General features: G+C 74.5%; 55 protein-coding genes, 1 tRNA gene and 1 riboswitch (1 of these 57 only partly in view). Of the genes, 12 read left to right on the plus strand and 44 right to left on the minus strand.

Going from position 1 to position 56,127, the window contains the following annotated elements:
• Positions 1-93 precede the first annotated feature (93 nt).
• The 3 genes from JQN70_RS04695 to JQN70_RS04705 form a co-directional block, all read right to left on the minus strand.
• Positions 94-714 carry an L-threonylcarbamoyladenylate synthase gene (locus JQN70_RS04695; RefSeq protein ID WP_204130176.1) on the minus strand — a complete coding sequence of 207 codons (621 nt, stop codon included), beginning with the start codon at positions 712-714 and terminating at the stop codon, positions 94-96.
• A 28-nt stretch (positions 715-742) separates the two neighbouring features.
• Positions 743-1,594 carry a hypothetical protein gene (locus tag JQN70_RS04700; protein WP_204130177.1) on the minus strand — a complete coding sequence of 284 codons (852 nt, stop codon included), beginning with the start codon at positions 1,592-1,594 and terminating at the stop codon, positions 743-745.
• Between the two features lie 67 nt (positions 1,595-1,661).
• Entirely contained in the window at positions 1,662-2,132 is a 471-nt protein-coding gene (locus tag JQN70_RS04705) for an OsmC family protein (protein ID WP_204130178.1), read from the minus strand.
• Between the two features lie 29 nt (positions 2,133-2,161).
• Between JQN70_RS04705 and JQN70_RS04710 the strand changes: the two genes are divergently transcribed.
• On the plus strand, positions 2,162-2,758 hold the full coding sequence (locus JQN70_RS04710) for a histidine phosphatase family protein (protein WP_239110645.1): 597 nt from the start codon (positions 2,162-2,164) through the stop codon (positions 2,756-2,758).
• Between the two features lie 18 nt (positions 2,759-2,776).
• Here JQN70_RS04710 and JQN70_RS04715 read toward each other — a convergent pair whose 3' ends face one another.
• Both JQN70_RS04715 and JQN70_RS04720 read right to left on the minus strand, forming a co-directional pair.
• Positions 2,777-3,442 carry a hypothetical protein gene (locus tag JQN70_RS04715; RefSeq protein ID WP_204130180.1) on the minus strand — a complete coding sequence of 222 codons (666 nt, stop codon included), beginning with the start codon at positions 3,440-3,442 and terminating at the stop codon, positions 2,777-2,779.
• The gene (locus JQN70_RS04720; RefSeq protein WP_204130181.1) at positions 3,439-4,920 is read right to left on the minus strand and encodes a glutamate-cysteine ligase family protein; all 1,482 of its coding nucleotides are present in this window, start codon (positions 4,918-4,920) and stop codon (positions 3,439-3,441) included. Before JQN70_RS04720 ends, JQN70_RS04715 begins: the two co-directional genes overlap by 4 nt.
• Before the next feature lie 94 nt (positions 4,921-5,014).
• Between JQN70_RS04720 and JQN70_RS04725 the strand changes: the two genes are divergently transcribed.
• Together JQN70_RS04725 and JQN70_RS20810 are read left to right on the plus strand one after the other, a co-directional pair.
• Positions 5,015-6,190 carry an exonuclease SbcCD subunit D gene (locus JQN70_RS04725; protein ID WP_204130182.1) on the plus strand — a complete coding sequence of 392 codons (1,176 nt, stop codon included), beginning with the start codon at positions 5,015-5,017 and terminating at the stop codon, positions 6,188-6,190.
• Positions 6,187-9,204 carry an AAA family ATPase gene (locus JQN70_RS20810; protein WP_204130183.1) on the plus strand — a complete coding sequence of 1,006 codons (3,018 nt, stop codon included), beginning with the start codon at positions 6,187-6,189 and terminating at the stop codon, positions 9,202-9,204. The genes JQN70_RS04725 and JQN70_RS20810 overlap by 4 nt, the downstream gene beginning before the upstream one ends.
• Before the next feature lie 15 nt (positions 9,205-9,219).
• Here the strand turns inward: JQN70_RS20810 and gcvP are convergent, their stop codons facing one another.
• The 10 genes from gcvP to clsA all read right to left on the minus strand — a co-directional run bounded on the left by gcvP (position 9,220) and on the right by clsA (position 17,872).
• The gene (gene gcvP, locus JQN70_RS04735) at positions 9,220-12,093 is read right to left on the minus strand and encodes an aminomethyl-transferring glycine dehydrogenase (RefSeq protein ID WP_204130184.1); all 2,874 of its coding nucleotides are present in this window, start codon (positions 12,091-12,093) and stop codon (positions 9,220-9,222) included.
• A gap of 67 nt (positions 12,094-12,160) precedes the next feature.
• Positions 12,161-12,254: riboswitch (glycine riboswitch) on the minus strand.
• Between the two features lie 80 nt (positions 12,255-12,334).
• Positions 12,335-12,919 (minus strand): MerR family transcriptional regulator, encoded by a 585-nt coding sequence (locus JQN70_RS04740; protein ID WP_204130185.1) that lies wholly within the window; start codon positions 12,917-12,919, stop codon positions 12,335-12,337.
• A gap of 171 nt (positions 12,920-13,090) precedes the next feature.
• Complete coding sequence (locus JQN70_RS04745) at positions 13,091-13,582, minus strand: bifunctional nuclease family protein (RefSeq protein WP_204130186.1); 492 nt, start codon at positions 13,580-13,582, stop codon at positions 13,091-13,093.
• Positions 13,583-13,623: 41 nt separating this feature from the next.
• Complete coding sequence (gene ftsR / locus JQN70_RS04750; protein ID WP_204130187.1) at positions 13,624-14,304, minus strand: transcriptional regulator FtsR; 681 nt, start codon at positions 14,302-14,304, stop codon at positions 13,624-13,626.
• Positions 14,305-14,314: 10 nt separating this feature from the next.
• Entirely contained in the window at positions 14,315-14,770 is a 456-nt protein-coding gene (locus JQN70_RS04755; protein ID WP_204130188.1) for an FHA domain-containing protein, read from the minus strand.
• A gap of 113 nt (positions 14,771-14,883) precedes the next feature.
• On the minus strand, positions 14,884-15,270 hold the full coding sequence (gene gcvH, locus JQN70_RS04760) for a glycine cleavage system protein GcvH (protein WP_204130189.1): 387 nt from the start codon (positions 15,268-15,270) through the stop codon (positions 14,884-14,886).
• 31 nt (positions 15,271-15,301) lie between these two features.
• Entirely contained in the window at positions 15,302-16,066 is a 765-nt protein-coding gene (locus JQN70_RS04765) for a DUF881 domain-containing protein (protein ID WP_204130190.1), read from the minus strand.
• On the minus strand, positions 16,063-16,395 hold the full coding sequence (locus tag JQN70_RS04770; protein ID WP_204130191.1) for a small basic family protein: 333 nt from the start codon (positions 16,393-16,395) through the stop codon (positions 16,063-16,065). Before JQN70_RS04770 ends, JQN70_RS04765 begins: the two co-directional genes overlap by 4 nt.
• Entirely contained in the window at positions 16,392-17,285 is an 894-nt protein-coding gene (locus tag JQN70_RS04775) for a DUF881 domain-containing protein (RefSeq protein WP_307835821.1), read from the minus strand. The genes JQN70_RS04770 and JQN70_RS04775 overlap by 4 nt, the downstream gene beginning before the upstream one ends.
• On the minus strand, positions 17,282-17,872 hold the full coding sequence (gene clsA, locus JQN70_RS04780) for a cardiolipin synthase ClsA (RefSeq protein ID WP_204130192.1): 591 nt from the start codon (positions 17,870-17,872) through the stop codon (positions 17,282-17,284). Before clsA ends, JQN70_RS04775 begins: the two co-directional genes overlap by 4 nt.
• Before the next feature lie 56 nt (positions 17,873-17,928).
• On the opposite strand from clsA, the gene JQN70_RS04785 reads away from it, so the two are divergent.
• On the plus strand, positions 17,929-19,080 hold the full coding sequence (locus tag JQN70_RS04785; protein WP_204130193.1) for a MalY/PatB family protein: 1,152 nt from the start codon (positions 17,929-17,931) through the stop codon (positions 19,078-19,080).
• A gap of 10 nt (positions 19,081-19,090) precedes the next feature.
• Here the strand turns inward: JQN70_RS04785 and JQN70_RS04790 are convergent, their stop codons facing one another.
• From JQN70_RS04790 to ald, 12 genes are all read right to left on the minus strand, one after another.
• Positions 19,091-19,777 (minus strand): class I SAM-dependent methyltransferase, encoded by a 687-nt coding sequence (locus JQN70_RS04790; protein WP_204130194.1) that lies wholly within the window; start codon positions 19,775-19,777, stop codon positions 19,091-19,093.
• A gap of 284 nt (positions 19,778-20,061) precedes the next feature.
• Positions 20,062-20,135 (minus strand) — tRNA-Pro (locus tag JQN70_RS04795).
• A gap of 183 nt (positions 20,136-20,318) precedes the next feature.
• Positions 20,319-21,788, minus strand: coding sequence for a ribosome biogenesis GTPase Der (gene der / locus JQN70_RS04800; protein ID WP_204130195.1), 1,470 nt, complete (start codon positions 21,786-21,788; stop codon positions 20,319-20,321).
• A gap of 42 nt (positions 21,789-21,830) precedes the next feature.
• Positions 21,831-22,517: a lysophospholipid acyltransferase family protein gene (locus JQN70_RS04805; protein ID WP_204130196.1), complete on the minus strand. Its 687-nt coding sequence runs from the start codon at positions 22,515-22,517 to the stop codon at positions 21,831-21,833.
• Between the two features lie 16 nt (positions 22,518-22,533).
• Positions 22,534-23,229, minus strand: coding sequence for a (d)CMP kinase (gene cmk / locus JQN70_RS04810; protein WP_204130197.1), 696 nt, complete (start codon positions 23,227-23,229; stop codon positions 22,534-22,536).
• Positions 23,230-23,252: 23 nt separating this feature from the next.
• Positions 23,253-24,335, minus strand: coding sequence for a prephenate dehydrogenase (locus JQN70_RS04815; protein ID WP_204130198.1), 1,083 nt, complete (start codon positions 24,333-24,335; stop codon positions 23,253-23,255).
• Entirely contained in the window at positions 24,335-25,243 is a 909-nt protein-coding gene (locus tag JQN70_RS04820) for a pseudouridine synthase (RefSeq protein ID WP_204130199.1), read from the minus strand. The genes JQN70_RS04815 and JQN70_RS04820 overlap by 1 nt, the downstream gene beginning before the upstream one ends.
• Positions 25,240-25,872 (minus strand): SMC-Scp complex subunit ScpB, encoded by a 633-nt coding sequence (scpB, locus tag JQN70_RS04825; protein ID WP_204130200.1) that lies wholly within the window; start codon positions 25,870-25,872, stop codon positions 25,240-25,242. The genes JQN70_RS04820 and scpB overlap by 4 nt, the downstream gene beginning before the upstream one ends.
• Complete coding sequence (locus tag JQN70_RS04830; RefSeq protein ID WP_204130201.1) at positions 25,865-26,782, minus strand: segregation and condensation protein A; 918 nt, start codon at positions 26,780-26,782, stop codon at positions 25,865-25,867. The genes scpB and JQN70_RS04830 overlap by 8 nt, the downstream gene beginning before the upstream one ends.
• A 5-nt stretch (positions 26,783-26,787) precedes the next feature.
• Positions 26,788-27,669: a ParA family protein gene (locus JQN70_RS04835; RefSeq protein WP_239110646.1), complete on the minus strand. Its 882-nt coding sequence runs from the start codon at positions 27,667-27,669 to the stop codon at positions 26,788-26,790.
• A gap of 88 nt (positions 27,670-27,757) precedes the next feature.
• Positions 27,758-28,669, minus strand: coding sequence for a site-specific tyrosine recombinase XerD (gene xerD, locus JQN70_RS04840; protein ID WP_307835822.1), 912 nt, complete (start codon positions 28,667-28,669; stop codon positions 27,758-27,760).
• Positions 28,670-28,707: 38 nt separating this feature from the next.
• The gene (ald, locus tag JQN70_RS04845; protein ID WP_307835823.1) at positions 28,708-29,823 is read right to left on the minus strand and encodes an alanine dehydrogenase; all 1,116 of its coding nucleotides are present in this window, start codon (positions 29,821-29,823) and stop codon (positions 28,708-28,710) included.
• A 122-nt stretch (positions 29,824-29,945) separates the two neighbouring features.
• On the opposite strand from ald, the gene JQN70_RS04850 reads away from it, so the two are divergent.
• A complete protein-coding gene (locus JQN70_RS04850) occupies positions 29,946-30,566 on the plus strand; it encodes a hypothetical protein (protein WP_204130202.1) in 621 nt (206 codons plus the stop codon).
• A 363-nt stretch (positions 30,567-30,929) separates the two neighbouring features.
• Here the strand turns inward: JQN70_RS04850 and hisS are convergent, their stop codons facing one another.
• Positions 30,930-32,279, minus strand: coding sequence for a histidine--tRNA ligase (hisS, locus tag JQN70_RS04855; RefSeq protein WP_204130203.1), 1,350 nt, complete (start codon positions 32,277-32,279; stop codon positions 30,930-30,932).
• Positions 32,276-32,977: an MBL fold metallo-hydrolase gene (locus JQN70_RS04860; RefSeq protein ID WP_204130204.1), complete on the minus strand. Its 702-nt coding sequence runs from the start codon at positions 32,975-32,977 to the stop codon at positions 32,276-32,278. The genes hisS and JQN70_RS04860 overlap by 4 nt, the downstream gene beginning before the upstream one ends.
• A 76-nt stretch (positions 32,978-33,053) precedes the next feature.
• Here JQN70_RS04860 and JQN70_RS04865 point away from each other — a divergent pair, with 76 nt between their 5' ends.
• The 3 genes from JQN70_RS04865 to JQN70_RS04875 all read left to right on the plus strand — a co-directional run bounded on the left by JQN70_RS04865 (position 33,054) and on the right by JQN70_RS04875 (position 36,919).
• Positions 33,054-33,857 carry a peptidylprolyl isomerase gene (locus JQN70_RS04865; RefSeq protein ID WP_204130205.1) on the plus strand — a complete coding sequence of 268 codons (804 nt, stop codon included), beginning with the start codon at positions 33,054-33,056 and terminating at the stop codon, positions 33,855-33,857.
• Positions 33,858-33,859: 2 nt separating this feature from the next.
• Positions 33,860-35,218: a DUF349 domain-containing protein gene (locus tag JQN70_RS04870; protein WP_204130206.1), complete on the plus strand. Its 1,359-nt coding sequence runs from the start codon at positions 33,860-33,862 to the stop codon at positions 35,216-35,218.
• A gap of 93 nt (positions 35,219-35,311) precedes the next feature.
• Positions 35,312-36,919: a substrate-binding domain-containing protein gene (locus JQN70_RS04875; RefSeq protein ID WP_204130207.1), complete on the plus strand. Its 1,608-nt coding sequence runs from the start codon at positions 35,312-35,314 to the stop codon at positions 36,917-36,919.
• Positions 36,920-36,931: 12 nt separating this feature from the next.
• Here the strand turns inward: JQN70_RS04875 and JQN70_RS04880 are convergent, their stop codons facing one another.
• From JQN70_RS04880 to pdxT, 10 genes are all read right to left on the minus strand, one after another.
• Complete coding sequence (locus JQN70_RS04880) at positions 36,932-39,265, minus strand: RelA/SpoT family protein (protein ID WP_204130208.1); 2,334 nt, start codon at positions 39,263-39,265, stop codon at positions 36,932-36,934.
• Positions 39,266-39,285: 20 nt separating this feature from the next.
• A complete protein-coding gene (locus tag JQN70_RS04885; protein WP_204130209.1) occupies positions 39,286-39,828 on the minus strand; it encodes an adenine phosphoribosyltransferase in 543 nt (180 codons plus the stop codon).
• A gap of 3 nt (positions 39,829-39,831) precedes the next feature.
• Positions 39,832-40,998: a protein translocase subunit SecF gene (gene secF / locus JQN70_RS04890; RefSeq protein WP_204130210.1), complete on the minus strand. Its 1,167-nt coding sequence runs from the start codon at positions 40,996-40,998 to the stop codon at positions 39,832-39,834.
• Entirely contained in the window at positions 40,995-42,788 is a 1,794-nt protein-coding gene (gene secD / locus JQN70_RS04895; protein WP_204130211.1) for a protein translocase subunit SecD, read from the minus strand. The genes secF and secD overlap by 4 nt, the downstream gene beginning before the upstream one ends.
• Before the next feature lies 1 nt (position 42,789).
• Positions 42,790-43,110, minus strand: coding sequence for a preprotein translocase subunit YajC (gene yajC / locus JQN70_RS04900; RefSeq protein WP_204130212.1), 321 nt, complete (start codon positions 43,108-43,110; stop codon positions 42,790-42,792).
• Positions 43,111-43,258: 148 nt separating this feature from the next.
• Positions 43,259-44,380: a Holliday junction branch migration DNA helicase RuvB gene (gene ruvB, locus JQN70_RS04905; protein ID WP_204130213.1), complete on the minus strand. Its 1,122-nt coding sequence runs from the start codon at positions 44,378-44,380 to the stop codon at positions 43,259-43,261.
• Complete coding sequence (gene ruvA, locus JQN70_RS04910) at positions 44,377-44,985, minus strand: Holliday junction branch migration protein RuvA (RefSeq protein ID WP_204130214.1); 609 nt, start codon at positions 44,983-44,985, stop codon at positions 44,377-44,379. Before ruvA ends, ruvB begins: the two co-directional genes overlap by 4 nt.
• On the minus strand, positions 44,982-45,494 hold the full coding sequence (gene ruvC / locus JQN70_RS04915; RefSeq protein ID WP_204130311.1) for a crossover junction endodeoxyribonuclease RuvC: 513 nt from the start codon (positions 45,492-45,494) through the stop codon (positions 44,982-44,984). Before ruvC ends, ruvA begins: the two co-directional genes overlap by 4 nt.
• Before the next feature lie 106 nt (positions 45,495-45,600).
• The gene (locus JQN70_RS04920) at positions 45,601-46,359 is read right to left on the minus strand and encodes a YebC/PmpR family DNA-binding transcriptional regulator (RefSeq protein WP_204130215.1); all 759 of its coding nucleotides are present in this window, start codon (positions 46,357-46,359) and stop codon (positions 45,601-45,603) included.
• Positions 46,356-46,976, minus strand: coding sequence for a pyridoxal 5'-phosphate synthase glutaminase subunit PdxT (gene pdxT, locus JQN70_RS04925; protein ID WP_204130216.1), 621 nt, complete (start codon positions 46,974-46,976; stop codon positions 46,356-46,358). The genes JQN70_RS04920 and pdxT overlap by 4 nt, the downstream gene beginning before the upstream one ends.
• A 56-nt stretch (positions 46,977-47,032) precedes the next feature.
• Between pdxT and JQN70_RS04930 the strand changes: the two genes are divergently transcribed.
• From JQN70_RS04930 to JQN70_RS04940, 3 genes are all read left to right on the plus strand, one after another.
• A complete protein-coding gene (locus JQN70_RS04930; protein WP_307835824.1) occupies positions 47,033-47,563 on the plus strand; it encodes a GNAT family N-acetyltransferase in 531 nt (176 codons plus the stop codon).
• 231 nt (positions 47,564-47,794) lie between these two features.
• Positions 47,795-49,033 (plus strand): kynureninase, encoded by a 1,239-nt coding sequence (gene kynU, locus JQN70_RS04935; protein WP_204130217.1) that lies wholly within the window; start codon positions 47,795-47,797, stop codon positions 49,031-49,033.
• Positions 49,034-49,092: 59 nt separating this feature from the next.
• Positions 49,093-50,925 (plus strand): DHA2 family efflux MFS transporter permease subunit, encoded by a 1,833-nt coding sequence (locus JQN70_RS04940; RefSeq protein ID WP_204130218.1) that lies wholly within the window; start codon positions 49,093-49,095, stop codon positions 50,923-50,925.
• 28 nt (positions 50,926-50,953) lie between these two features.
• On the opposite strand, the gene pdxS is transcribed toward JQN70_RS04940, so the two are convergent.
• The 5 genes from pdxS to pgsA are packed head-to-tail and all read right to left on the minus strand — an operon-like array spanning position 50,954 to position 55,244.
• A complete protein-coding gene (gene pdxS / locus JQN70_RS04945; RefSeq protein WP_204130219.1) occupies positions 50,954-51,856 on the minus strand; it encodes a pyridoxal 5'-phosphate synthase lyase subunit PdxS in 903 nt (300 codons plus the stop codon).
• Positions 51,857-51,908: 52 nt separating this feature from the next.
• On the minus strand, positions 51,909-52,508 hold the full coding sequence (locus tag JQN70_RS04950; protein ID WP_204130220.1) for a hypothetical protein: 600 nt from the start codon (positions 52,506-52,508) through the stop codon (positions 51,909-51,911).
• Entirely contained in the window at positions 52,505-53,695 is a 1,191-nt protein-coding gene (locus tag JQN70_RS04955) for a glycosyltransferase family 4 protein (RefSeq protein ID WP_204130221.1), read from the minus strand. The genes JQN70_RS04950 and JQN70_RS04955 overlap by 4 nt, the downstream gene beginning before the upstream one ends.
• Positions 53,692-54,633: a phosphatidylinositol mannoside acyltransferase gene (locus tag JQN70_RS04960; RefSeq protein ID WP_307835825.1), complete on the minus strand. Its 942-nt coding sequence runs from the start codon at positions 54,631-54,633 to the stop codon at positions 53,692-53,694. Before JQN70_RS04960 ends, JQN70_RS04955 begins: the two co-directional genes overlap by 4 nt.
• Entirely contained in the window at positions 54,630-55,244 is a 615-nt protein-coding gene (gene pgsA / locus JQN70_RS04965) for a phosphatidylinositol phosphate synthase (protein WP_204130222.1), read from the minus strand. The genes JQN70_RS04960 and pgsA overlap by 4 nt, the downstream gene beginning before the upstream one ends.
• Positions 55,245-55,383: 139 nt before the next feature.
• Between pgsA and JQN70_RS04970 the strand changes: the two genes are divergently transcribed.
• A protein-coding gene (locus tag JQN70_RS04970) for an elongation factor G (protein ID WP_204130223.1) crosses the window boundary here: on the plus strand, positions 55,384-56,127 show its 5' end (the start). It continues 1,368 nt past the right edge of the window; the window shows 744 of its 2,112 coding nt (coding positions 1-744); the start codon lies at positions 55,384-55,386; its stop codon lies off the right edge, out of view.

Genomic DNA, 56,127 nt, shown 5'->3' on the forward strand with positions numbered 1-56,127 from the left:
GCCCGGGGCCCGGGGGCGCCGCCCCCCGGGGGGGGGGGGGCGCCGGCGGGCCCCCGGGCCCCGCCCCGCCTCACGTCCGGGGTCGGACGGCCGTCAGCGGATCGGCCAGGGCCCGGCCCCCTGCCGCACCACCTCGCCCGCCGGGTCGGTCGTGTAGTCGACGACCGTCGTGGGCTCGGTGCCGCACTCGCCGGAGTCGATGACGACGTCGACGACGTGGTCGAGCTCCTCCTTGACCTGCCAGCCGTCGGTCATCGGCTCGCTCTCGCCCGGGAGGATGAGGGTCGAGGAGAGCAGCGGCTCCCCCAGCTCGGCGAGGAGGGTCCGGACGACCGGGTGCTCGGGGATGCGGACGCCGACGGTGCGCTTCTTCGCGTGGAGCAGCCGGCGCGGCACCTCGTGGGTCGCCGGGAGGATGAACGTGTACGGCCCCGGGGTGGCAGCGCGTACCGCCCGGAAGACGTGGTTGTCGACGTGGACGAGCTGCCCCAGCTGGGCGAAGTCGCGGCAGACGAGGGTGTAGTGGTGGCGGTCGTCGAGCCGGCGGATGGTGCGGATACGGTCCTTGGCCTGCTGGTCGCCCATGAGCGCCCCGAGCGCGTACCCCGAGTCGGTGGGGTACGCGACGAGCCCGCCCTCGCGCAGCACCTCGACGGTCTGGTGGATCGCGCGCGGCTGGGGGTCCACCGGGTGCACGTCGAGGTAGCGGGCCATGGGGTCACCCTAGGCCCGTCGAGCGGCGTCAGGACGAGCGCAGACCCCGGTCCCACAGCTCCTTGGTCTGGACGAGCCAGAACGCGGCGAAGAGGAGGATGAGCACGACCTCGACCGCGAGCACCAGGTGGTCCCACGGCGAGAGGAGGTTCGCCGCGACCGTCGCCGCGAGGGTCACGAGCATCGCCGTGGAGATCATCCGGTAGGTGCGGACGTAGCGCGAGGCCCCGCTGCCCGCGCTGCCCTGCGTCATGGCGCGGCCGACGTCGCGGCCGTTGAGCCACACGGCGACGACGATCGCGAGGAACATCGGGATCGCCGACACGTCGTGGCCGTGCGCGACGAAGGAGTCGCGGGCCACGTAGAACCACACCGCTCCCCCGCCCATCACCGCGAACGCGACGCCGAGGCCCAGCAGGTCACCGCGCCGGAGGCCGTCCGGCCCGGCCGCACGGCGCGCCGACACCACCCCGACGGCGAGGGCCACCGCCCCGAGGACGAAGAGCGACTGCATGTTGTTCGTCACCGCCGGGACGACGTCGGACGGCTGGATCGGCACCGAGGAGCAGGTGCCGGGGTCGCTCGTCGGGATGAAGGCGACGCCCGGTGCGAGCATCCCCGCGAAGTTCAGCGCGACGTCCTCGCCCGGGGTGTTGCCCTTGAGCGCGACGAGGCAGACGCCCATCGTCACGAGCACCCCGACGAAGACGGCCCGGGCCGGCGTGTGCCAGTAGGCGCTGATCGAGGTCTGGAGGCAGTCGAAGCCGGTGGCACCGAACTCGACGAGCACCGCCGTGAACAGCAGGAGGACGAGGCCCGCCAGGGCCAGCCGGAGGTAGCCGTAGGTGCGCACGGCGGCGAGGGCGGGGTCCGGCTGCATGGCTGCTCCTCTGGTCGGCGGGACCGTCACCGGTGAAGGAGGCGCCGGCACCTGCGGCGATACCTGCTCAGGCCTCCCGGTAGGTGACCGCCGCGCCGCGCTGGACGGTGCGCGAGACGGTGCACAGCCGGTCGCCGCTCTGCGCGATCGCCTTCGGCAGGCGTCCCCGGGCCCGGTCGCCGTCCTCCCCGTCGGGGAAGCGGACGCGGAAGGTGATCTCGATCCCCTCCATGAAGTTTCCGCCGTCGTCCCGCGCCTTCTCGCCCTCGGAGTCGACGTCGAAGGACACCGGCTCGGCGATGCGGCTCGTGATGAAGTCGACGTCGGTGGCGCTGCACGCGGCCATCGCGGTGAGGAAGAGCTCGACCGGCGTGAAGTCCTCGGTGTCCCCTCCCCCGCCGACGCGCAGCGTGCCGCCCCGGGTGTTGCCCACCTCGTAGACGCCCTTCTCGAGGCGGGTCATCGTCACGCTGCGGTGACCGAGGCCGGTGCCTCCGGTCTCGGGCGGGGTGCTGGGGTCGCTCGTCACGGGGCACATCCTGTCACCGCCCTGCGAGGATGGCCGCCATGCCCGGCCGCCTCGTCCTCGTGCGCCACGGCGAGACCGAGTGGTCCGCCACCGGTCGCCACACCGGCCGCACCGACGTCCCGCTCACCGAACGCGGTGAGGCGCAGGCCCGGTCGCTGCGGCCCGCCCTCGAGTCGATGGCCGTCGCCCGGGTCCTCTGCTCCCCGCTGGCGCGTGCCCGGCGCACCGCCGAGCTCGCGGGGCTCTCGCCGGAGACCGACGAGGATCTGCTCGAGTGGGACTACGGCGGCTATGAGGGCCTGACCACCCCGCAGATCCGCAAGCAGCTCGCCGACCCGGACTGGACGGTGTTCCGCGACGGCGTCGTGCCGGGCGACACCCCGGGCGAGACGGTCGAGGAGGTCTCGGCCCGGGCCTCCCGGGTGCTGGCCCGCGTGGAGGGCTCGCTCGCCGACGGTGACGTCGTCCTCGTCGCGCACGGCCACCTGCTCCGGGTCCTCGCCGCGACCCGGCTGCGCCAGGAGCCCCGCTTCGGCGCGCACCTGCTGCTCGAGCCGGCGACCCTCTGCCTCCTCGACGAGGAGCACGGGGTGCCGGCGGTGCGCGGCTGGAACATCGAGCCGCCCCGCGGCTGAGGGCCGCGGGTCCGCAGATCAGACCTCCTGCATCCGACCGCGCACCCAGGCCACCGTCTGGACCGCCGCTACCGTCAGCAGGGCGAGGCTCGCCACGGTGCTGATGACGCCACCGACGTCGACACCATCGGCCAGCAGTCCCACCACGTAGGCACCGACGAGCACCGGGCTCAGCACCAACCCCGCCATCGCCCGGACCAACCAGAAGATGCCCATGCCGTTGGAGTACCCCGCGATGCGCCCGTGGCTCTCGAACCAGCTGAGGCCGGGAGAGCTCCAGAGGATGGCGTTCGCCGGCGTCAGGAGATCGCCCAGGTGTTGACCGTGCTGCTCCGGGAAGGTCATCTTGAAGAGCTCTGCGTGAGCTTCGCCGTACAGGTCGATCGTGGCGACGGTGGTCGCGGTCTCGACGGCGAGATAGGCGAGGATGACCGGGACGAGGTAACGCACCGTCGTCAGCTCACTGAGCGTGACGCCGAGGACGGTCACCTGACCGACGTCGTCCACGAGGAGCAGGCTGCCGACCGCAACGACGACGAGGCCGAGGAAGAGGCGCCTGCCGAAGGCGGACTCTGCGCGCTGCCAGTTCTCCCGCAGGTCGCTGAGGTACGCCACGCGGTCCTCGTGCGTCGCGGTGGCGAAGCCTCGTCGGATCTTGGAAACCGAGACATGCTCGGTCGTCATGGCACCGGCCAGGTGTGCACCGGCTCGTTGCCCGACATGTGGTGGGCGTAGCGCTCGACCATGAGGCGCAGGGCCTCGCGCCGGTCGTGCCCCTCGGCCTCGAAGTGCGCGACGGTGCGGGTCTGCCACTCCGAGCCGTTCAGCCCGGTCGTGGCCCGCCCCTCGATGATGCCGAGGTAGCGCTCGCGGACGGCGTCGGACACCCCCCAGGCCTTGAGCCCCTCGTGGGCCATCGGCAGGAGGTGGCGCAGCACGAGCTCGTCGGCCGAGACCTCGCCGAACCCCGGCCAGTAGACACGGGCCTCGATGCCGTCGCGGGCCGCGCGGCGGAAGTTCTCCTCGCACGCGGCGAAGCTCATCTTCGTCCAGACCGGGCGGTCGGCGGAGGCGAGCACCCGGATCGCGCCGTAGTAGAACGCGGCGTTGGCGAGGACGTCGGCGATGGTCGGGCCGGCCGGGAGGACCCGGTTCTCGACGCGCAGGTGCGGCGTGCCGCCGACGATGTCGTAGATCGGCCGGTTCCACCGGTAGACGGTGCCGTTGTGCAGCCTCAGCTCGGCGAGCTCGGGGGCGATGCCGGCCTCGAGCTTGGCCATCGGGTCCTCGTCGGTGACCTCGGCGAGCAGGGTCGGGAAGTACCGGACGTTCTCCTCGAACAGGTCGAAGATCGAGGTGATCCACCGCTCGCCGAAGAAGACCCGCGGCCGCACGCCCTGGTTCTTCAGCTCGACGGGACGGGTGTCGGTGGCCTGGGTGAACAGCTCGATGCGGGTCTCGGCGTGCAGCCGCTTGCCGAAGAAGTACGGGCTGTTGGCGGCCAGGGCGAGCTGGACCGACGACATCGCCTGCGCGGCGTTCCAGTGGTTGGCGAACTCGTGCGGGGCGACCTGGAGGTGCAGCTGGACGCTCGTGCACGCCGACTCGGGGGCGATGGAGTCGCAGTACGTGGCGACCCGCTCGCCCGTCGGGCCCTCGATGTCGAGGTACACGTCCTCGCCGCGGGCCAGGAAGATCGAGTCGTTGAGGGCGGTGTAGCGGTTGTTCCGGCTGATCCAGTCGCCCTCGTAGTGCTCGGGCATGATCGTCGGGAGGATGCCGATGGCGACGATCGTGGAGCCGACCCGCTTGGCCGCGGCGTCGGCGGCGTTGAGGCTGGCCCGCAGGTCGACCTCGAGCTCGAGCGCCGAGTCACCCGGCAGCGGCCGCGGCGGCACGTTGAGCTCGATGTTGTAGCGCGCCAGCTCGGTCTGGTAGCCGGGGTCGGCGATCGCCTCGAGGACCTCGGCGTTGTGGAAGTGCGGCTGCTGGTGGTCGTCGACGAGGTTGAGCTCGATCTCGAGACCGGTCATCGGCTTGTCGAACTCGAAGGAGCTCGTCGTGAGCATCCGCTCGAAGACGTCGAGGTTCTGGCGCACCTTCTCGCGATAGCGCTGGCGCTGCTCGCGCGTGTAGCTCTGCGCGTTGACCTCGGCTCCCATGACGACAACCAACCACATCGCGGGGTCCACGCGGTAGCGCACGGACGCGTTTCGGTCCCGGGCTCCGTCGGTGCCCTCTCCTAGCGTTGTCCCCGTGCGGCTGCTCCACACCTCCGACTGGCACCTGGGACGCGCGTTCCACGGTGTCGGGCTGCTCGGTGCCCAAGCGGCCCACCTCGACCACCTCGTCGAGGTCGTGCGCTCCGAGCGGGTCGACGCCGTCCTCGTCAGCGGCGACGTCTACGACCGGGCGCTGCCCGCCCCCGACACCGTCGCCCTGCTCTCCCAGACCCTCGAGCGGCTCGTCGACGCCGGCGCGCAGGTCGTCGTCTCCAGCGGCAACCACGACTCCGCCACCCGGCTCGGCTTCGCCTCCGGCCTGCTCGAGCGCTCCGGGGTCCACCTGCGCACGTCCGTCGCCGACGTCGGGCGGCCGGTGCTCGTCGGCGACGTCGCCGTGCACCCCCTCCCCTACCTCGAGCCGGCCCTCGTCGCCGACGCCCTCGGCGCCGTCGAGCGCACCCACGCCTCGGTCCTGCGCGCCGCGATGGAGCGGGTGCGTGCCGACGCCGCGGCCCGGGGCGGGCGCACCGTCGTCATGGCCCACGCCTTCGTGTCCGGCGGGGTCACGAGCGACTCCGAGCGCGACATCTCCGTCGGCGGGGTCTCGGCGGTGCCCGTCGAGGTGTTCGCGGGGGTCGACTACACGGCCCTCGGGCACCTGCACGGCCGGCAGGTCGTCGCCGACGGGGTGCGCTACAGCGGGTCCCCGGTCGCGATGTCGTTCAGCGAGGCCAGGCACCGCAAGGGTGGGCTGCTCGTCGACCTCGGGGGTGCCGAGGTCGTCGTCGAGGAGGTCGACGCGCCGGTGCAGCGGCCGCTCGCCGTGCTCCGCGGGCCCATCGACGAGCTCCTGGCCGACCCCCGGCACGCCGCCGCCGAGGGCGCGTGGTGCCAGGTGACCCTCACCGACCCCTCGCGCCCGCTCGGGGCGATGGAGCGGCTGCGCCGGCGCTTCCCGCACACCCTCGAGCTGCGCTTCGAGCCCGAGGGCGTCGCCGTGCCGCTGCGCCCGTACGCGGCGCGGGTGCGCGCCGAGTCGCCGGTCGACGTCTGCTGCGACTTCCTCGACCACGTCCGGGGCGGCCAGGGCGCCGACGCCGACGAGCGCGGGCTGCTCGTCGAGGCGGTCGAGGCCTCCCGGGTGGCCCGCGGGCTGACCGACGACGAGGGCGTGGCCCGGCCCGCGCGCGGGGCGGGTGCCGCGTGAGGATCCACCGGCTCGAGGTCGAGGCCTTCGGCCCGTTCGCCGGCCGCGTCGTCCTCGACGTCGACGAGGTCTCGGCCGCCGGGCTCTTCCTCGTCCACGGGCCCACCGGCTCGGGCAAGACCAGCCTCCTCGACGCCGTGTGCTTCGCGCTGTACGCCGACGTGCCCGGGGCCCGGCGCAAGCAGGCCCTCCGCAGCGACCACGCCGCCCCGGACGCCGTCCCCCAGGTGGTCCTCGAGGTCACGGTCGCCGGGCGGCGGCTGCGCATCACCCGCTCCCCCGAGTGGCACCGGCCGAAGAAGCGCGGCGACGGCACCACCCGGGTCCAGCCGGCCGTCGTCCTCGAGGAGCGCCTCGGTGGAGCATGGACGGCCCTCAGCACGCGGCACGACGAGGTCGCCGACGTCGTCCTCGACGTCCTCGGGATGGGCCTGAAGCAGTTCGCCTCCGTCGTCATGCTCCCGCAGGGCGACTTCGCCGCCTTCCTGCGGGCCACTCCCGAGGAGCGGCGCGAGATCCTCGAGCGGCTCTTCGACATCGGCGTCTACTCCGACGTCGAGCAGTGGCTCGCCGACGCCCGCCGCGACGGCGCCGCCGGCCTCGACGACGCCCTGCTCGCGCTGCGGGCCGACCTCGTCCGGCTCGACGACGTCCTCGGAGCGCTGCGACCCGACGGGGCGGACGACCCCGACGGCGCGACCCTCGCCGGGACCGCCCTCGACGCCCTGCCCGCGCGGCTGGCCGAGGTCGCCGACGGCCTCACCGACCGGGTCACCGCCTCGCTCGCCGCCCTCGACGCCGCAGAGTCCCTCGAGGCGCTGGCCACCCAGCGCCTCGCCGGGGCGCAGGAGGTCCTCGGCCACCGCCGCCGGGGCGAGCAGGCGCGGGCCCGGCTCGCCGCGCTCGACGCCGCCGCCGACGAGCACGCCGAGCGGGTGCGCACCCTCGACGCCGCCGACCGGGCCGCCGGCGTGCGGGGTCACCTCACGGCGCTCGACCGGCTGCGGGCCGAGGCCGACGCCCGCACGGCCGACCTCGACGCGCAGCACGACGCCGTCGCCGCCCTCGGGGTCGACCTCGCCGGGACGGACGCCGGCGACGCCGCCGAGCGGGCCCGCTCCCTCGACGACGTCGTCGCGGCCCTGGCCCGCGACACCGGCACCGCGCGCGAGCTCGCGACGGGCCTGGCGGAGGGCACCCGCCGGCGGGACGGGCTGGTGGCCCGGGACGCTGCGCTCGCCGACGAGGTCCCGGTCCTGCGCGCGGCGGTCGAGGCCGCGGAGGCCACGGTCACCCGGCTCTCGGGTGACGGGGCCAGGGTCGCGCCCCTCGCCGCCGCCGTCGAGGAGCAGGAGGCCCGGCTCGCCCTCCACGACGGTGTCGACGCCGACCGCCGGCGCGTCGAGGCGCTCCAGCCCACCCTGGCCGAGGCCCGCACCGCGGTGTCGGAGGCCCTCGCCGCCCTCATCGCGCTCCAGCAGCGCCGGCTCGACGAGATGGCCGCCGAGCTCGCCACGGGTCTCGCCGACGGCGCGCCCTGCCCGGTGTGCGGATCGGCCGAGCACCCGGCCCCGGCCGTCGCCGTCGACCCGGTCACCCCCGAGCAGCTCGCCGTCGCCGAGCAGGCCGTCGCCGGGGCGCGCGCGGCGTCGGCCGCCGTCGAGGGCGAGGTCACCGCGCTCGAGGCGGCCGTGGGCACCCGTCTCGACGTCCTCGGCGGGGCGACCCGCGCCGACGTCGAGACCGCCCTCGAGCAGGCCCGGGCCGAGCACGCCGACGCGGTCACCGCCGCCGCCTCGCTCGCCACCGGGACGGCGGAGCTGCGGGTGCGGCGGTCGGCCCTCGAGCGGCTCACCGCCGAGCAGGACCGGCTCGCGGCCACGCTCGAGGCCCTCGACGAGCGCCTGGCCGAGGTCGCCACCGAAGCCGAGGCCACCACCGTCCGGCTCGCCGACGACCTCGCCCAGCACGCCGGCTGCCCCTGCGGCGGAGGCGCCGACACCCGCCGGCACGCCCGCGTGGTCACCGCGCTCACCGAACTCGCGACGGCCTCGGCGTCGGTGTCCGACGCCCGGGCCCGGCTCGACGCCGCGTCCGAGGACCTCGCGGCCGCCCTGTCCGACACCGGGTTCGCCACCGCCCGGGAGGCCGCCGAGGCCCTCCTCGGGGTGGCCGACACCGACCGGCTCCGCGACGCCGTGCTGGGCCACGAGCGCGACCGCACCGCCGCCGCGGCCGCGCTCACCGAGCCCGAGGTGCTCGAGGCCCTCGCCGGTGACGCACCCGACGTCGACGCGCTCCGGCTCGCCGCCGCCGAGGCCCGGCGCACCGTCCTCGCGGCCGGCACCGAGCACGACGCGCTCGGCCGGGCCACCCGGACCCTCGAGCGGCTGCGCCCGGGGCTCGAGGCCGCCTGTGCCGCCGTCGCCGACCGCGCCGCCCGGCAGGCCCGGGTGCGCGAGCTCGCCGACACCGTCGGCGGCACCGGGGGCGACAACACCCTCCGGATGCGGCTCACCTCGTTCGTCCTCGCGGCCCGGCTCGAGAAGGTCGCGGCGCTGGCCAACGAGCGGCTCGCGGTGATGGGCGGCGGGCGCTACCTGCTCGAGCACAGCGACGACCGGGCGGCCCGGGGCGCCCGGTCCGGGCTGGGGCTGCGGGTCCTCGACCAGTGGACGGGCCGGTCCCGCGACACCGCCTCGCTCTCCGGGGGCGAGTCGTTCATGGCCTCGCTCGCCCTCGCCCTCGGGCTCGCCGACGCCGTCCGCGAGGAGGCCGGCGGCCTCGACCTCGGCACGCTCTTCATCGACGAGGGGTTCGGCAGCCTCGACGACGACAGCCTCGAGCAGGTGCTCACCGTCCTCGACGGCCTGCGCGAGGGCGGGCGCGCGGTCGGCGTCGTCAGCCACGTCGCCGACCTGCGGGCCCGGATCCCGCACCAGGTCGTCGTCACCAAGGGCGCCGACGGCAGCGGGGCCACCGTGCGGGCCGCGGGCGCGGCGCCCGCGGCCTGAGCGGCCCGAGCGGCCTCAGTCCTCGAAGGCCTCCGGCGAGGGGCACGAGCAGACGAGGTGCCGGTCGCCGTAGGCACCGTCGATGCGGCGCACCGGCGGCCAGTACTTCGCGGCCGGGTCGACGCCCTCGGGGAAGGCGGCGGCGCGCCGGTCGTACGGGTGGTCCCACTCGGCGGCCAGCGACACGGCGGTGTGCGGGGCGTGCCGCAGCACGCTGTCGGCGGCGGCGACCGCCCCCGAGCCGACCTCGTCGATCTCGCCGCGGATGGCGATCATCGCGTCGCAGAACCGGTCGAGCTCGCCGAGGTCCTCGCTCTCGGTCGGCTCGACCATGAGGGTGCCGGCCACCGGGAAGGACATCGTCGGGGCGTGGAAGCCGTAGTCGATGAGCCGCTTGGCGACGTCGTCGACGCTGACCCCGGTCTCCTTGGTGATGCCCCGCAGGTCGAGGATGCACTCGTGCGCGACGAGGCCGTCGTGGCCGGAGTACAGCACCGGGTAGTGGTCGCGCAGCCGGGCCGCGACGTAGTTGGCGTTGAGCACCGCCACCTCGGTGGCCCGGCGCAGGCCCGCCCCGCCCATGAGCCGCACGTACGCCCACGAGATCGGCAGGATGCTCGCCGAGCCGTAGGGGGCCGCGGACACCGGGCCGACGCCGGACCCCGGACCGGCCTCGGGGTCGAGCGGGTGGTTCGGGAGGAACGGCGCGAGGTGCTCGCGGACACCGACCGGGCCGACGCCCGGGCCCCCGCCGCCGTGCGGGATGCAGAAGGTCTTGTGGAGGTTGAGGTGCGAGACGTCGGCCCCGAACTTCCCGGGCCGGGCCACCCCGACGAGCGCGTTGAGGTTGGCGCCGTCGACGTAGACCTGGCCGCCCGCGTCGTGGACCAGGGCGCAGAGGTCGGTGATCGTGTCCTCGAAGACGCCGTGCGTCGAGGGGTAGGTGACCATGATCGCCGCGAGGGTCTCGCGGTGCTCCTCGACCTTGGCCGACAGGTCGTCCATGTCGACGTTGCCGGTGACCGGGTCGGTCTTGACGACGACGACCCGCATGCCGGCCATCACCGCGCTCGCGGCGTTCGTGCCGTGCGCGCTGGACGGGATGAGGCAGACCCGCCGGCCCTCGTCGCCGCGCGAGCGGTGGTACGCGGCGATGGCCAGCAGCCCGGCGAGCTCGCCCTGGGAGCCGGCGTTCGGCTGGAGCGAGACCGCGTCGTACCCGGTGATCTCGCAGAGCCAGCCGGACAGCTCGTCGACGAGGCCGCGAATCCCCTTGGTCTGCTCGAGCGGGGCGAACGGGTGGAGGTTGGCGAACTCGGGCCAGGTGACCGCCGCCATCTCGGTCGTCGCGTTGAGCTTCATCGTGCAGGACCCGAGCGGGATCATCCCGCGGTCGAGGGCGAAGTCGCGGTCCGAGAGGCGGCGCAGGTAGCGCAGCATCGCCGTCTCCGAGCGGTGCGCCGAGAAGACCGGGTGGGTGAGGTACTCGGAGGTGCGGGTCAGCGCCTCCGGCCACTCGGGCGCGGCGACCTCGACCCGCTCGGGGGCGGTGACGCCGAGGGCGCGGCAGACCTTGCCGAGGACGACGAGATCGGTGGTCTCGTCGAGGCTCAGCAGCACGGTGTCGTCGTCACGGCGCCAGAGGTTGACCCCCTCGGCCAGCGCGGCGGCCACGACGCCGTCGGCCTCGCCCGGCACCCGCAGGGCGAGGGTGTCGAAGGACGGGCCGTCGGCGACCTCGACGCCGCCCGCGCGCAGCGCCCCGGCGAGGGCCCGGGCGTGGGAGTGCACGCGAAGAGCGATCTGCCGCAGCCCGTCCGGGCCGTGGTAGACGGCGTACATGCTGGCCATCACGGCGAGGAGGACCTGCGCGGTGCAGATGTTCGACGTCGCCTTCTCGCGGCGGATGTGCTGCTCGCGGGTCTGGAGGGCGAGGCGGTAGGCGGGCGCGCCGTCGGCGTCGACCGACACCCCGACGAGCCGTCCGGGCAGGGTCCGCTCGAGACCCGCGCGCACCGACATGTACCCGGCGTGCGGACCGCCGAAGCCCATCGGCACGCCGAAGCGCTGGGTGGTGCCGACCGCGACGTCGGCGCCCCACTCCCCCGGCGGGGTCGCGAGCGTCAGCGCGAGCAGGTCGGCGGCGGCGGTGACCAGCGCCCCGACCTCGTGGGCGGCCTCGGCCAGCGCGCGGTGGTCGCCGAGCCGGCCGTCGACCGCGGGGTACTGCACGAGGACGCCGAACACCTCGGCGCCCGCCGCGGCCCGCAGCGCGTCGGCGGAGTCGACGCCCGCGAGGTCGGCGACGACCACGGGGATGCCGAGCGGCACCGCGCGGGTGCGCAGCACGGCCAGGGTCTGCGGGAAGACGCCCTCGTCGACGAGGAGCACCGCGTCGGCGGCCACCTTCGAGCTGCGGCGCATCAGGGTCATCGCCTCGGCCGCTGCGGTGCCCTCGTCGAGCAGCGAGGCACCGGCGGTGGCGAGGCCGGTGAGGTCGCCGACGACGGTCTGGAAGTTGAGGAGGGCCTCGAGCCGGCCCTGGGAGATCTCGGGCTGGTAGGGCGTGTAGGCCGTGTACCAGGCCGGGTTCTCGAGGACGTTGCGCTGGATCACGGCGGGCGTGCGCGTGCCGTAGTAGCCGAGTCCGATGAGCGAGGTCAGGACCCGGTTGCGGGCGGCGACCTGGCGCAGCTGGGTGAGCACCGCGGCCTCGGACCCGGCGGCCGTGACGTCGAGCTCGCCCTCGAACCGGATCCCGCCGGGGACCGCGGTGTCGACGAGGTCGTCGAGGGAGGAGCGACCGACGACCTTGAGCATCCCGGCGAGGTCGTCCTCGCGGGGACCGATGTGCCGGCCGGCGAACTCGGGAAGGGTGGGCGTGCTCACGGGACCTCCAGGGAGACGGACGGGTGTCGTCCTCCCCCTCTGTCGGCCGGTGGGCCTCCAGAGGTGCCTGTCCCGTGCGGTCCTTGGGCCTGAGAGGTTCCGGGGAGTGTTGCCCCTTCGGCGCCCCGGCACGTGGCCGAGGACTCTCCCGCACGGTGTGAGCGGCCCGGCAACCCTAACACCGGGACGGCGTCGCCACCGCCCGCGACGCCGCGTGGCGGGGCAGGTGGTGGAGGGTGGGTCAGGCCAGGCGCGCCGCGCGGCGCAGGCCGAGCTCGTCGCCCGCCTGGACGGCCTCGGCGCCGCCCTCGTGGTCGGAGCGCTCGCTGGGGAGCGAGGCGAGCTCGCCCTCGACCTCACGCCAGACCTTGCCGACGGCGATGCCGAAGACGCCCTGACCGCCCTGGAGGAGGTCGATGACCTCGTCGGCGGAGGTGCACTCGTAGACCGAGGCGCCGTCGCTCATGAGGGTGATGCCGGCGAGGTCGTCGACGCCGCGCGCCCGCAGGACCTGGATCGCGCCGCGGATCTGCTGGAGCGAGACGCCGGTGTCGAGCAGGCGCTTGACCACCTTGAGCACGAGGATGTCGCGGAAGCCGTAGAGGCGCTGCGTGCCGGAGCCGCCGGCCGCGCGCACGGAGGGCTCGACGAGACCGGTGCGGGCCCAGTAGTCGAGCTGGCGGTAGGTGATGCCGGCGGCCTTGCAGGCCGTCGGGCCGCGGTAGCCGACCTCGTCGTCGAGCTCGGGCAGGTCGTCGGCGAACAGCACGCCCTGCGCCGCGACCGGGACGGACCCGTTCGCTCGCGCCTCTCCGGTGGAGCCCACGCCTACCTCCTGATGTGGCCGCCTGTCGGGGGCGACTCTACGCCGGGGAATGACATGGACGTCACTCTCCGCGTCACTTCTGTGACGGGTGTGACGGTAGGGGCGGATGTGACTCAGGTCAACGACCCTCGTCGCGCCACGCTCACCGGCGTGTCGCGGCGGCGTGTCGGGTCAGGAGTCGGCCTCGGTGTCGAAGTCGTCGGCCGAGACGTGGTCGAGGAACTCCTTGAACTTCTCGACCTCGTCGTCCTCGGTCTCGGCCATCTCGACCCCGGCCTCGTCGAGCAGCTCGTCCTCGGCGACGATCTCGGCGCCGGCGCGCAGCGCGAGGGCGATGGCGTCCGAGGACCGCGAGTCGACGTCGGTGCCGCCGCCGGCCGCGCCGCCGTCGAGGGCGAGCACGGCGTGGAACGCGCCGTCGCGCAGGGCGACGATGCGGACACGGGTCAGCTCGTGGCCGAGCTCGTCGATGACGTTGCGGAGCAGGTCGTGGGTGAGGGGGCGCGGCGGGACGACACCCTGCTGCGCGTAGGCGATGGCGGTGGCCTCGGCGGCCCCGATCCAGATCGGCAGGTACCGGTCGCCGTCGCGCTCCCGCAGGAGGACGATCGGCTGGTTGTTGGGCATCTCGACCCGCACTCCGAGCACGTCCATCACCTTCACCCCGTCACCGTACCCCGGCTCCCCCGCCGCCCGGGTGGTGGTCAGTGACCCGTGCCGAGGCCACCCCGGACGAGGGCCGCGTGCAGGGCCAGGACGAGGTGGGTGACCTCCTCGCGACCGCGCCGGGCATCGGCTCCGCGCAGCACGCCCGTGGCCTGCTCGACGAGCCCGACCTCGCGGTCGGCCGCCGCGCGGAAGAGCCGCAGGTGCCGCGCCTCGACGCCGTACCGCGCGAGGCCGGCGGCGGCCCGGGCGGCCCGCAGGTCGTCCTCGCCGTGCAGTCCGTCGGGTCCGGGGCGGAGCAGCCCGTGGTCGACGAGCTCGGCGACCGCGCCCGGGGCGAGGGTGCTGGCCCGCGCGAGCTCGGCGGCGGTCAGCCGCACCGCCCGGCCGGCGAGCAGCGGGGACGGGTCGGGGACGTCGGGGTCGGGCGCGGGCTCGGGGACCTCCGGGCGCCGGTCGGGGCCGGTCGGCTCGAGCCCGCGGTCGATGGCCTCGAGCGCCTCGCGGATGACCTTGAGCGGCCAGAAGAGCTCGCGCTGGGCGCGGAGGACGTAGCGGATGCGCTCGACGTCGTCGGTCGAGTAGCGCCGGTAGCCGGACCCGCTGCGCTCGGGTGTGACGAGCCCCTCGGCCTCGAGGAAGCGGACCTTCGAGATCGTGACGTCCGGGAAGTCCTCGGACAGGGAGCGCACGACGGCCCCGATGGTCAGGGGCTTCACGGCCGGGGGCTCAGGCCTGGGCGGCCGCGTAGAAGACGAGGCGGAACTTGCCGATCTGGACCTCGTCGCCGGTCGTCAGGGACGTCTCGTCGACGAGGTCGCGGTTGACGTAGGTGCCGTTGAGGGACCCGACGTCGTGGACCGAGAAGACCCCACCGGCGCGGCGGAACACGGCGTGCTTGCGCGAGACCGTGACGTCGTCGAGGAAGATGTCGCTGTCGGGGTGGCGCCCCGACATCACCTCGTCGTCGTCGAGGAGGAAGCGGGCGCCGGTGTTCGGGCCGCGCAGGACCACGAGGAGCGCGGTGCCGGGGCGCAGGGCCTCGACCGTGGCGAGGTCGGCCTTCGTGAGGACGTGCTCGGCCTCCCCCTGCGCCTCGACCCGCCCGGCGCCCTCGACGGCCTGCAGGCGCATCGTCGTGGGCTCGGGTGCGGCCTGCTCGTCGCCGTGCTCGTCGGCTGTCATCTCGCCCTGTCCACCCTTCCTCGACCCTGTCTCGTCACCGCCTCGCGGACTGCCACCCTAGATCACGGGGGCGCGGATGTCCCCCTCGTCGGGCGGGACCGCCCCCGCGACCCTCAGGAGAGCTGCGAGGTGTAGCCGTCGACGTCGAGGAGCGCCGCGACGGCACCCGCGTCGGCGGGGCGCAGCTCGTACATCCAGCCCTCGCCGTACGGGTCGGTGTTGACGAGCTCGGGGGTGGCGTCGAGGGCGCCGTTGACGGCGGTGACCTCACCGGCGATCGGCGCGTAGAGGTCGCTGACCGACTTCGTCGACTCGACCTCGCCGCAGGTGTCGCCGGCCGCCACGGTGTCGCCGACGCCGGGCAGGCTGACGTAGACGACGTCGCCGAGCGCCTCCTGCGCGAAGGCCGTGATGCCGATGCGCACGGTGTCGCCCTCCTCGCGGACCCACTCGTGCTCGGCGGTGTAGCGCAGGCCTGCGGGGTACTCGAGGTCGCTCATGACTCTCCTGTGTCTCGGGCGCGCGGACGCGTCACGGGGTGGCGGTGGGTACCGGGCGAGCGTACTGAGGGGCGGTGACGCTGAGCAACGCGTCGACGGCGAGCTCGTCGCGGATGTCGATCGAGAGCCGTCCGCCCTTGCCCCGGACGGTGGCGTTGACGCCGCCGGGGATCTGCATCGCGCCGGCGAGGGTGTCGGAGTCGCCGATCGCGCGGATGACGTACGGCGGGCGCACGAGGGACCCGGAGACCGAGATGCCGCCGTCGGCGTCGGCGAACCACGTGGAGGCGACGACCCGGACGTCGCCGACCTGGATCGCCTCGGCACCGGCGTCGCGCAGCTCCTGGATCGTGTCGAGGACGATGGACGGGGTGATCTTCAGCTCGGGGTCGTCGATGCGCAGGAGCACGCCCGGTCCCTTCGCCGGGGCCGTCCCCGCGAGGATGCCGAGCGCGTCGACCCGCTCCTGGGCGGCGCGCTGCGCCTCCTCCTCGCTCGTCGTGCGGCTCTTGAGGAGCTCGAGGGAGGACTGGAGGTCGCGGACCTCGTCGCTCAGCCGGTCGCCGTCCTGGTCGACGTCGGCGAAGATGCGCACCAGCTCGTCCTCGCGCAGGTTCTCCAGCCCCTGGATGGAGGTCTGGCGGACCTGGGCGATGATCGCGAACCCGAGCGAGGCGGCGAGGAGCATCGCGAGGAGGTTGGACCGGCTCGGCCGCGGCGACCCGGCACGCCGCAGCCGGGCCCACGCGTGACGGGCGTCGTCCGGCGGGCGGGGGGTGGAGTCGCCCGTGCTCATGCGTCGAAGAGGTGGCGGCGGATCGAGGCGACGTTGGAGAAGATCCGGACCCCGAGGACGACGACGACGCCCGTGGACAGCTGGCTGCCGACGCCGAGCTTGTCGCCGAGGAAGACGATGAACGCGGCGACGAGGACGTTGGAGAGGAACGAGACGACGAAGACCTTGTCGCTGAAGATGCCGTCGAGGATGGCGCGCACCGCACCGAAGACGGCGTCGAGGGCCGCGATGACGGCGATGGGCAGGTACGGCTGGAGCCACACCGGCACGGCGGGCTGGAGCAGCAGGCCGACGACGATGCCGAGGGCCAGGCCGATGGCAGGGATCACGACGAGCCGTCCTCCGGGTCGCTGGTCGTCCCGCTCGTCGGGGACGCCCCAGTATCCATCGGCTGCGCGTACCGCGTCGTCAGGCCCACCGCGGCCGGCACCCGGAGGTCGCGCGAAACGTCGGTGTCGGCCCGGATGCCGAAGGTGCTGTGGAGCGTCGAGAGGTAGCTGCCACCGGCCCCGTCGGCGAAGTCGCCGGGCAGCCGCTCGGGGTCGCCGAGGGCCGTCACGACGTACGGGCGAGCGAGGGGCCGGTAGTTGACGACGAGCGCGGACCCGGCGAAGCGGATCGGCGAGGTCGAGGTCAGCCGGTTGCCGTTGATGCTCACCGCCTCCGCGCCCGCGCGCCACAGGGCATTGACGACGAACTGGAGGTCGCGGGCCTGCACGCGCTTCTGGTCGGCGCCGTCGCCGGTGGCGTCCTCATCGGCGGCGTCGGGCGCGTCGTCGAGGGTGAGGACGACGCCGGGGCCGGTGAGCGGGACGGCGCCGACGACCTGGGCGAGCTCGCGGCTGCGTCCGACGCTGCCGCCCGAGCTGCCGAGCTGCTCGGCCTCCAGCGCGGTCACGTCGGCCTGGAGGGCCTGCGCCTGCGCCGAGAGCCGGTCGACCTCGGTGCGGCGGGTCTCGATCTGCCGGGTGAGGTCGGTGCGCGCGGCGCTGCGCGGGGTGTCGTCGGCCCGCAGGTTCGAGGCCGCGACCCCGACGACGAGCCCGATGGCCAGCGTCGCGGCGACGAGGCGCGGGGCCCGCAGCGACGTCGAGCGCGGCAGGCCGGCCCGCTCGCGCCGGTCGGCGGCGGCCTGGTACCCCGGGTCGAGGGGGCGTTCCATCATCGTCCGGATGAGCGTCATCGACGCGTCCGGCCGGCGGGTCGGCCGCGTGCTCACGCCGCGACCGCCCGGTCGTGGGCCAGCAGCCGCCGCAGCTGCATCGCGTAGAGGACACCGGAGAGCCAGTAGAGGACGATCCCCCACCACGCGAAGCCCCAGCCGACCGGCTCGGCGATGCGGGCGAGGGTGGAGTCACCGTCGGCGAGCAGGAGCAGCGGGAAGGCGTAGAGCAGGTTGAAGGTGGCGGCCTTGCCGGCGAAGTGCACGGGCAGCCCGACCCAGCCGTGGCGCTGCGCGACGAGCACGACGACGGCCATGAACGCCTCGCGGGCGAAGAGCACGACGACGACCCACCACGGGAGGATGTCGCGCCAGGCGAGGCCGACGAGCGTCGAGGCGATGTAGAGCCGGTCGGCGACGGGGTCGAGGAGCTGGCCGAGCCGCGACTCCAGGCCGTAGGCGCGGGCGATCTTGCCGTCGAGGTAGTCGGTGAGGCCCGAGGCCATGAGGAGCACGAGGGCGAGGGCGTCGTGCTCGGTGACGATCGCCCAGAGGAAGACCGGCACGCCGACGAGCCGCAGCGCGCTGAGCACGTTGGGCACGGTGAGGACGCGGGTGCTCACCGGTGCCTGCGGGTCCGCCATGGCGCCACTGTATGGGGTGCCGCGGCGGCCCCGCCGCACGCGCCTAGGGTGGCGGGATGAGCACTCCCCTGCTCGGCGCCACCGAGGCCGAGCTGCGCCGCGACCGGACGAGCGTCAAGTGGCTGGCCTACCCACCCGACGTCCTGCCGCTGTGGGTCGCCGAGATGGACGCGGCGCCGTGCCCGGCCGTCGTCGAGGCCGTGTCGGCCGCGGTGCGGCGCGGCGACACCGGCTACGGGTGGGCGCCCCGGTACGCCGCGGAGGTCGCCCGGTACACGCGTGCGGCGTGGGGCTGGACGGTCGACCCGGCGTCGATGCTCGTCGTCACCGACGTGATGATCGGGGCCAGCGAGGTGCTGCGCCTGCTCACCGACGAGGGCGGCCCCGTCGTCGTGTCGCCGCCGGTCTACGACTCGTTCTTCGGGTTCGTCGACGCCATCGGCCGGCGCCGCCTCGACGCCCCGCTGACCGCCGCCGGGCGGCTCGACCCCGAGGCGCTGCGCCGGGCCTTCGCCGACGCCACGGCGCGCGGCGAGCGGGTGGCCTACCTGCTCTGCAACCCGCAGAACCCGACCGGGGTGGTGCACACCGCCTCCGAGCTGGCCTCGCTCGCGGCGCTGGCGCGCGAGTTCGGGGTGCGGGTGGTCGCCGACGAGATCCACGCGCCGCTCGTCCTGCCCGGCGGACCCGTGTTCACGCCGTACCTCACGGTGCCCGGCGCCGAGGACGCGTTCTCGGTGTTCTCGCCCTCGAAGGGCTGGAACCTCGCGGGGCTGAAGTCGGCGGTCGTCGTCGCCGGGTCGGCGGCGCTCGGCGACCTCGCGGCGCTGCCCGAGGTGCACACGCACGGGTCCTCGCACCTCGGGGAGATCGCGCACGTGGCCGCGATGCGCGACGGCGGCGCGTGGCTGGCGCGGCTCCTCGACGAGCTCGCCGCGAACCGGTCCCTGCTCGGGAGCCTGCTGGCCGAGCACCTGCCGGAGGTGCGGTGGGTCCCTCCCGAGGCGACCTACCTCGCCTGGCTCGACTGTCGAACGCTCGGCCTCGGGGACGACCCGGCGTCGGTGTTCCGGGAGCGCGGGCGGGTGGCGCTGGGGTCCGGGCCGCGCTACGACCCCGCGGGCGGGCAGGGGTTCGTCCGGCTCAACCTCGCCACCTCGCCGGCGCTCGTCGAGGAGGCCGTGCGCCGGATGTCGTCGGTGCTCTGAGACCGGGCGTTCAGGGCGCGCGGCGCAGGACGGCGACCCAGGTGTCGGGTCCGGCCGGGTTGAGCGGGTGCGGTCGCCGGTCGAGCGCCTCGAGGTGGACGTCGGCGGCCGCGAACGAGCGGACCTCGTCCTCGTCGAGCAGCCACGGCGGGCCGTCGCCGGCGTCGGACCCGCGCTCGCGGACGAACTGGACGGCGAGCAGGGTGCCGCCCGGCGCGAGGAGCGAGCGGACGGCCGCGACGGCGTCGGCGCGCAGGTCCGGCGGGAGGGCCTGGACGGTGAACACCTCGACGACGAGGTCGAAGGCGCCGACGAGGTCGTCGGGCAGGGCGAGGAGGTCGGCGACGCGGTGGTCGACGGACGAGCCGGGGTGGCGGTCGCGGGCCAGGGCGACGGCGCTGGCCGAGACGTCGAAGGCCGTGGTGCGCCACCCGCGCTCGGCGAGCAGCTCGGCGTCGGCGCCGAGGCCCGCTCCGACGACGACGGCCGCCCGCCCCTCCCCCGGTCCGGCGCCGTCGACGTGCTCGAGGACCGGTGGGTAGGGGGCGGTCCGGGCCCACGGGGTGTCGACCTCGTCGGCGACCGCCGCCGACCACAGCTCGTCGAACCAGCGGGTCGGCTCGCCGTCGGCGAGGGCCCGCGCCGCGAGCTCGTCGGCGCGGCGGTCCCAGTCCCTGTCCTGCTCCCCGGTGCTCATCCCCGCACGCTAGCCCCCTGCGCCGTCGGGCCCCGGTCCCCCCGGCTCTGGTCCAGCTCGCCTGATGGCGGTGAGAAGTCACCGCCATCCGGCGGATCCGACCAGAGCAGGCGAACCGGACCAGAGCCCGAGCCTCCCTCGGGCGAGTCGGGCTGACAGGACGCCGCGCTCCGCGTCCGCTCCTTCGTCGCGGTCGCGGTGCGCTCCCGGCATCCGGTCGGCCCGACACGCGGCGAGGGCCGCTGCGATCGACTCCGTCGATTCGCAGCGGCCCTTGCGCGCTGTCGGGCTGACAGGATTTGAACCTGCGACCCCTTGACCCCCAGTCAAGTGCGCTACCAAGCTGCGCCACAGCCCGTGGCTGCTCCCTCTCGGGAGCGGTCGAAACCTTATCCCACCGCCCGGCGGCCGACCCAATCGGTCCGGCCGGCGCCGGCGCCTTCACCCGACTCCACCACGCTTCACCGGGGAACGGTTCCGGGGTGAGGCGCGGCGGTATCGGGTGACCCGATACTCGTGGGGCAGGTGGGGCGAGGCGTCGTCAGCGGCGGTTGCGGCGCTTCTCGCGCACCCGCACCGAGATCTCGATCGGGGTGCCCTCGAAGCCGAACTCCTCGCGCAGCCGGCGCTCGACGAACCGGCGGTACCCGGCCTCGAGGAACCCGGACGCGAAGAGGACGAACCGCGGCGGTCGCGAGCCGGCCTGCGTCGCGAAGAGGATGCGCGGCTGCTTGCCCCCGCGCACCGGGTGCGGGTGCGCCGCGACGACCTCGCCGAGGAAGGCGTTGAGCCGCCCGGTGGAGATGCGGGTCTCCCACGACTCCAGCGCCCGGTCGAGGGCCGGCACGAGCTTCTCGAGGTGGCGCCCGGTGCGGGCGGAGACGTTGACCCGGGGCGCCCACGGCACCTGGACGAGGTCGCGCTCGATCTCGCGCTCGAGGAAGTGGCGGCGCTCCTCGTCGGTGAGGTCCCACTTGTTGTACGCGATGACGAGGGAGCGCCCGGAGTCGATGACCTGCTGGATGACCCGCACGTCCTGCTCGGCGATGGTGTCGCTGGCGTCGACGAGGACGACGGCGACCTCGGCCTTCTCGAGCGCGGTCTGGGTGCGCAGCGACGCGTAGAAGTCGGCGCCGCGGGTCTGGTGCACCCGGCGCCGGATGCCGGCGGTGTCGACGAAGCGCCAGGTGCGTCCGGCGAGCTCGACGACCTCGTCGACGGGGTCGCGCGTCGTCCCGGCGACGTCGTCGACGACCACCCGGTCGGTGCCGGTGAGCTTGTTGAGCATCGAGGACTTGCCGACGTTCGGCCGTCCGAGCAGCGCGACCCGGCGCGGCCCGCCCCGCGCGTAGGCGGTGACCGCGGACTTCTCCGGCAGCACCTCGAGGAGGGCGTCGAGGACGTCACCGCTCCCCCGGCCGTGCAGCGCCGAGACCGGCCACGGCTGCCCGAGGCCGAGGTTCCACAGCGCGGCGGCGTCGGCCTCGGTGCGCTGGTCGTCGACCTTGTTCGCGACGAGGACGACCGGCTTGCCGGAGCGGCGCAGCATCTTGACGACGGCCTCGTCGGCATCCGTGGCCCCGACGGTGGCGTCGACGACGAACATCACGGCGTCGGCGAGCTCGACGGCGATCTCGGCCTGCTCGGCGACCCGCAGGTGGATGCCCGTGGCGTCGATCTCCCAGCCGCCGGTGTCGACGAGGGTGAAGCGCCGGCCGGTCCACTCGCCGTCGTAGGCGACCCGGTCGCGGGTGACGCCGGGGACGTCCTCGACGACGGCCTCGCGGCGGCCGAGGATGCGGTTGACGAGGGTCGACTTGCCGACGTTCGGGCGACCGATGATGGCCACGACGGGCAGCGGCGAGTACGCCTCGCCGTCCTCGTCGGCCAGCCCCTCGGTGTCGAGGAGGGCGCGGTCCTCGTCGTCGAGCTCGAACTCCTCGAGCCCGGCCCGCAGGGCCCGCTCGACGGCCTCGGGGTCGGCGGTCTGGGTGGGGTCGTCCGTGCTCATCCCCCCATTCTCCCGCACCGCGGGGGTGCTCCTGACCGCGCGTCAGTCGAGCAGGTCCGGCGGGACGTCGGTCGGCAGGGGCAGCCCGTGCCGGTCGGCGGCCGCCCGGACGTGCTCCGCGTGCGCGACCCGCAGCCGCTCGGTGGCCAGCTCGAGGGCCGCCCGGCCCGGGAGCCCGGCCGGGACGTCGAGCGGCACCGGCGGCGCGGCGTCGACGACGAGCCGGCTGCGCAGCCGCGGCCACGACGACGCCAGCGCCCCGGTGGCCCGCGTCCCGAGGCACGCGACCGGCACCACCGCGGCACCCGAGCGCAGCGCGAGCCAGGCGGCCCCCTTTCCCGCGTTCTCGAGGTCGCCGCGCCCGCGCCCGCCCTCGGGGAAGATGCCGACGACCCCGCCGCGCGCGAGCACCTCGAGGGCCTGCCCGAGGGCGCGCCGGTCGCCGGTGCGCTGGTCGAGCGGGATCTGGCCGGTCCAGTGCAGCAGCCGGCCGAGGAAGCCGGCGAAGGTGCGGTCGAGGACCAGGAAGTGCGAGGGCCTCGGCGCCAGCGCCAGCACCAGGGCACCGTCGAGGAACCCGGTGTGGTTGGCGACGAGGACCACCGGTCCGCGGCGCGGCACGTTCGCGGCGCCGACCGTCCGGCACCGGTAGAGCAGGGCGAACGCGAGCCGCCCGACCGGCCGCGCCACGGCGGCCCGCCACGCCGCCGGCGCGGGCTCGCTGCTCACGACCGGCGCCCGCTGCTCACTCCTCGGCCTCGGTGACCCCCGCGACGACGTCGAGGACGGCCTCGATGCTCGCCTCGAGGTCGAGGTCGGAGGTGTCGACGAGGTGCACGCCCTCGGCGGCCTCGGTGAAGGTCGAGACGGTCGAGTCGTCGCGGTCGCGGCGCACCACCTGGTCGCGGGTGGCCTCGACGGCCGCCGCGTCGGCCGACCCGTGCAGCTCGGCGGAGCGGCGGCGCAGCCGGGCCTCCTCGGACGCGGTGACGAGCAACCGCACCCGGGCGTCGGGTGCGACGACGGTCGTGATGTCGCGCCCCTCGGCGACGACTCCCCCGGTCTCGTCGGCGATCCGGGCCATGAGGTCGCGCTGGAGCTGCTGGAGGACCGGACGCACCTGCAGGTTCGTGGCGACCGCCGACACGGCGGTGCTCACCTCCGAGGTGCGGATGGCCGCGCCGACGTCCGTGCCGTCGACGGCGACCGTCGGGGCGTCGGGGTCGGTCCCGACCTCGAGCGGAAGGGTGCGCGCGGCCTCGGCGACCGCCTCGGTGTCGGCGAGGTCGACGCCCCGCTCGAGGCACCACCAGGTGAGGGCCCGGTACATCGCGCCGGTGTCGAGGTAGCCGATGCCGAGCCGCCGGGCCACGGCCTTGGCGACGCTGCTCTTCCCGGAGCCGGAGGGTCCGTCGATGGCGATCGTCAGCGGTGCGGTCATGGGCGCAGAGCCTACTGAGCCGCTCAGCCGTGGATGCGCCAGCCCCGGGCGGCCAGGCCCTCGGCGAGCTCGGTGGCCGCGGCGGGGACCACGTCGACCTCGGCGATGCCGAACGGCTGGCCGAGCCCGTGGTCGAGGTGGAACTCCTCGATGTTCGTGCCGATCTCGGCGACGTGCGCGAAGAGGCGTCCGAGGTGCCCCGGCTCGTCGGGGATGAGGACGCGCACCGTCGTGTACGCGGTGGGCGCAGCGCCGTGCTTGCCCGGGATGCGGGCGTGGCCGGCGTTGCCCGCGGCGATGGTCGTCGCGATGGTGCCCCGGGCCCCCGGCGCGTCCGTACCCGCCTCGAGCGCGGCGAGGGCCTCCGAGACCGCACGCAGGTCGGTGGCCAGCCCCTCGAGGACCTCGCGCACCGCCCCGGCGTTGCCGGCGAGGATCTGGGTCCACAGTCCGGGGTCGCTCGCGGCGATGCGGGTGACGTCGCGCAGCCCCTGGCCGGCGAGGGCCACGGCGTCCTCGTCGAGGGCCTCGAGCCGCGCGGCGACGAGGCTCGCGGCCAGCTGCGGCACGTGCGAGACGGCCGCGACGGCCCGGTCGTGCTCCTGCGCCGGCAGCCGGCGGACGACCGAGCCGACGGCCCCGGCGACGTCGGTGACGAGGTCGAGCACCTCGGGGAGGGTCTCGTCGGTGGGCGAGACCACCCAGGCCCGCCCGTCGAAGAGGTCGTGCCGCCCGGAGACCGCACCCGAGCGCTCGCGCCCGGCCATCGGGTGCGACCCGCAGTAGCGCGCGAGGTCGGCGCCGGCCGCGCGCAGGGCCGCGAGCACCGCGCCCTTGACCGACGAGACGTCGGTGACGGCGGCCGAGGGCCACCGGTCCAGCGCCGTCAGGACGCAGGCGGCGGTGACGTCCGGGGGCGTGGCGACGACGACGAGGTCGGGCTCGAGCGCCTCCCCCTCCCCCGGCAGCCGCCCGGCGCCCAGGTCGCGGGCCAGGGCCGCGTGGGTCGCGATGGCGTCCTCGAGCGTCACCTCGTCGCCGTGCCTGGTCAGGGCGAGCCCGAGCGAGGTGCCGACGAGGCCGGTGCCGACGACGTGGACGCGCATCAGAGCCCTGCGGCCTTGTACAGCGCCGCGACCTCCGCGCTCGAGAGCGACCGGAACTTGCCCGGCTTGGTGTCGGCGAGCCGGATCGGGCCGACCTGGGTGCGCACGAGCGACTGCACCGGGTGGCCGACCTCGGCGAGCATCCGCCGGACGATGTGCTTGCGGCCCTCGTGGAGCACGACCTCGACGATCGCCTTGCCCGGCTGGGAGTCGACGACCCGGAACGAGTCGACGGCCACCGGGCCATCCTCGAGCTCGACGCCGTCGCGCAGGCGCCGGCCGAGGTCGCGGGGCACCGGGCCGGGGATCTGCGCGAGGTAGGTCTTGAGGATGCCGTAGCGCGGGTGCTGGAGCCGGTGCGCGAGGTCGCCGTCGTTGGTGAGCAGCAGCAGGCCCTCGGTGTCGGCGTCGAGCCGGCCGACGTGGAAGAGCCGCTCCTTGCGGTCGCCGAAGTAGTCGCCGATGTCGACCCGGCCGAGCTCGTCGCTCATCGAGGTGACGACGTTGAGCGGCTTGTTGAACGCGAGGTAGACCCGCGACTCGTCGAGCTGCACGCGCTCGCCGTCGACGTGCACCGTCTGGGTGGCCCTGATCCGCACGCCGAGCTCGCGGACGACCTGACCGTCGACCTCGACCCGGCCCTGGCTGATGAGGTCTTCGCAGACCCGCCGCGAGCCGACCCCGGCCGCGGCGAGCAGCTTCTGGAGGCGCACGCCGTCGGGGTCGTGGACGTCGACGACGGGCCGCTGCGGCTCGCGCTTGGTCTGGGTCGGCTGGCTGGCGCGGGTCGTGCCCGTGCCGCGGGCCCGTCCGGACCCCGGCGCCTTCGCGGGCGCGCCCTTCGCGCCGCGCGGGCGCTGCTGGCGGTCCCCGGCGCGGCCGGCTCCACGGTTCTTCGGCGGGGTCATCCCCGGCCTCCTTCGGCGATCTCGTCGAGCACGTCGACCTCGGGGAGGTACGGCGCGAGCGCGGGCAGCTCGTCGATCGACTGCAGCCCGAGCCGCTCGAGGAAGTACGACGTCGTGCCGTACAGGGTGGCGGTGGACTCCTCGTCCTGGCCGAGCTCCTCGATGAGCCCGCGGGTGAGGAGGGTGCGGATGACGCCGTCGACGTTGACCCCGCGCACGGCCGCGACGCGCGAGCGCGACACCGGCTGGCGGTAGGCGATGACGGCGAGGGTCTCGAGCGAGGCCTGGGTGAGCCGGGCCTGCTGGCCGTCGAGGACGAACCGCTCGACGACCGGCGCGTACTCGTGGCGGCTGTACATCCGCCAGCCGCCGCCGACCTGGCGCAGGGTGAAGCCACGGCGCTGCTCCTCGTAGCCGGCCTCGAGCTCGGCGAGGGCGACCTCGACGTCGGCGACCGGCTGCTCGAGCGCCGAGGCGAGGGCGGGGGTGGTGACCGGCTCGTCGACGACCATGAGCACGGCCTCGAGGGCGCCGTGGATGCCGCCCGGGAAGTCGGCGACGTCGAGGGCCAGCTGCTCCTCCGGGGCGGTCGGCTCGACCGCGGGCGGGTCGGGCTGCGGCTCACTCATCGGGGGTCTCCTGCGGGTCGGTCGGGGGGTCGGCGGCGGGCTCGGCGTCGGGGGGCGGCTCGTCGAACTCGTCGGTGACCTCGATCTCGCCCTCCTCCGGCCCGGTCCAGCGCACGGTCAGCTCGCCGAGCGCCTCGGCCTGCTCGAAGCCGATGGCCGCCTCGCGGAACAGCTCGAGGAGGGCGAGGAAGCGGGCGACGACGACGAGGGTGTTGTCGGCGTCGGCGACGAGGCTGCGGAACGAGGCGACCCGCTCGCGGCGCAGCCGGGCGCCGATGAGGCCGGCCTGCTCGCGGACACTCACCTGCGGGGCGTGCAGGTGCCCGAGCCCGACCGTCGGCGGCGCCTTGGGCACCATCGCCCGGGCGGCGATCATCGCGAGCTGCTCGGGGCTGACCGTCATCACGAGCTCGGGGAGCAGGGCCGCGAGGTGCGGTTCGAGGGCCACCGAGCGCGGGTGGCGCCGGCCGGCCGTGGCCATCCGCTCGCCGAAGGTGTGCGCGATGTCCTTGAAGGCGCGGTACTGGAGCAGCCGGGCGAAGAGGATGTCGCGGGCCTCGATGAGCGCGAGGTCCTCCTCGTCCTCGGGGCCGGCCTGCGGCAGCAGCCGGGCGGCCTTGAGGTCGAGCAGGGTCGCGGCGACGACGAGGAACTCGGTGGCCTGGGAGAGGTCCCACCCGGACTCGCTCTCGCGGGCCGCCCGGATGAACGCGATGAACTCGTCGGTGACGCTCGCGAGGGCGATCTCGGTGATGTCGAGCTTGTGCTTGCTGATCAGCCCGAGGAGCAGGTCGAAGGGGCCGGAGAAGTTCTCGAGGTGGACCTCGAAGGGCGTGGCGGCGGCCCGGCGGGTGATGACCCCGCCGGGGACGACCGCCTCCTGCTCCGCGGCCCCGGGGGGCGTGGCCATGAGGGTCAGGCCGCCCCGCCGCGGGCGATGAGCTCGCGGGCGAGCTGGCGGTAGGCCTCCGCGCCCTTGTGCGCGCCGTCGTACGTCGTGAGCGGCTCGGCGGCGAGCGAGGCGTCGGGGAACTTCACCGTGCGCGAGATGACGGTGTGGAAGACCTGGTCGCCGAAGTGGTCGACGACGCTCGCGACGACCTCCTTGGAGTGCAGCGTGCGGCCGTCGTACATCGTCGCGAGGATGCCGTCGACCTGGAGGCGCGGGTTGAGGCGGTCGGTGATCTTCTCGATCGTCTCGATGAGGAGGGCCACCCCGCGCATCGCGAAGAACTCGCACTCGAGCGGGATGATCACACCGTGCGCGGCGGTCAGCGCGTTGACGGTCAGCAGGCCGAGCGAGGGCTGGCAGTCGACCATGACGACGTCGTAGTCGTCGAGCACCGGGCGCAGGACGCGGGCGAGGATCTGCTCGCGGGCGACCTCGCCGACGAGCTGGACCTCGGCGGCGGACAGGTCGATGTTCGCCGGCAGCACGTCGAGGCCCTCGACCCGGGTGTGCTGGATGACCTGGCGCACGTCGTGCCCGCGCTCGACGAGCAGGTTGTAGACCGTGACGTCGAGCTCGTTGACGTTGATGCCGAGCCCCACCGACAGCGCGCCCTGGGGGTCGAAGTCGACGAGGAGGACCCGGCGACCGAGCTCGGCCAGCGCCGCACCGAGGTTGATGGTGGTCGTCGTCTTGCCGACGCCGCCCTTCTGGTTGCACATGGCGATGATCCGGGCCGGCCCGTGGCTGGTCAGCGGCGCCGGGACCGGGAACTCCGGCAGCGGTCGGCCGGTGGCCCCGGTCTGCCCGTCGATGCGGATCTGGAACGCCGCCTCGGTCTCGCCCAACGTCTCTCTCCCCGGTACCGGTCGTGCCTCGGTCAGCCTCTCGCTGATCGGGCCCGACCCTATCAGCGCACGCGTGCGGGCCCCGCGCTCACCGCGCCCGGGGGTGGCTCTGGGCGTAGACCTCGCGCAGCTGCTGGACGGTGACGCGGGTGTAGATCTGCGTCGTCGTCACCGACGCGTGGCCGAGCAGCTCCTGGACTACGCGGACGTCGGCGCCACCCTCGAGCAGGTGGGTCGCGAACGAGTGCCGCAGCGTGTGCGGCGAGAGGTGCCCGGTGAGGTGGGCCCGCTCGGCCGCGGCCCGCAGGATCGCCCACGCGCTCTGGCGAGACAGCCGGGCGCCGCGGACGCCGAGGAAGACCGCGGGCGTGCCCCGGCCGTGGACGGCCAGCGCCGGCCGGCCGCGCACCAGCCAGGCCGCGAGGGCCTCGCGCGCGTAGGACCCCAGCGGGACGATCCGCTCCTTGCCGCCCTTGCCCCGCAGCCGGACCACGCCCTCGTCGGTGTCGAGGTCGTCGACGTCGAGGCCGACCGCCTCGGAGATGCGGGCCCCGGTGCCGTAGAGGACCTCGAGCAGCGCCCGGTCGCGCAGCGCGGTCGGGCCGTCCCCCACCGACGCCGCCTCGAGGAGCCGCTCGACCTCGTGGAGGGCGATCGCCTTCGGGAGCCGGTCCGGGGTGCGCGGCGGCGCGACGTCGCGCGACGGGTCGGCGTCGAGGACCCCCTCGAGGGCGAGGAAGCGGTGCAGCCCCCGGACGGCGACGAGGGTGCGGGCGGCCGAGCTCGCGGCGAGCGGCCGGTGGTCGTCGTCCCCCTCCCGCAGCACGGCGAGGAAGTCGGTGACGTGGGCCTCGGTGACGTCCTCGGGCCGGGTGACGCCCCGGCGGGCGAGGTGGGCGGTCCAGCGCGCGAGGTCGCGCCGGTAGGCGGCGAGGGTGTTGGCGCTGACCCCGCGCTCGACGTCGAGGTGGGTCAGCCACGCGTCGACGGCCCGCCCCACGGGCGGGGGGCGGGCCGTCGGCTGCGGGTGCTCCGCGGTCAGGAGAGCGCCTCGTCGAGGGAGATGCTGTCCATCCCGAAGGCCTCGGCGACGGCGCCGTAGGTGATGTGGCCGGCGTGGGTGTTCAGGCCCAGGGCGAGCGCGCGGTCGGCGCGCGAGGCCTCCTGCCAGCCGTGGTCGGCGAGCTTGGTGGCGTACGACAGCGTCGCGTTGGTGAGCGCCCAGGTCGAGGTGTGGGGCACCGCGCCGGGCATGTTCGCCACGCAGTAGTAGATCGAGTCGTGGACCTCGAAGGTCGGCTCGGCGTGGGTGGTCGGGCGCGAGTTCTCGAAGCAGCCGCCCTGGTCGATGGCGACGTCGACGAGCACCGAGCCCGGCTTCATCTGGGCGACCATCTCGTCGGTGACGAGCTTCGGGGCCTTGGCGCCGGGGATGAGGACGGTGCCGATGACGAGGTCGGCCTGGAGCACCTGCTCGCGCACCGACATCGCCGAGGACGCGATCTGGGCGACGCGGTTGTCGTAGCGCCAGAAGCTCATCCGGAGCTTGTCGAGGTCGGTGTCGAGGAGGGTGACGTCGGCGCCCATGCCGAGCGCGATGTTCGCGGCGTTCTGGCCGGCGACGCCCGCCCCGAGGACGACGACCTTGGCGTTCGCGACACCGCCGATGCCGCCCATGAGGACGCCGCGTCCGCCCTGCGCCCTCATCATCGAGTGCGCGCCGACCTGTGGCGCGAGGCAGCCGGCGACCTCGGACATCGGGTAGAGCAGCGGCAGCAGGCCCGAGGGGAGCTGCACGGTCTCGTAGGCGATGGAGGTGACCTTCTTGGCGACGAGCTCCTGGGTGAGCGGCTCGTCGGCGGCGAGGTGGAGGTAGGTGAAGAGGGTCAGGCCCTCGCGGAGGCGGTGGTACTCCTCGGCGACCGGCTCCTTGACCTTCATGACCATGTCCGACTCGCCCCACACGTCGTCGGCGGAGTCGAGGATGGTCGCGCCCTGGGACACGTACTCCTCGTCGGTGATCGACGAGCCGAGCCCGGCGCCCTTCTGGACGACGACGTCGTGGCCGCGGCGGACGAGCTCGTGGACGCCGACGGGGGTGATCCCGACGCGGAACTCGTTGTTCTTGACCTCGCTGGGGATGCCGACCTTCACGGATATCAGACCTGTCTCGTGTCGAGGACCGGGGCGTCGTTGCCCACGGAGCCGCCTCCGGCTGGAGCGCGATGGAAGTCTAGTGCCGTCCCCGACGACCCCCGACACCGCAGGAGCCGACCGTGAAGCTCTACAGCGACCTCCCGGCCCGCCGCACCGTCCAGGTGCTCTCCGACCTCGCGATGGTGGCGTGGGTCGTCCTCTGGCTCCGGGTGGCGCAGTGGGTGCACGAGTCGACGCTTCGCCTCGCCGAGCCCGGGCACCGGCTGGAGTCGGCGGGCACCGGGTTCACCGGGCGGATGAACGACGCCGGCAACTCGGTCGACGACCTGCCGCTGCTCGACGACCGGATCGCCGCGCCCTTCCGGTCGGCGGCCGGCGTCGGTGAGGACTTCGCCTCCGCGGGGCGCGACCTCGTGACGGCCGTCGAGCGGTTCGCCACGGTCCTCGCGATCGTCACGGCGGTGGCGCCGGTCGTCATCGTCCTCGGGACGTGGCTCGTCCTGCGCTGGCGCTTCGTCCGGCGCGCGACCGCCGCCCAGCGGTTCGTCGACGCCGCCCCCGACCTCGACCTCTTCGCGCTGCGCGCGATGGCCAACCAGCCGATGCAGCGGCTGGCCCGCATCTCGGACGACCCCGCCGGGGCCTGGCGCCGGGGCGAGGCCGACGTCGTGCGCGCGCTGGCGGTGCTCGAGCTCAAGGAGTCCGGGCTGCGTCCCCCGCCCGTCGCCGCCACCGCGTGAGTCCCACAAGTATCGGGTCACCCGAGACGAGCGCGCTTCACCCCGGAACCGTTCCCGGGTGCAGCGCGGGGTTGTCGGGTCACCTGATGACCGTGTGGCTCGAGCCCGACCGGATCAGCGGTGCACCCCGGCCCTCCCGGCGCTCGCGTCCCGACTCATTGCCCAGAACCCACCTCGCGCGAGCCGGATGGGCATCGTGTCGGTGGGTGATGGGCAAGAAGTCGGGCTGCTCGGCCCCCACCGGCCCGGCCGACGCCTGAGACCTGCCACGCGCCGTCTCGTCCCCCACCTTGTGGGGCACCGTCCGCCCGCAGCGCGCCAATCACGCGTGTCGACCGGACGGCAGCCCACGAAGTCGGGGAGTCAGGGCTCGCGCGTGACGATGCCCGGGCGCAGGTCGGCCGTCGGGCACTCCCACGTCGTGGCGTCGGCGTCGACCTGGTCGCCGGACCGGATGTCCTTGACCTGGTCGCCGCCGGACTCCCCCGCTCCCGGGAACCAGACGTAGGGGATGCCCCGGCGGTCGGCGTAGCGGATCTGCTTGCCGAACTTCGCGGCGCTCGGCGCGACCTCGCACGGCACGCCCCGGGCCCGCAGCGCGGCGGCCACGGCGTCGGACCGGGTGCGCGACTCCTCGTCGACGACGGCGACGAGCACGGCCGCCGGGGTCGAGCGCGAGGCCGTGAGCCCGCGCTTGGTGACGAGCAGGTGCACCAACCGGGTCAGGCCGATCGAGATGCCGACGCCGGGGTAGGTCGTCCGGCCGTCGGAGGCCAGCGAGTCGTAGCGGCCGCCGGAGCAGACCGACCCCCAGTCCTCGGACCCGACGAGCTGGGTCTCGTAGACCGTGCCCGTGTAGTAGTCGAGGCCGCGCGCGATGCGCAGGTCGGCGACGAGGGTGCCGGGGGCACGCTCGAGCCCGGCCCGGACGACCGCCGCCAGCGCCTCGAGGCCCGCCTCGAGGCTCGGGTGCGACACCCCGAGGGCGCGCACGGCGTCGACGAACGAGAGGTCCTCGGACCGGATGTCGGCCAGCGCCAGGCACAGCCGGGCCTGCTCGTCGGTGGCCCCCGCCTCGACGAGCTGGGCGGCGACCTTGTCGGGCCCGATCTTGTCGAGCTTGTCGACGATGCGCAGCGTGCCGGCGACATCCTCCAGCCCGATGCCGAGGTAGAACCCCTCGGGCACCAGCCGGTTGTTCACCTGGATGCGGAACTCCCCCACCGGCAGCCGGCGGAAGGCCTCGGCGACGACGAGCGGCATCTCGGCCTCGAAGTGGGGCGCGAGCCCGCCGACGTCGACGACGTCGATGTCGGCCTGGGTGAACTCGCGGAAGCGACCCTCCTGGGGCCGCTCGCCGCGCCAGACCTTCTGCACCTGGTAGCGCCGGAACGGGAACGACAGACGCCCCGCGTTCTCGAGGACGTAGCGCGCGAAGGGCACGGTGAGGTCGAAGTGCAGGCCGAGCGCGGCGTCGCGCGAGGACTCCTCCCCCGCCAGCCGGGAGACCCCGTAGACCTCCTTGTCGGCGTCGCCGCCCTTGCCGAGCAGGCGCTCGACCGGCTCGACGGCCCGGGTCTCGAGGGGGGCGAAGCCGTGCAGCTCGAAGACCTCGCGGATGGTGTCGAGGAAGTGCAGCTCGAGGAGCCGCTCGGCGGGGAGGAACTCGGGGAACCCCGAGATCGGGGTCACCTTCTCGGCGGGAGGGGTCACGCGGTCAATCCTCGCAGGTACGGGTTGGTCGCCCGCTCGCGGCGCATCGTCGTCGCCGGGCCGTGGCCGGTGAGGACGAGCGTGGAGTCGGGCAGGGGCAGGACGACGTCGCGCAGCGAGCGCTGCATCGCCGCGGTGTCACCGCCCGCGAGGTCGGTGCGCCCGATCGAGCCCGCGAAGAGGACGTCGCCGGAGACGACGGTGCGGTCCAGCCCCTCCTCGGCGGGCAGGCCGTCGGGGACGACGTCGAGGGCGAACATCGCCGACCCCTCCGTGTGACCCGGCGCGTGCAGCACCTCGAGGCCCAGGCCGGCGAGCTCGAGGCGGGCGCGGTCGGCGACCTCGACGACGGTCTCGGGCTCGCGCCACGTCGCCCGCTGCCCGAACTGCGCCTCGAGCATCGCGACCGTGCCGGGGTCCATCGACGCGAGCGGGTCGGTGAGCCGGTACCGGTCGTCGGCGTGGACGTACGCCGCGGTCGTGCCACCGCACACCGGGGTCACCGAGTACACGTGGTCGAGGTGGCCGTGGGTGAGCAGCACCGCGGCCGGGCGCAGCCGGTGCTCCTCGAGGACCGCCCGGAGCGTCTCCTCGACCCCGATGCCGGGGTCGACGACGAGGCACTCCTCGCCCGGTCCGGCCGCGAGGACGTAGCAGTTGGTCCCGAAGGCGGCGGCGGGGAAGGCGACGGCGAGCACGCCCGCGAGCCTAACGGGGGGCGGTGCCTACACTGGGCGCCGCTTGTTCGTTCGACGACGACGAAGGACCACGGGGTTGACCAGGAAGCAGGAGCGGGCCCGCGCGCGGCGCCGCTGGGAGAAGCAGCAGGCCCGCGAGGCGCAACGCCGACAGGACCGCGCCCGGCTGCTGCGCGTCGGGTCGGTGCTCGGCGTCGTCGTGCTCGTCGTCGTGGCGATGGCCGTCCTCGGCCTCACCGTCGGTCGCGGTGACGGCGCCGACGACACCCCGACGCCGGCCGCCACGACGCTCGCCGGCTGCGAGCTGCCCCCGAAGTCCCTCGGCACCGGGGCCGAGCTCGACCTCCCCGACGCCAAGACCGCCGAGGGCAAGGTCTTCGACGCGACGCTGACGACGAACTGCGGCGACATCGTCCTGCGCCTCGACGGCACGAAGGCACCGCAGGCCGTCGCCTCCTTCCTCCAGCTGGCCCGCACCCAGTACTGGAAGGACTCCCCCTGCCACCGGCTCACGACGGCCGACCCCCTCAAGGTCCTCCAGTGCGGTGACCCGACGGGCACCGGCCAGGGCACCCCCGGCTACGGCTTCGCCGTCGAGAACGCCCCGAAGGACGGCAAGTACGCGCGCGGCACCCTCGCCATGGCCCGCACGAGCGACCCGAAGGAGGGCAACGGCGGGCAGTTCTTCATCGTCTACGGCGACTCGAGCCTGCCGGACCCCGATGGCTACACCGTGTTCGGCACGGTGACCTCCGGTTTGGATATCGTCGACAGGGTCGCCGCCCAGGGGGTGGCACCGAACGAGCAGTCACCCACCGACGGCGCGCCCGCCGCACCGATCAGCATCCTCCGGGTTGCTGTCACCGAGGAGAAGTCCTGACCGTGTCCGAGGACCAGCCCACGCCCCGCCCGCCCGTGCCGTCGCCCGCGGCCCTCGCCGGCCGGGTCGCCCCGCGTCCCGTCGCCACCCCGGCCCCCGCGCCGCACTCCGACTCCGCCCGCTTCGGCCGGGCCGACGAGGAGGGACACGTCTTCGTCACGGTCGGTGACGAGGAGCGCGAGGTCGGCTCCTACCCCGGTGCCACCCCGGAGGAGGCGCTCCAGTACTTCGCCCGCAAGTACGACGAGCTCGCCGCGTCCGCCGACCTGCTCGAGGCCCGCCTCGCCAACCCCGAGGTGTCGGCCAAGGAGGTCGCCGACGGGCTGACGACGCTCAGGGAGCACGTCGAGCAGGCCAACGTCGTCGGCGACCTGCCGGCCCTGCACGCCACGGTCGAGCGGGTCGAGCAGGGCCTGGAGGCCAAGCGCACCGCCGAGGCCGAGCACCGCCGGGCGGCCCGGGCCGAGGCGGCCACCGCCCGCGAGGCCATCGTCGCCGAGGCCGAGGCCATCGCCGCGCAGCCTCCGGGCAGCACCCAGTGGAAGCAGAGCGGCGAGCGGATGCGCGCCCTGCTCGAGGACTGGAAGGGCCACCAGCGCGGCGGCGCCAAGCTCGACAAGAGCACCGAGACCGCGCTCTGGCAGCGCTTCAGCCACGCCCGCAACTCCTTCGACAAGGCCCGCCGGGCCTGGTTCGCCGAGCTCGAGTCGACCCGCGGCGAGGCACGCGCGGCCAAGGAGTCGCTCGTCGCCGAGGCCGAGGCGCTCTCCGGCAGCACCGACTGGGGTCCCACCGCCCGGGCCTACAAGCAGCTGATGGACCGCTGGCGCCGGGCCGGCCGGGCCTCCCGCGCCGACGACGACGCCCTCTGGGAGCGCTTCCGCGCCGCCCAGGACGCGTTCTTCACCGCGAAGGACGCCGCGGCCGCCGTCGAGGACGAGGAGTTCCGCGCCAACCTCGCCGTCAAGGAGGAGATCCTGCTCGAGGCCGAGGCGATCCTGCCGGTCACCGACATCGAGGCCGCCAAGACGACGCTGCGCGGCATCCAGGACCGCTGGGAGGCCGCCGGCAAGGTGCCGCGCGCGGACATCGAGCGGGTCGAGAAGCGGCTGCGCCGCGTCGAGTCCGCCGTCCGCGACGCCGACGAGCAGCGCTGGAAGGCCACCAACCCCGAGCTGTCGGCCCGGGCGCGGAGCATGGTCGACCAGCTCGAGGCCGCCGTCGCCAAGGCCGAGGCCGAGGTCGCGAAGGCCGAGGCCGCCGGCAACGCGTCGAAGGCCACCGCGGCCCGCGAGCGGCTCGCCGCCCAGCAGGAGTGGCTGGCCCAGGCGCGGGCCGGCGTCGACGAGTTCGGCGGCTGACCTCGGGGTTCGCTCCCCGGGGGTCTCGCCCTCGGGCCCCCGGTCGTGCAGGATGGGCCCCGCTGTGCGTCCGGTCACGGAAGGTAGGGGCTGATGGGTCGACACGGGGGTGCGGTCCAGCGCGGCCGCACCACGGTGGCGGGGTTCGCCGTCGGGCTGCTCGTCGTCGTCGGCGTCGGGGGCTGGCAGGCGTGGGAACGCCTCGGCCCCGGGTCCGGCGCCCGCGCGGTGGCGGCGACGTGCGTCGACCCCACCGAGGTCTCGGTCGCGACGACCGCGCCCATGCGCGCGCCGCTCGAGCAGGTCGCCCGCACGGCCGACCCCGGCTGCTGGCGGTTCACGGTGACCGCCGAGGCGGCCACGACGAGTGCGCGGCGGCTCGAGACCCGCGCACCCGACGCCCCCGCCGTCTGGGTCGCCGACTCAGCCCCGCTGGCCCGCGAGGTCGCCGCGACGACCGAGGGGGTCCGGGTCGGCTCGGTGCTGGCCTCCACGCCGGTGCTGCTCGCCGTCCCCGAGGGCCTCGAGGCCCCGAGCCCGGTCACCTGGGCCGCGACGCTCGTCGCCGAGGACAGCCGGATGCCCGACCCCACCACCTCCACCGTCGGCAGCCTGGCCCTCATGGAGGGCTTCGGCGAGATCGACGCCCTCCCCGGCGACCGTCGTTCCGCCGCGCTCGCCCGGGTCGGCGGGATGCTCAGCCGGGTCGTCCCCGAGGAGACGCTGCTCACGAGCCACGCCGGGCAGGGCGACGCGGCCATCTTCCCGACGACCGAGCAGCAGGTGCACAGCGCGCACGTCGACGGGCTGACCGTCCGCCGCGCCACCTCGACGACGCCGGCGCTCGAGTACACGGCGGTGACGAGCGCGACCACGCCCTCGGGCGCGGTCGATGCCCTCGTCTCCGCGGCCTCCTCCCCGGAGGGCCAGCGCATCCTGCGCGCGGCCGGCTTCCGCACCGCGACCGACCCCTCGCCCGTCGTCGAGGGCGCTCCCCCGGCGGCGGCCCTCGCCGGGGCCGCGAGCCCGGCCCAGGCCAGGGCGGCCCAGCAGATGTGGGCCGCCATCGCCCGGCCGACGCGGCTGCTCAACATCATCGACACGAGCGGGTCCATGCGCAGCCCGGCCGACGGCGGCGCGTCGCGGATCGAGGTGGCGGCGGCCGCGTCCTCCGGGGCCAACCAGCTGCTCGCCGACCACAACTCCGTCGGGCTCTGGACCTTCTCGACGAAGCAGCGGGGGTCGGTGGACTGGACCGAGGTGCAGCCAGTGCGTCCGCTCGGGTCCGGCGACCAGCGCTCGCGGCTCGCGTTCTCGCTCGGGTCGCTGCCGACGCGGCTCGGCGGCGACACCGGCCTCTACGACACCGTCGACGCCGGGTACGCGGCGATGGTCAAGGGCTACGACGCCGACGCGGTCAACCTCATGGTGCTCTTCACCGACGGCGTCAACGACGACACCACCGGCGGCCTGAGCCTCGCGCAGCTCAAGGCCCGGCTCGCCAAGGCCGCGGATCCCAAGCGCCCGGTGACCGTCCTGCTCATCGGGATGGGCGGCGTCGACGCGAAGGCGCTGGCGCCGATCGCCTCGGCCGTGCCCCGCGGCGGGGGCGGGGGCGCGGCGGTCTTCACCGTCGACCGCCCGCAGGACATCGCCGACGTCTACGTGACGATGCTGCTGCGGCGGCTGCCGAAGGGCTGAGCGCGCCGGCCGTCAGGCGTCGCGGCGCCCGCCGGTGACCCGCTCGGCGTCGAGCACGCCGTCGACCTTCTGCACCGCCCGGATGACGTGGCCGAGGTGCCCGGGGTCGCCCATCTCGAAGGTGAACCGCAGGACGGCGACCCGGTCGCGGGAGGTCTGCACGGAGGCCGAGAGGATGTTGACGCCGTGGTCGGAGATGACCCGGGTGACGTCGGAGAGCAGGCGGGAGCGGTCGAGGGCCTCGACCTGGAGCTGGACGAGGAAGAGGCTGCCCGAGGTCGGCGCCCACTCGACCTCGATGATCTTGTCCGGCTGGGCGAGGAGGGCCGACGCGTTGGTGCAGTCGCGCCGGTGCACCGAGACCCCGTTCCCACGGGTGACGAAGCCGAGGATCTCGTCGCCGGGCACCGGGGTGCAGCAGCGGGCGAGCTTGACCCAGACGTCGGACATGTCCTTGACGACGACCCCGGGGTCGCCCGAGCGCCGCGACCGGGGCCGGGTGAGCACCGGGGAGGCCGCCTCGGCGATGTCCTCGCTGGCCCCCTCCTCGCCGCCGACGGCCGAGACGAGCCGGGACACGACGTGCTGCGCGGAGACGTGCCCCTCGCCGACGGCCGCGTAGAGCGCGTCGATGCCCGGGTAGCGCAGCTCCTCGGCGACACCGGTGAGGGACTCGACGGAGGTGAGCCGCTGGAGCGGCAGGCCCTGCTTGCGCATGGCCTTGGCGAGGGCCTCCTTGCCCTCCTCGATCATCTCCTCGCGGCGTTCCTTGGTGAACCAGTGCTTGATCTTGTTGCGGGCCCGCGCCGAGCGGACGAAGTTCAGCCAGTCGCGGGACGGGCCGGCGGAGTCGGCCTTGGAGGTGAGGACGTCGACGACGTCGCCGTTGTCGAGCCGGGACTCCAGCGGCACGAGCCGGCCGTTGACCCGGGCGCCGATGCAGTGGTGCCCGACCTCGGTGTGCACGGCGTACGCGAAGTCGACGGGCGTCGCCCCGGCCGGCAGGCCGACGAGCTGCCCCTTCGGGGTGAAGACGTAGACCTCGCTGGCCGTGATCTCGAAGCGCAGCGACTCGAGGAACTCGCCGGGGTCGGCGGTCTCCTTCTGCCAGTCGAGCAGCTGGCGCAGCCAGGCCATGTCGTTGACCGGGCCGGTCTGGCCGTCGCGCAGCTCGGCGCCGGGGACCTTGCCCGAGCCCTTGGCCGCGGGGTCCTCCTTGTACTTCCAGTGCGCGGCGACCCCGTACTCGGCCCGGCGGTGCATCGTGTTGGTGCGGATCTGGATCTCGACGGCCTTGCCCTCGGGGCCGATGACCGTCGTGTGCAGCGACTGGTACATGTTGAACTTCGGCATCGCGATGTAGTCCTTGAACCGCCCCGGCACCGGGTTCCACCGGGCGTGCAGCGCCCCGAGCGCCGCGTAGCAGTCGCGGACGGTGTCGACGAGGACGCGCACGGCGACGAGGTCGTAGATCTGCTCGAAGTCGCGGCCGCCGACGATCATCTTCTGGTACACGGAGTAGTAGTGCTTCGGACGCCCCGTGACCGTCGCCTTGATCTTCGCGGCCCGCAGGTCGGAGCCGACCTCGTCGCGCACCTGGGCGAGGTACTCCTCGCGGGCCGGGGCGCGCTCGGCGACGAGCCGGACGATCTCGTCGTAGACCTTCGGGTAGAGGGTCTGGAACGAGAGGTCCTCGAGCTCCCACTTGATGGTGTTCATGCCGAGCCGGTGGGCCAGCGGGGCGTAGATCTCGAGGGTCTCCTTGGCCTTGCGCTGCGCGCTCTCGGCGGAGACGTAGCGCCAGGTGCGCGCGTTGTGCAGCCGGTCCGCGAGCTTGATGACGAGGACCCGGATGTCGCGGGCCATCGCGACGACCATCTTGCGCACCGTCTCGGCCTGGGCGGCCTGGCCGTAGGTGACCTTGTCGAGCTTGGTGACGCCGTCGACGAGCATGGCGATCTCGTCGCCGAAGTCGCGGCGCAGCGCCTCGAGGCTGTACGCGGTGTCCTCGACGGTGTCGTGCAGGAGGGCGGCGGCCAGCGTGGTCGGCGTCATGCCGAGCTCGGCGAGGATGGTCGTCACCGCGAGCGGGTGGGTGATGTAGTCGTCACCGCTGCGGCGCTTCTGGCCCTCGTGCGCCCGCTCGGCGACGGCGTAGGCCCGCTCGACGAGGTCGACGTCGGCCTTGGGGTGGGTCTGCCGGACGATCTGGAGCAGCGGCTCGAGGACGGGGTTGCCCGGCGGCCGGTTGCGCCCGACGCGCGCGAGGGCGGCCCGCGCCCTGGCCCGGGAGCCCACCCCGGCGGCGGCGTTCCCCGAGGTGGCGGCCGTCGTGTGCTCCGCCATGCCGGGAGTCTAGTTCGTGCTCAGGCCACGACGTGCAGGGCCCGGACCGGGCGTTCGCCCAGCCGGTCGCGCCCGCCGAGGAAGGCGAGCTCGACGACGCAGTCGAAGCCGACGACGTCGGCACCGACCCGCTCGAGCAGGTCCCAGGCCGCGAGGGCGGTGCCCCCGGTGGCGAGCACGTCGTCGACGAGGACGACCCGCTCCCCCGCCGGCACGGCGTCGGCGTGGACCTCGATGGTCGCCGAGCCGTACTCGAGGTCGTACGTGGCGGCGACGGTGTCGCCGGGCAGCTTGCCGGCCTTGCGGACCGGGACGAAGCCGACGCCCATCGCGTGAGCCAGGGCCGCCCCGACGACGAAGCCGCGGGCCTCGACCCCGGCGACGAGGTCGACGCCACCGCGCCGGCCGTCGGCCAGGCCCTCGACGACCCGCGCGAAGGCCACGGGGTCGGCGAGCAGCGGGGTGATGTCCTTGAAGACGACGCCGGGCTGCGGGAAGTCGGGGACGTCGCGCAGGGCCGCGGCGACGACCTCGTCGAGGCTCGGCTCCGGGGGGTGCGGCACCGGCTACCGCTTGGACTTCGGCGCCCGCTTGGGCTGGTTGCGCGGGCCGGAGCGCGCGTACTGGTGGACGGCCCGACCGGTGAGGGTCGCGCCCTCCTCGCGCTCGGCGACGGCGACCGACCCGGCGGGGACGGGCTCGCCCTCGAGGCCCTCGGGCGCCTCGGCCTCGGCCGCACGGGCGTCCTTGGCCTTCTTCGCCTGGTGGCGCAGGGCCCGCTTCTCGAGCTCGACGACGGCCGGCTCCTTGCGGCGCAGGGTGACGAGCACCGGCGTCGCGATGAAGATCGAGGAGTAGGCGCCGACGAGGATGCCGACGAAGAGGACGAGCGAGAGGTCGACGAGCACGCCGGGGCCGAGGAAGACCGAGCCGACGGCGAGGACCGCGGCGATCGGGAGCAGGCCGATGACCGTCGTGTTGATGGAGCGAACCATCGTCTGGTTGACGGCGAGGTTGGCCGCCTGGGCCAGGGTCATCCGGCCGGTGGCGAAGGCCTCGGTCGTGTTCTCGCGCACCTTGTCGAAGACGACGACGGTGTCGTAGAGGCTGTAGCCGAGGACGGTGAGGAAGCCGATCATCGTCGCCGGCGAGACCTCGAACCCGATGAGGGCGTAGACGCCGACGGTGATGACGAGGTCGTGCATCATCGCGAAGAGCGCGGCGACGGCCATCTTCCAGTTGCGGAAGTAGATGCTCAGCATGATGACGACGGCGATGAGGAAGATGATGAGCGCGCGCAGCGCCTGCTCGCTGACCGACGCCCCCCACGAGGGGCCGATGAACGTCGCGCTGACGTCCTGCTCGGGCACGCCGAAGGCCTTGGCCAGGGTGCCGCGCACGTCCTGGCTCGCGGTGTCGGAGAGCCGCTCGGTCTGGACCCGGACGGTGTCGTTGCCGACGAGGGTGACGTTGACGCCGCTCTCGTCCTCGGCCGCGCCGACGGCGTCGCGGGCGGTCTGCTCGTAGCCCGCGGGGGCCGACGAGGTGGCGACGCGGAACTCGGACCCGCCGCGGAACTCGAGGCTGAGGTTGAGGTGCTGGACCCCGAGCCCGATCACCGCGATGGCGACGAGCACGGCGGAGACGAGGTAGAAGCGGCGGCGGTGCTCGACGACGCCGAGCGAGCGCTTGCCGGTGTAGAGGTCGTTGCCGAGCTCGGCGAAGCTGGTCATGCCCGGCTCCCTTCGGTGTCGCGGACGGCGGTCGTGACGGGCGTGAACCTCCCGCGACCCGCGTAGGTGCGGGTCTTGGCGCCCAGCCGGCGCGGGTCGAGCCCGGAGAGCCGGTGGCCGTCGCGGAAGAACGGCACCCGGGTGAGCAGCGTGAGCAGCGGGTGGGTGAACCAGAAGACGACGAGGAGGTCGATGAGCGTCGTCAGGCCGAGGGTGAACGCGAAGCCGCGCACGCTCGAGCTCGCGAGCAGGTAGAGGACGATCGCCGCGAGGAAGTTCACGCCGTCGGCGATGAGGACGGTGCGCTTGGCGCGGTTCCACCCGGTCTCGACCGCGCTGGCCAGCGACCGGCCCTCGCGCAGCTCGTCGCGGACCCGCTCGAAGTAGACGATGAAGCTGTCGGCGGTGAACCCGATGGCGACGATGAGCCCGGTGACGCCGGCCATGTCGAGGCGGTAGTTCTGGGCCCAGCCGAGGACGGTGATCGTCAGGTAGGTGAGCAGCCCCGCGACGACGATGGAGCTGACCGTCACGAACCCGAGCACGCGGTACTGGAAGAGCGAGTAGACGACGACGAGGAGCAGGCCGACGAGGCCGGCGACGAAGCCGTAGCGCAGCTGCTCGCTGCCGAGGGTCGGGCTGATGTCGACGCTCGACTGCTCCTCGAAGGACAGGGGCAGGGCGCCGAACTTCAGCTGGTCGGCGAGCGAGCGGGCGGACTCGAGGGTGAAGCTGCCGGTGATGCTGGCGCGGCCGTTGGGGATCGCCTCGTTGAACCGCGGCGCGACGATGACCTGGGAGTCGAGGGTGGCGGCGAGCTGGTTCTGCGGCTCGGGCAGGGTGACCATCTCGCGGCTGATGTCCGCGTACTGCTTCGTGCCCTCGCTGTTGAACGAGAGCGCGATCTCGACCGTGCTCGTCGCGACACCCTGCTGGTTGGTCTGGTAGCCCGCCGTCGCGTTGCTGATCTTGTCGCCGGAGACGACGACCGGTCCGAGGATGTACTTCGCCCCGTCGTCGACGCCGCAGGTGACCAGCGGCTGGGTGTCGACGTCGCGGATGTTCTCGCGGGACTCGGGCTTGGAGCAGTCGAGGGCGTCGTAGGCCTGCTGCACCTCGGGCGTGATCCACGCGAGGTCGGTGGCCTTCGTCGGGGTGCCGCCGCTCGACGAGGGGCTCGGGCTCGGGCTGGCCGACGCGTCGGGCGACGGGGTGGCCGACCCGCTCGGGGTCGGGGTGGCGGCGGTCAGGGCGTCGTTGACGGCGCTGTTGCTCGTCGAGGAGGCGCTCGGCGACGGGCTCGCCGCGCCGACCGAGGAGGAGGCCGACGGCGCCGGGCTGGCCGACGGCGAGGCGCCCCCGGAGGCGCTGGCCGACGGGGTCGGCACGGGGACGCCGGAGCCGACCGCGAGCACCGGGCGGAACTGCATCTGCGAGGACTTGCTGATCGCGTCGCGGACGGCCTGGGTCGGGATCTCCGGGATGCTCACGACGATGTTCTGGTCACCCTGGGTGGTGACCTCCGCGCCGGAGACGCCGTTGGAGTCGACGCGCTGCACGATGATGTCGCGCGCCTGGGCGAGCTGCTCGGCGCTCGGCTTCTGGCCGGTGCTGCTGCGCGGCTCGAGAATGATCTGGGTGCCGCCCTCGAGGTCGAGGCCGAGCTTCGGGGTCGCCTGGCCGTCGCTCCAGACCATCGAGCCGCCGAGGAGGCCGCCGAGGACGACGACGAGGACGGTGAGCCCGATGAGGGCGCGGCGCGCGGCGGTGCGCGGTGCGGTGCTCGCCACGTCAGTCCCCCTCGCCCTGCGGCGCGGTCGGCTCGGTCGGCTCGGCCCCCGGCAGGTCCTGGCGCATGCCGATGGCCCGGCGGTCGAAGCGCAGGGTGGTCCCCTGGCCGACGTCGAGGGTCGCGACCTTCTCGTCGAGCGCGGTGATCGTGCCGAAGAGGCCCGAGGTCGTGACGACCTCGTCCCCGACCTGGAGCGAGCCCTGCAGCGTCTGCACCTGCTTCGCCCGGTTGCGCTGGGTGAAGAACATCCAGAGCAGGAGGAGGAACGGCAGTCCCAGGATGAGGAGGTAGGTCAGGCCGGAGCCGGAGCCGGAAGACATCGGTGTAGGTCCTTCGGAGCGGGGTCACCGCGGATGGCGAGCAGTGGATCGGCCCGGACGCACCGGGCCGAGGGACCACTCTAGGTCAGAGCCGGACGCCTCACCAACGAAGCGGCGAGGCTCCGCGTGCCCGGGTCGTGGCGCCCGCTCAGCCCCCGAGCCGGCCGGGACCGTCGTCGTCGAGCGGCAGGACGCTCTGCTGCGGGGCGTGGGCCGGCGCCTGCAGGCCGAGGTGCGCCCACGCCCTGCCCGTCGCGGTGCGACCGCGCGGCGTGCGGGCCATGAACCCCTCCCGGACGAGGTAGGGCTCGGCGACGGTCTCGACGGTGTCGGACTCCTCCCCCACGGCGACGGCGAGGGTCGAGAGCCCGACCGGCCCGCCCGCGAAGCGTCGGCACAGGGCCTCGAGGACGGCGCGGTCGAGACGGTCGAGGCCGGCCTCGTCGACGTCGAAGAGGGCGAGGGCCTCGCGCGCGGCGTGGTGGTCGACGTGACCGCCGCCGTGCACCTGGGCCCAGTCGCGGACCCGGCGCAGCAGCCGGTTGGCGATGCGGGGGGTCCCGCGGGAGCGGCCGGCGACCTCGCGGACCGCCGCCTCGTCGGCCTCGACCCCGAGCAGGCCGGCCGAGCGGTGGAGGATCGCCACGAGGTCGCCGACCTCGTAGAAGTCGAGGTGGCCGGTGAACCCGAACCGGTCGCGCAGCGGCGCCGGGAGCAGCCCGGCCCGCGTCGTCGCTCCGACGACGGTGAACGGCGGCAGCTCGAGCGGGATGGCGGTCGCGCCCGGCCCCTTGCCGACGACGACGTCGACGCGGAAGTCCTCCATCGCGAGGTAGAGCATCTCCTCGGCGGCCCGGCTCATCCGGTGGATCTCGTCGAGGAAGAGGACCTCGCCTTCGTCGAGGCTGGAGAGGACGGCGGCGAGGTCGCCCGCGTGCTGGATGGCGGGCCCGCTCGTCACCCGGATCGGGCGCTCGAGCTCGGCGGCGACGATCATCGCGAGTGTCGTCTTGCCCAGGCCGGGCGGGCCGGAGAGCAGCACGTGGTCGGGCGGGCTGCCCCGACGCCGGGCGGCCTCGAGGACGAGGCCCAGCTGGTCGCGGACCCGCGGCTGGCCGGGGAACTCGGCGAGCCGGCGGGGGCGCAGGGCCGCCTCGACGACCCGCTCGTCGTCGCTGCCGCCGGCGTCGACGACCCGGGCGGTGGCCTCGAACGAGCCGTCGGCCTCGCGGATCTCGCTGCCGAACCCGTCGGCCGGGCCGGTGCTCACCGGCGCAGCTCGCGCAGCGCGAGGCGCAGGTACGTGGCGACCTCGGCGTCGGCGGGCGCGTCGGCGGCAACCCGCTCGACGGCGTCGACGGCCTGCTTGCCGCTCCAGCCGAGACCGACGAGGGCCTCGGTGACCTGCTCGCGCCACGGCTCGGCCGGGGTGGCCGCGGTGGCGGTGCCGGCCGGCGGGGTGCCGGTGCCGTGCAGCGCCCCGACCTTGTCGCGCAGCTCGAGGACGAGCCGCTGCGCGGACTTGGCGCCGATGCCGGGGATGGCCGTGAGGGCCTTGGTGTCTCCGGTGGTCAGCGCGCCGGCGAGCTCGTCGGGGCCCATGACCGAGAGCATCGCGAGGGCGAGCCGCGGGCCGACCCCGGAGACGGTCTGCACGGTCTCGAACATGTCGCGCTCGGCGGCGCCGGAGAACCCGAAGAGGGTGAGGGAGTCCTCGCGGACCACGAGGGTCGTGGCGAGCGTGGCCTCCTGGCCGCGCTGGCATGCGGCGGCGGTGGCCGGCGTGGTGTGCACGAGCATCCCGACCCCGCCGACCTCGACGACGACGCGGTCGAGGCCGACGTGCCCGACCCGGCCGTGGACGGAGGCGATCACCGGCGGGCCGCCTCGGCGAGCGCCGTGAGCCGCGCGTCCTGGGCGCCGCGCCAGGCGTGGCAGATGGCCAGCGCGAGGGCATCGGCGGCGTCGGCGGGCCTCGGGGCGACGTCGAGGCCGAGGATGCGGGTGACCATCTGCGTCACCTGGGCCTTGTCGGCCCGCCCGCTGCCGGTGACGGCCGCCTTGACCTCGGTGGGCGTGTGGAAGACGACCGGCAGCCCCCGGCGGGCCGCGCAGAGCAGGGCGACGGCGGTGGCGTGCGCGGTGGTCATGACGCTCGCGACGTTGACGTCGGCGAAGACGCGCTCGACGGCGACGACCTCGGGGGCGAACCGGTCGAGCCAGCCGCCGAGCTCGGTCTCGACGTAGAGCAACCGCTCCCCCGGGTCGGCCGAGCTCGGGGTGCGCACGACACCGACGGCGACCATCGTGGCGCGCCCCGGACGGCCGTCGACGACCCCGAGGCCGCACCGGGTGAGGCCGGGGTCCACCCCGAGGACGCGCACGCTGGACTCCTTGCCGACGGATTGGAACACCTGTTCGGTGCCCACGCTACGGGAGCGCCGCGGCCGCGCCGGACACCGACACGCTCGCGGCGCGTCGGTGCCGGGCTCAGTCCTCCGCGTCGAGCTCGGCGAGGACCGTGTCGGGGATGTCGCCGTTGGCGAAGACGTCCTGGACGTCGTCGGAGTCCTCGAGGGCCTCGATGACGCGGATCATCTTCTTCGCGCCCTCGAGGTCGAGCGGGATCTGGAGGTTCGGCACCCACGACGCCTCGGCCGAGTCGTAGTCGACGCCGGCCTCCTGGAGCGCGCTGCGGACCGCGACGAAGTCGGTGGCCTCGGAGACGACCTCCCAGGTGTCGCCGTTGTCGTTGACCTCCTCGGCGCCGGCGTCGAGGACGATCTCGAGCAGGTCGTCCTCGGACTTCTCGGCCTTCGGGACGATGACGACGCCCTTGCGGTCGAACACGTAGGCGACCGACCCGGGGTCGGCGAGCTGCCCGCCGTTGCGGGTCAGGGCGGTGCGCACCTCGGCGGCCGCACGGTTACGGTTGTCGGTGAGGCACTCGATGAGCACCGCGACGCCGCCGGGCGCGTAGCCCTCGTACGTGATGGTCTCCCAGTCGGCGCCGCCGGCCGTGGCCCCCGACCCGCGCTTGACCGCGTTGTCGATGTTGTTGTTGGGGACCGAGGACTTCTTCGCCTTCTGGATGGCGTCGTAGAGCGTCGGGTTACCCGCGGGGTCACCGCCACCGGTGCGGGCCGCGACCTCGATGTTCTTGATGAGCTTGGCGAAGAGCTTGCCGCGCTTGGCGTCGATCGCCGCCTTCTTGTGCTTGGTGGTGGCCCATTTGGAGTGGCCGCTCATGAACGCTCCCTCAGACTCTGTCTCACGATGTCGACGAACAGCTGGTGCACCCGGTGGTCGCCGGTCACCTCGGGGTGGAAGGACGTGACCAGCAGGTTCCGCTGACGCGCGGCGACGATCCTACCCGCGGCCGGTCCGTGCTCGACCCGGGCGAGGACCTCGACGGCCTCCCCCGCCTCCTCGACCCACGGCGCCCGGATGAAGACCGCACGCACCGGCTCGCCGCCGAGCTCACGGATGTGCAGGTCCTCCTCGAAGGAGTCGACCTGCCGGCCGAAGGCGTTGCGCCGCACGAGGATGTCCATCCCGCCGAGCGTCTGCTGGCCGGTGGCGCCGTCGGCGAGGCGGTCGGCGAGCAGGATCATCCCGGCGCACGAGCCGTAGACGGGCAGGCCGTCGGCGATCCGCTCGCGCAGCGGCGCCTGGAGGTCGAAGGCGCGGACGAGCTTGTCGATGGTCGTCGACTCGCCACCGGGCAGGACGAGGCCGTCGACGGCGGCGACCTCGGCCGGGCGGCGCACGGTGACCGCCTGCGCTCCGCCGCGCTCGAGCGCGACGAGGTGCTCGCGGACGTCGCCCTGGACCGCGAGGACGCCGATGGTGGGGGTGCTGCTCACGTCGCGATGCTACGGGCGGGGGCGGGTGGGTCGGTGGGGGGCCCTAGCCTCGGGGCGTGGCCTCCCCCGCGTCCCCGTCGGTCGACGTCCGTCCGCGCACCCCGGGCGACGTGCCGCGGCTCGTCGAGGTGCTCGCGGCGCAACAGTCGGGGTCGGGGTACCCGGTGCGCTGGCCGCTGCCCTTCCCCGCGGAGGAGTTCGTCGTGCGCTCGGGCGAGCTGGGGGCGTGGGTGGCGGAGGTCTCGGGGGCGGTCGCCGGGCACGTCGCGCTGCTCCACCCGGCCGTGGGCTGGGAGGCCGACGCCTTCACCGACGCGCTCGGTGAGCCGGCCGAGCGACTGGCGGCGGTCTCGACCCTGTTCGTCGACCCGGGGTCGCGCGGGCTGGGCGTGGGGTCACGGCTGCTCGAGGTGGCGGTGGGCTCGGCCCGGGCCGTGGGCCGGCGCCCGGTGCTCGACGTCGTCCAGGAGCACTCGCCCGCCGCCGACCTCTACCGGCGGCGCGGCTGGCGGGTCGTCGGCGAGGTGCGGCCGCACTGGCTGCCGCCGGACCGCCGCCCGGTGCTGCTCATGACCCTCGACGCCTGAGCCCGAGGGGCGGTTCGGTCGACCGTCCTGAGAGCCGACGACCCACCCTCCCCTCCAACACTCCGTGCTCGTCGCAAGGAGTCTTGGTGACCACACCGGTGCCCTCGGGTCGGGCGACGGGCCTCACCCGGGTCGGGCGACCCGCCCCACCCGGGTTGGCCGACCCGCCCCACCCGGGACCCCGGCGGGCAGGGCCCTCCGGCCCGGGTTCGCCCGCGATAGCGTCGGCGCATGTCGTCAGCGCTGACCGACCGGGCCCGCACCCTCGACGCCGAGCACGCCGGCACCGACCTCCGCGGCCGCTTCCGCCTCCCCGCGGGCGTCGTCTACCTCGACGGCAACTCGCTCGGCGCGCTCCCGGCCGGCGTCCCCGAGGCCGTCGCCGACGTCGTCCACCGCCAGTGGGGCAACCGGCTCATCGCCAGCTGGAACGAGGCGGACTGGTGGGGCGCCCCCACCCGGGTCGGCGACCGCATCGGCGCCCTCGTCGGGGCCCGCGAGGGCCAGGTCATCTGCACCGACTCCACGACGGTCAACCTCTACAAGGCCGTCGTCGCCGCCGCCCGGATGCGCCCCGGCCGCCAGGTCGTCCTCACCGACCCCGCCTCCTTCCCCACCGACCTCTACGTCACGCAGGCCGCCGCCCGCGACGCGGGCCTCACCGTCGAGCTCGTCCCACCACCCGACGCTCCCGCGCGCATCGCCGCCCTCGGCGACGACCTCGTCCTCGCCTCCTACAGCTCGGTCGACTACCGCACCGGCGAGCTCTGGGACCTGCCCGCCATCACCCGCGCCGCCCACGACGTCGGCGCACTGGCCTGCTGGGACCTCTGCCACTCCGCGGGCGTCCTCGAGGTCGGCCTCGACGAGCACGGCGCCGACCTCGCCGTCGGCTGCGGTTACAAGTACCTCAACGGCGGCCCCGGCGCGCCGGCCTTCCTCTACGTCGCCCGGCGCCACCACGACGACTTCGACCAGCCGCTCTCGGGGTGGAACGGCCATGCGACGCCGTTCGCGATGGCCCCGGAGTTCGCCCCGGCCGACGGCATCTCCCGCGGCCGGGTCGGCACCCCGCCGCTGCTCTCGATGCTCGCGCTCGAGGCCGCGCTGCACGCCTACGACGGCGAGTCCGTCGCCGCTCTTCGCGCCCGTTCGCTCTCGCTCACCGGCTTCTTCCTCGAGTGCCTCGACGCCCTCGTCCCGGAGGTCGAGGTCGCCACCCCACGCGACCCCGACCGGCGCGGGTCGCAGGTCTCGGTCCGGCACCCCGGCGCGTACGGCGTCGTGCAGGCCCTCGTCGCGCGCGGCGTCGTCGGCGACTTCCGCGAGCCCGACATCGTCCGGCTGGGCTTCTCCCCGATGTACCTCACCCACGCCGACGTGCTCCGCGCCGCCGAGCAGCTGCGCGCCGTCCTCGACGGCGCCGAGCACGAGCGCCCGGAGTTCACCGCCCGCGCCACCGTCACCTGACGCTCCGCTCGCCCGGACCTCCGGGCGACGCGGGCCGGACCGGCTGGTTCGATGGGCGGGTGAGCGCCGCGACCCCCACCGTCACCCGCGGGCTGCCCCTCGGCTCGCCCGGCGGGCGTTGGCTGCTCGTGGCCTCCATCCTCGGCTCCGCCCTCGCCGGCATCGACGCGACCGTCGTCAACGTCGCGCTGCCGGCGATCGGGCAGTCGCTCGACGCCGACTTCGCGACCCTCCAGTGGACCGTCTCGGCGTACGCCCTCACGCTCGCGGCGTTCATCCTCTTGGGGGGCGTGCTCGGCGACCGGTTCGGGCGCCGCCGGGTCTTCGTCGTCGGGGTCGTCTGGTTCGCGGCCGCGTCCCTGCTCTGCGGGGCGGCCCCGGACGCCGGCCTCCTCGTCGCGGCTCGTGCCCTCCAGGGGGTCGGCGCGGCGCTGCTCACCCCGGGGAGCCTCGCGATGATCCAGGCGAGCATCGCTCCGGAGGACCGGGGCCGCGCGATCGGTGCGTGGTCCGGGCTCGGTGGCGTGGCCACCGCGATCGGGCCGTTCCTCGGCGGCTGGCTCGTCCAGTCCTTCTCCTGGCGGTGGGTCTTCCTCGTCAACGTGCCGCTCGCCGCGGTCGTCGTCGCCCTCGCGGTGCGGCACGTCCCGGAGAGCCGTGACCCGGGCGCCGGCGGCCCGGTCGACGTCACCGGGGCGGTCCTCGGCGCGCTGGCGCTCGGCGGAGCCACGTACGCGCTCATCTCGGCCGGCGAGTCCGGGGCGTCCCCTGCGGTCCTCCTCGCCGCGGCGGTGGGCGTCGTGGCCGGGACGGCCTTCGTCGTCGTCGAGCGGCGGGCCGCCTCGCCGATGCTCCCGCTCGACGCCTTCCGCCGCCCCCAGTTCCGCGCCGCCAACCTCGTGACCTTCGTCGTCTACGGCGGCCTCGGAGCGGTCTTCCTCCTGCTCGTCGTCCAGCTCCAGGTCGTCAGCGGTTTCTCGCCCCTCGCGGCCGGCACGGCGCTCCTGCCCGTGACCGGCGTGATGCTCCTGCTCTCGTCGCGCTCCGGCGCCCTGGCCGCCCGGCTCGGACCCCGCCGGCAGATGGCCGCCGGGCCGGTCGTCGCCGCGGTCGGCGTCCTCCTCATGCTCCGGCTCGGGCCCGGCGCCTCGTACCTCGTCGACGTCCTGCCGGCCGTCCTCGTCCTCGGCCTGGGCCTCGTGACGATGGTCTCGCCGCTCACGGCGACCGCCCTCGCCGCGGCTCCCGCCGAGCACGCCGGGATGGCCTCGGGCGTCAACAACGCCGTGGCCCGCACGGCCGGCCTGCTCGCCGTCGCGGTGGTGCCCGCGGTCGCCGGTCTGTCCGGACGGGCCTACGACGACCCCGCGGCCTTCGACGCCGGCTTCGGGGTCGCGATGTGGGTCAGCGCGGCGGCGCTCGCCGCCGGTGGCGTGATCGCCGCGCTCACGGTGCGCGACGACGTCCTCGCCGAGGCGCCCGGCGACCGACAGCTGCAGTTCTGCGCCGGCATCGGCGGCCCACCATTGGCGACGCGCGTCGACGCCGCCGGCCACGCCGACTGCGACCCCGTCCCGCTCGTCACGACCACCCTGGAGGACCCGATGGCCTGCACGCACCTCACCGACCCGGCCCCACCCGTCCCCCGCGCCGACGGGTGTGAGGAGTGCCTGCGCGACGGCAGCACGTGGGTGCACCTGCGCCTGTGCCAGGAGTGCGGCCACGTGGGCTGCTGCGACTCCTCACCGGGGCGGCACGCGACGGCCCACGCCCACGACGAGGACCACCCGGTCATCCGCTCGTTCGAGCCGGGCGAGGAGTGGTTCTACTGCTACGTCGACGACGTCGCGCTCGAGGTGCCGGACGCGCCACCCGCGCCCAGCCACCACTGAGCCGGCCGGAGCTCACCGGCCGACGGCGTCACCAGCCGCGCTCGGCGAGCCGGTGCGGCTGCGGGATCTCGTCGACGTTGATGCCGACCATCGCCTCGCCGAGGCCGCGCGAGACCTTGGCGATGACGTCGGGGTCGTCGTGGAAGGTCGTCGCCTTGACGATGGCCTCGGCCCGCTCGGCCGGGTTGCCCGACTTGAAGATGCCGGAGCCGACGAAGACGCCCTCGGCGCCGAGCTGCATCATCATCGCGGCGTCGGCCGGGGTGGCGATGCCGCCGGCGGTGAAGAGGACGACGGGCAGCTTGCCGGTCTCGGCGACCTCCTTGACGAGGTCGTAGGGGGCCTGGAGCTCCTTGGCCGCGACGTAGAGCTCGTCGGGCTCCATCGAGCGCAGCCGGTTGATCTCCTTGCGCAGCGAGCGCATGTGCGTCGTCGCGTTCGAGACGTCGCCGGTACCGGCCTCGCCCTTGGAGCGGATCATCGCCGCACCCTCGGTGATGCGGCGCAGCGCCTCGCCGAGGTTGGTCGCGCCGCAGACGAAGGGCACGGTGAACTGCCACTTGTCGATGTGGTTGGCGTAGTCGGCCGGCGTGAGGACCTCGGACTCGTCGATGTAGTCGACCCCGAGGCTCTGGAGGACCTGCGCCTCGACGAAGTGGCCGATGCGCGCCTTGGCCATGACCGGGACCGAGACGGCCTCGATGATCGAGTCGATCATGTCGGGGTCGCTCATCCGCGACACCCCGCCCTGGGCCCGGATGTCGGCGGGCACCCGCTCGAGGGCCATGACGGCCACGGCGCCGGCGTCCTCGGCGATCTTCGCCTGCTCGGCGGTGACGACGTCCATGATCACGCCGCCCTTGAGCATCTCGGCCATGCCGCGCTTGACGCGCGTCGTGCCGGTGGTCGGGGCGGTCTGCTGCTCGCTCATGCGGCCGATCATAGGTCCGCGGCGGGGGCGGCGTTGACGCCGGTCCGCCGCCTCAGTGGGTGAGGGCCGCGGGGACCTCGTCGTCGAACTCGACCCGCTCCGGCAGCGCCGCACGGCCGGCCAGCCGGAACCAGCGCACCACGCGCTTGTCGCGCACGCGGCGGACCTCACGGACCGCGTCGTTGTGGAACCGGCGGGCCATCCGCACCCGCAGGGCGCTGGCCGAGATGCGGTCCAGCGCCTCGGCGACGAGCTCGTCGTCCTCGGTGCGCAGCCCGCCGACGACCTCGTCGGTGAGGGTCACGGCGAGCACCTCGCTGAGGGTCGTCTCGACCTGCTCGCGGCCGCCGAAGTGCTGCCCGTCGAGGAGGTCCTCGTCGAGCGGGTGCTCGGTGGTGCGCTCGATGGAGTCGGTCGCCGCGTCGGCGAGGAGCAGGGCGGTGGCGGGGTCGAGGCTGCCGCTGTTCGCGAGCTCGAGGGTGGCCTCGGCGCGCCGGACCAGCTGGGCGTCGAGCGCCGACATCGCCCCCTCGACCTTGGCGTGCAGGCGGTCGAGGCGGGCGGCGGCGTAGGAGAGGTACCACGCCACGCCGATGAGGACGATGACGACGAAGGTCGTCACCTGGAGGACGTCGACGTCGGTGCCGCTCACGGGGTCCCGCTCCCGGGCACGCTGCGGACCAGCCGGCTCCACAGGCCGCGTGGCGCCTGCTCGGCGAGCTCGGCGTGCGCCCCCTCGAGGACGGTCTCGTAGACGGCCATCACCTGCTCGGACACCCGGGACCAGTCGAAGGTGCGGGCCCGCTCGGTGCCAGCCTCGCGCAGCTCGGCCCGCCGGCCGGCGTCGGCGAGCAGCCCGACGAGCGTGGCCGAGAGCGCCGGGGCCGACCCGGTCGCGAAGGTGGCACCGGTGCGCCCGTCGTCGAGGACGGCGAGGAACGCCGAGAGGTCGGAGGCGACGACCGGGGCGCCGGCCGCCATCGCCTCGACGAGGACGATGCCGAAGCTCTCGCCCCCGAGGTGCGGGGCGACGTAGGCGTCGACCGACCGGAGCAGCCGGGCCTTGTCCTCGTCGGAGACCGCGCCGAGGACGACCGTGGCGGCGACGGCCCGGGGGTCGGCCTCACGCAGCAGGTCGGCGGCGTCGCCCGGACCGGCGACGAGGAGCCGGGTGCCGGGGTGGGCGTCGAGGACGGCGGGCAGTGCCCGCAGCGCGACGTCGAGGCCCTTGCGGGGCTCGTCGACCCGGCCGAGGAAGGCCAGGGTCGGGGCCCCGGGCCGGCCCGCCCACTCGTCGCGGGGCGTCGCCGCGGCGAAGCGGTCGACGTGGACGCCGTTCGGGATGATGTAGGTGTCGCCGCCGAGGTGACGGCGCACCGTGCGGGCGGCGTCCTCGGACACCGCGATCCGCGCCCGGATCTTCTCCAGCGACGGCCGCAGCAGTGGGTTGGCGGCGTGCATCGCGCGCGAGCGCACCGTCGAGGTGTGGAAGGTCGCGACGACCGGCTCCTCGGCGGCCCAGAGGGCCATGAGCGACACCGACGGCGTGACCGGCTCGTGGAGGTGCACGATGTCGAAGTCGCCCTGCTCGAGCCAGCGAGTGACCCGGGCCGAGGTGACCGGTCCGAAGGTCAGCCGGGCGACCGAGCCGTTGTAGCGCACCGGCACCGCGCGGCCGCACGACACGAGGTAGGGCGGCAGCTCGGCGTCGTCGTCGGCCGGGGCGAGCACGGAGACCTCGTGCCCCTGCGCGAGGAAGACCTCGGCGAGGTCGCGGACGTGGAACTGCACCCCGCCGGGCACGTCCCACGAGTAGGGGCAGACGATGCCGATCCTCATCGCGCCGCCCCCGCCCGGGCCAGGCGCTCGGGGTCGAGGTCCTCGACGAAGACCCGCTGGAGCATGTGCCAGTCCGAGGTGTGCTCGCGCACGGCGGTACCGAGGGCGTCGGCGCAGGCCTGGGTCATCGCGACGACCTTCTCGCGGGTGGCGCCGGACGCGGGCACCTCGACGGCCGGGTGGAAGGTGAGGACGATGCCCCAGCCGGCGCCCCGCCGTTCGTGGCGGATGGAGACCGGGTGCAGCGGGCGGCGCTCGGCGAGGGCCAGCGCGGCCGGGCCGGGGGCCATCCGGGCCGGGAGCCCGCAGAAGTCGACGGTGACGCCGCGGTGGGTGAGGTCGCGGTCGGCGAGCAGCGGGATGAGTCCCCGCCGCCGGGCCGCCTCGCGCAGCGCCGGGAAGACGTCGGGGCCGCCGGTGAGCGGGAGGATCGTCATGCCGAGCCCCTCGCGGAACTCGAGGAACTCGCGGAAGACCTCCTCCGGCTCGAGCCGCTCGGCGACGGTGGTCACCGGGCCGAGGTGCACCGTGCCCCACGCGCCGGCGAGGTCCCAGTTGCCGAGGTGACCGAGGAAGCAGACGACCGAGCCGTCGGCGTCGAGGACCTCGCGCACCGGGCCGTCGCCCTCGACGCGCACGCGGGCGGCGAGGTCGTCCGGGCCGAGCTCGGGGAGCCGGAAGGCCTCGCAGTAGTAGCGCAGGTACGAGCGCATCCCCTCGCGGACGAGCGCGTCGAGGGCGGCGTCGTCGAGCTCGGGCCGGACCCGGGCGTAGTTGGCCCGCAGCCGGGCCGCTCCCCCACGGGCCACGGTGAGGTCCGCGACGGCGTCGAAGGCGCGGTAGGCGACCCGCTCGGGCACCCGGCGCACCGCGGCCCAGCCGAGGCGGTGGCCGGCGAGGGTGGCCGCGTCGGTGACCGAGCCGAGCAGCCTCCTCACGCCACCCCCAGGGCCTGCCGGCGGACCTCGAGGATCCGCTGGACGACGGTGACGAGGCTGGCCAGCGCGAGCAGCGCGAGCACCGTCCCGAGGAAGACGGTGGGGATGTCGAACAGCCCGGTGAGGCCGGTGGCGACGAGGGCCGCGACGAGCCGGTCGGCGCGCTCGGCGATGCCGACGTTCGCGGTCATCCCCAGCCCCTCGGCGCGGGCCTTCGCGTACGAGACGACGCTGCCGAGGATGAGGCAGGCGAGGGCGAGCGCCGCCATGTAGGCGTTGCCCCCGTTGCCGGCGTACCAGAGCACGAGCCCGCCGAAGACGGCCGCGTCGCCGACCCGGTCGAGCGTGGAGTCGAGGTAGGCGCCCCACGTGCCGGTGCGGCCGATCCGCCGGGCCATGATGCCGTCGACGGTGTCGCTGAAGACGAAGGCCGTGACGACGAGGGTGCCGACGAGGAACTCTCCGCGGGGGTAGAACGCCAGCGCGCCGAAGCACACCCCGAGCGTGCCGATGACGGTGACGACGTCGGGGCTGATCCCGAGCCGGATGAGCAGGGCGGCCACCGGCGTGAGGATCTTGGTGAAGAACGCGCGCGCGTAGCGGTTGAGCATGGTGCGGCCAGCGTAGTCGGGCCCTCGGGGCGCCCGGGCCACGAGGCGGGCGGCCCGGGCGTGCCGTCGTGGTGCACGTCTCCGCGCGGGTCCGGGCGTTCCCCTTGTGCACCGCCCCGGGGAGGAGTTGATTGGCCTCATGAGCGGCACAGCGAGCACCCCGGCACCCACCGTCACCGACACCACCCGGCTGCGCAACGTCGTCCTCGTCGGACCGAGCGGCGCCGGCACCTCGCGGCTGTTCGACCACGTCGTCGCGACGCTCGCCCCGAAGCGCGGCCCCCGTCCCCGGGGCGAGGCCGGCGCGGGGCTGCGGGCCGCCACCCTCGAGCTCGGGGAGGTGGTGCTGACCCTCCTCGACGCCCCGGGCAACCCCGACTTCGTCGGGCAGGTGAGGGCGGGTCTGCGTGCTGCGGACGCCGCCCTCTTCGTCGTCTCGGCCGCGGACGGCGCGGACGCCCGCTCACGCGCCCTGTGGCACGAGTGCGCGGTCGTCGGGATGCCCCGCGCGGTCGTCGTCACCCAGCTCGACGCCCGCGACGCCGACTTCCTCGCGACGCTCGAGGACTGCCGGGCGCACTTCGGCGCCGGCATCCAGCCGCTCGGGGTGCCGGTGGCCGGGTCCGAGGGTGCCGTCACGTCCATCGCCGACCTGCTCCTCGGCGAGATCCACGACTACGAGGGCGGCCGGCGCACGGTGCGGCCGGCCGGCGCCGAGCACGCCGAGGTCTTCGACACCCATCGTCCCGGGCTCGTCGAGGGCGTCATCGAGGAGTCCGAGGACCCCGAGCTGATGGACCGCTACCTCGCCGGTGAGGACCTCGACTTCGCGACCCTCGAGCGCGACCTGCTCGCCGCCGTCGCGCACGGCACCTTCCACCCG

The sequence above is a fragment of the Phycicoccus sonneratiae genome, from assembly GCF_016887965.1.
Lineage (GTDB): Bacteria > Actinomycetota > Actinomycetes > Actinomycetales > Dermatophilaceae > Phycicoccus > Phycicoccus sonneratiae.

Excerpts from the sequence above, each read along its gene's own strand:
- JQN70_RS04695 (WP_204130176.1), bottom strand. The coding sequence starts at position 714 with ATGGCCCGCTACCTCGACGTGCACCCGGTGGACCCCCAGCCGCGCGCG.
- JQN70_RS04700 (WP_204130177.1), bottom strand. The coding sequence starts at position 1,594 with ATGCAGCCGGACCCCGCCCTCGCCGCCGTGCGCACCTACGGCTACCTC.
- JQN70_RS04705 (WP_204130178.1), bottom strand. The coding sequence starts at position 2,132 with ATGTGCCCCGTGACGAGCGACCCCAGCACCCCGCCCGAGACCGGAGGC.
- JQN70_RS04710 (WP_239110645.1), top strand. The coding sequence starts at position 2,162 with ATGCCCGGCCGCCTCGTCCTCGTGCGCCACGGCGAGACCGAGTGGTCC.
- JQN70_RS04715 (WP_204130180.1), bottom strand. The coding sequence starts at position 3,442 with ATGACGACCGAGCATGTCTCGGTTTCCAAGATCCGACGAGGCTTCGCC.
- JQN70_RS04720 (WP_204130181.1), bottom strand. The coding sequence starts at position 4,920 with ATGGGAGCCGAGGTCAACGCGCAGAGCTACACGCGCGAGCAGCGCCAG.
- JQN70_RS04755 (WP_204130188.1), bottom strand. The coding sequence starts at position 14,770 with ATGACAGCCGACGAGCACGGCGACGAGCAGGCCGCACCCGAGCCCACG.
- gcvH (WP_204130189.1), bottom strand. The coding sequence starts at position 15,270 with ATGAGCGACCTCGAGTACCCCGCAGGCCTGCGCTACACCGCCGAGCAC.
- JQN70_RS04765 (WP_204130190.1), bottom strand. The coding sequence starts at position 16,066 with ATGAGCACGGGCGACTCCACCCCCCGCCCGCCGGACGACGCCCGTCAC.
- clsA (WP_204130192.1), bottom strand. The coding sequence starts at position 17,872 with ATGGCGGACCCGCAGGCACCGGTGAGCACCCGCGTCCTCACCGTGCCC.
- JQN70_RS04785 (WP_204130193.1), top strand. The coding sequence starts at position 17,929 with ATGAGCACTCCCCTGCTCGGCGCCACCGAGGCCGAGCTGCGCCGCGAC.
- JQN70_RS04790 (WP_204130194.1), bottom strand. The coding sequence starts at position 19,777 with ATGAGCACCGGGGAGCAGGACAGGGACTGGGACCGCCGCGCCGACGAG.
- der (WP_204130195.1), bottom strand. The coding sequence starts at position 21,788 with ATGAGCACGGACGACCCCACCCAGACCGCCGACCCCGAGGCCGTCGAG.
- cmk (WP_204130197.1), bottom strand. The coding sequence starts at position 23,229 with ATGACCGCACCGCTGACGATCGCCATCGACGGACCCTCCGGCTCCGGG.
- JQN70_RS04815 (WP_204130198.1), bottom strand. The coding sequence starts at position 24,335 with ATGCGCGTCCACGTCGTCGGCACCGGCCTCGTCGGCACCTCGCTCGGG.
- JQN70_RS04820 (WP_204130199.1), bottom strand. The coding sequence starts at position 25,243 with ATGACCCCGCCGAAGAACCGTGGAGCCGGCCGCGCCGGGGACCGCCAG.
- scpB (WP_204130200.1), bottom strand. The coding sequence starts at position 25,872 with ATGAGTGAGCCGCAGCCCGACCCGCCCGCGGTCGAGCCGACCGCCCCG.
- JQN70_RS04830 (WP_204130201.1), bottom strand. The coding sequence starts at position 26,782 with ATGGCCACGCCCCCCGGGGCCGCGGAGCAGGAGGCGGTCGTCCCCGGC.
- JQN70_RS04875 (WP_204130207.1), top strand. The coding sequence starts at position 35,312 with ATGGGTCGACACGGGGGTGCGGTCCAGCGCGGCCGCACCACGGTGGCG.
- JQN70_RS04880 (WP_204130208.1), bottom strand. The coding sequence starts at position 39,265 with ATGGCGGAGCACACGACGGCCGCCACCTCGGGGAACGCCGCCGCCGGG.
- secF (WP_204130210.1), bottom strand. The coding sequence starts at position 40,998 with ATGACCAGCTTCGCCGAGCTCGGCAACGACCTCTACACCGGCAAGCGC.
- yajC (WP_204130212.1), bottom strand. The coding sequence starts at position 43,110 with ATGTCTTCCGGCTCCGGCTCCGGCCTGACCTACCTCCTCATCCTGGGA.
- JQN70_RS04920 (WP_204130215.1), bottom strand. The coding sequence starts at position 46,359 with ATGAGCGGCCACTCCAAATGGGCCACCACCAAGCACAAGAAGGCGGCG.
- kynU (WP_204130217.1), top strand. The coding sequence starts at position 47,795 with ATGTCGTCAGCGCTGACCGACCGGGCCCGCACCCTCGACGCCGAGCAC.
- pdxS (WP_204130219.1), bottom strand. The coding sequence starts at position 51,856 with ATGAGCGAGCAGCAGACCGCCCCGACCACCGGCACGACGCGCGTCAAG.
- JQN70_RS04955 (WP_204130221.1), bottom strand. The coding sequence starts at position 53,695 with ATGAGGATCGGCATCGTCTGCCCCTACTCGTGGGACGTGCCCGGCGGG.
- pgsA (WP_204130222.1), bottom strand. The coding sequence starts at position 55,244 with ATGCTCAACCGCTACGCGCGCGCGTTCTTCACCAAGATCCTCACGCCG.